Genomic DNA, 57,671 nt, shown 5'->3' with positions numbered 1-57,671 from the left:
ACTGGGAATGGTTCTTCCGGCCGCCACGCTATCCAGATAGGCCAGGTCACGGTCGGTCACCACCGCTTTGGCGTTGGCAACCCCCCAGCCTTTCACGACAAAAGCAAAGGGTAGCGTTTGATTGGGAACCGTAATGACGGCCGCTGCCGCGGCATCGCCGTAAGCGCGGTCGCCATTGATGCCTTCCAATTCACCCCGTAGCGACTGAAAGGAGGAGATACCCTGTTGTAACGCCAGTCGACGCAACAACGGGTTGGTGACGCCGCTGCTGGCGTTCAGCGTGTTTTTGACGCTGTCCCAACTGCTTTTGATACGATCGAATTTGTCTTCCACTTTATCCGGATCGGAAACGAAGACACCAACGGACGGGAGGATCACGCTAACATTATCGCTGGCCTGCGCGTTGGTGAGCAGTGCCGGGTTGGTCAATGCCGCAGAACCGTAGTGGGATGAGGCGACACCCGTTCCCCCCATAGCGTCATTCCTTGCGTCCGACCAGGTGCCAGCAGCAAAGGTGACGGCGGGAGAAAACAAACCCGCTACCGTTATGGCGCGGACGAGTGAGTTTTTGTGCATACGAGCATTCCTTTATCAAATAAGGGATTGAGGAAAAATTTCCTTTTTGCTGTGTGCTCGTAGTGTTTTTTAAAAATAAACGTAGTAGCTAAAGTGAAAGTAGAGGACACCCTTATACAGACTGAGAAAAAATACTCCGGTGGCAGGAGGCTTGTCTCACAGCAGCTTGAAATGGCTTTTTCGGTGTGTCGCTTTTTTAGTGTGTTATTGCACCAAAGACCTGCGTGCAAAAGCATCGACAGCCTAACATTTTCATTTTTGGCAGTGATAGTCTTTTACCTGATATCAGGCACTTCTGGTAGCGTGCTTATCTAATTTATTGAATTTATTATCTTTATTGATTGCATGAATAACGTGCTTTAACTCGCTTTATTTGATGGAATGAATATCTTGAATTAATGCCGATATTATGTCACCCCCTGTGTTATCTGCCAGATAACGTCAATATCTACCCTGTAGCAGCGTTGACTCTTTCCTTATTTTCTTTGTGATGATGGCGGCATTCATTTACCTCTCATTATTCCATTAGATTATTTTATGCCGATGGTGTTTTTAATCCCTGATAGGGTGAAAGCGCAAGGGGCATAGGAAAGCGAGTGTTTATTTCTACAGCGATCTTGTACCGGCGTGTGGGCAGGTAACGATAAAAGGTGAAGTATGCAAAAAATTGAACGATTCCAGCGTGGGGATTTACTGGTGGCGGCCTGTCCGTCGCGCGAGGTTTTACAACATATCACCAGCCGCTGGGGCATTCTGATTCTGATTGTACTGGAGTCCAAAACGCTGCGGTTCAGTGAATTACGTCGGCTGATTAATGGTATCAGCGAACGTATGCTGGCTCAGACCTTACAATGTCTGGAAGGTGACGGTTTGATTCATCGGGTGGCTTACGATGTGGTGCCGCCGCACGTGGAATACAACCTGACCCCGTTGGGAAAAGAAGCATCGGAAAAGGTGCGGGTGCTGGTCCATTGGATAGAAGAGAGTATGCCGCGTATTACTGAACACTGGCGTAAATCGGGATCTCCGCGTTCGTTGAAAACGCCCACCTGATATTTGCTGCGCGTTCGAACTGTGTGACAGGCTTTCTCCGAGTGCTATCTTGTGAGACCCCACTCATCAAACTGTTTGTTGATTTCCTTAATAGACGCGAGCTTTATCTTGGGGAGTGTCAGCGTTTCAAAAAGCTCGGCATAGTATTTCCTGTTCCCTGGCGTGACAGCGGCAATATGGTGGACCATTCTCCAGTTCAGTCTGTCTTTTCCTCCTTCCAGACCACCATAACGCTGGTATTGAAACAGCGTGCGATTCACATAGCGAGACAAACTCGCCAGTGTGGATACATCAAGCAAAATAAGCCCGGTGGCACGGGATAAACGCTGCGGCAGGCATCTTTTGTAATTTCCATCCATGACCCACTTTTCTTTATTGATTGCCGCATCGTGCAATAGCAGAAATTCATTCAGAGGGCGTTCTTGCCAGTTTGAATGGGGGACATGAAAAAGTTGGTCCAGATGGATCACTTCCAGATTACGTTTCTGCGAAATCGCATTAGCAAGGGTAGATTTACCGCTATTTGATGGCCCCATAATGCAAATTCTGTCGCCTAAATCTGAAAGCTTCATCGTCTTCTCCCTACAGCGCCGGGTCTGGTATCCAGGTGAGCGCACGGCCGGGCGCCGCCGCCACAGCGAATGTCTCATTCCCCCCATGGTATAAGGAAAATTATTATTTTCTTATATTTCAATCACACCGTCACAAACTGTGTCGTTGTCTGCGCATTGCTGATTGTCGTGACATGGGACTGAATCAGTTGCCACTCTGCGCAAGCGCTCTGGAACCAGGCGTTAGCGAGGACGGCGACGCTGCTATCCGTAGCCTGGTTCAGGTGCTGAATGATGGCGTCCATTTCACCCTGATAGAGATTCCAGGTAGTGCGCAGGTTATCCAGCGTTTGGTTAATGGTATCAATGTCGCTGATGACGTAGCCGCTGCTTAGCGTTAGCCCCTTGAGGCAGGCCACCGTGCGCTGGTCGTTGCTCAGGCCGTCTTGCTGCTGGATGATTTTTTGCTGGTACTGGCTGATTTGGCTCTGCATATCGGCTATCTGGCTTTTGGCTTCAACGAGAGAGGCGACGCCAATGCCGGCCAGAATGAGGGAGAGCCCTCCAGTAATCGGCGCCAGAAGAATACCAAATATCGTTTCGAGAATGTTCTGGTGCTCTGCCGCCTGTGCATTAGCGATTGTTTGTCGGTCTTTCCCGATTTGAGTGCGAAGGTTGCTGATCTGCGTATTGATAGCGTCAATCGTGAGGCTAATGCTGGTCTCTTGTGCCTGAACCTGCGCGATTGTCTGCTGCATGGTTTGTTCGGCGCTCACCATCTGAGCTTCAAACCCCTTTAATGTCGAGATGTAGTTGTCCATCTGGCCCAACATGGCCTGTAGCGGGGGGATCAGCGCCTGTAACTGGTTCACGGTCTGTTCCCGCAGAGCGGGAGAAAATTGCGTTTCCAGTTGCTGGAATAGCCGGGTGAGAGGCCCCTGCGCGGCGGTGATGGCGTTACCACAGGTAGCGATGGCGTTCAGGATGTCGCTCTGGAAATACAGGGTGCCGCTGCGACGCCAGGCCACGACCAATTGCTGGGCATTACCCAGATCCTGGTCGAGCTGCGAATACCAGGACGCATTGACCGATTGGATTTCCGCTTCAATCAATGCCTGACAGGAGGAATGCAACAGCGCCATAGCGCATTGTGAGTGGTCGATTTGGGCATTGCAGGCTTGCGCGCTAAACGTCATGGGATCTCCTTGCGGGATGGTGTGATCTCGCCCTTTTGAAAAGGGCGAGGGAGTAAAGGGCGGATGTTAGGAGGCTTGCTGTATGGGGCCATTCATCGTCATGGTGCCCTTCTGGACGGAAACCGGCAGGTCCGCCAACTGCTGGGCGAAGTTGATAACCATATTCCACTCCGTGTCGGCTCCACTCGAGATGGCTCCCTGAACAATGGTCGAAAGGGAATCTTCCGCTTGTGACAGCTTGTTGGCGACGCTCTGTAATTCACCATCGAACATGGCCCAACTGGTGCGAAACTCGGACAGGGCGGAAGTGGCGGTATTGATATAGGTGACGGCCTGCTGGCTGGCAGCAGCCAGACCCTGCAAGGCTACGATCTGTTGCTTATCGGCATCCAATTCTTTTTGGTCTTGCGCGATTTCATCAAAGTTATTGTTTATTTTTTCCTGCATTTCCCCCCAGCCAACGGCTCCTCCTATGGCCAGAAGGCCACCAATACCGCACATTACTCCGCCGACACTCCATATGGCACTGACACCCAATGTCTCCGGCAGTAAGATGATGCCGAGTATACCGAGGATAATGCCGAGGAAAGTCGCGCCAATACTGGCAGCCAGTGCGATGTTTTCTGCGGTGATGATGTCATGTAATGTCTTGATAGCTTGATTCATTTTAGCGACCTCACTGGTGAGGTCGGTTTCTGCCGATTGAATATCGCTAGCCCCGGAAGTCAGCGCATCGTGGGACTTTTGCATTTTGTCACCCCACGTTTTGAGTTTTTGCGAGGTGGTATCCACGCTGCTTAACATGTCGGCGAGTTGAGCGCGCAATGCGGCGATCAACTCGCCGACCTGTTGGACATTTTGGTCATCTGCCCCACTAGCATTGGGATGCGCTTTTACAATCTTCTGGATTTGCTGGCTGATGGCTGTGTAGGTCGTTCCATAATCGACTACCGCCAGAGGGACGCCGCTGGTGATATCCGGCGCCAGGTTGTCGATCCAGTCGCTGGCGTTAGCCTGAGCCGCATCCAGTTTGGCGGACAGGCTGTCATACCAACTGGGTTTTGACGGTGGTTGAACGAACGCGGTGTTGAGAACGCCGTGGCAGGCCTGAGTGATCAGGTTAAGGCTGAGAAAGGCTTTCTGGGTCTTGTTTTGCAGGGTAGTCACGTTGTTGCTCATATCTCGCTCCTTTAGGGATTAGGCTGAATACTCGTCGGGTTGTTGCGGGTTGAGAATCACAGGTGAACCAACCTGGGCTACCCGTTGCGGAATGCCGCTGGCGAAGGAGGCAAGCGTCTGCCAGTTGGTGTTGGCGGTTGGCAGCGTGAAAAGATCGAGCAATTGCCCAGGGTCGGCACCGGCCTCAAGCGCGTTGATGACTTCGGTGACTTTGTCGCGCTCATTGCTCCATAAACTTTTCAAGTCGGAAGCCCCTTGTCCGATTTTGGAAAAGGTCAGTTCGAGGTTGCTTAACAGTTGCAGCACCAGCTTGGTCCCGGCGGCAGCCTGGGCGGCGTCGGAGGCTTGATCCTGAAGGTTGGCAATTTCTTTCAGGGTGCTGGCTATCTCGGCAGTGTCCGCTATTTCGTTATAGAAGTACTTGCCGATGGTGACGGCCATTGACGCCATTTCCAGAAAGGAAACGCTTTCTCCTGCTGCGGTGGCTATCTTGTAAAGCAGTTTGACGGTGGTGGTGGCGATTTCTTTGCCGGTACTGATATCTTCACTGGTGATACTGCTTTGCAGGGACGCCACCAGATCCTGCAGGTGCTGCAGTTTGGCGGCAATGTCCTGCATCTGTTGCTCTTCCTGACCCAGAGATTGCCAGCCTTCGCTGATGCTTTTATCGAGCAAGGGTTGGATATCGGCGAAGGCTTGCTGGTGGCTATTTAAAGCATCAGCAGCGGTGCTGGTGGCTTCCACCGCTTTGTTCAACTGGGGCAGAAGCACATTCTTCAGGAGCTCCAGCCATTGGCTCTGCGACAGTTTATTTTTTTGCGCGGTAGCGCTTACCACTCCGGCGAAGGTTGATGCGTAGTCAGGGAACTGGAGAAGAATACTCCCCCAGAGATCGGGCTTGTCCTGAGCCCAGTTGTTGCCGGCATCACTCAGCATTGACATCCGGCTGCGCACCGAAGCGAGCCAGTCAGGGTCATCAGGCAGTTTGCCGATGATAGTGTTGCTACAGGTGAAGGCGTAGCTATCGAGCTGCATCACCTGATTGAAAGAGTCGGTGAGCAGGTTTTGTGCGTCGTATACGGATGGACTTAACATATCAGCTGATCACTATGAAAGGGTCAAAAGTCATGGAACGGCCGTCCAGGCCGAGAACCACGGAATATTGCTGACTGCCGGTGGTGCCTTGCGCTTCCACCCGGCCTTGCCAGTACGTGCCATTGACGCTGCTCACTGCGACAGGGACGCATACTTTGTCATTCACCATCTGGCCCGTGAACGAAATGATAGACACGTCGCTGGACAGCGAAACGCCGGTGACATGCCAGTTGATGACCTGGCCGTCCTGACAGGCGGTCTTCAATTCCTCCTGACCTTCGTTACCGGAACCGATATATTTGTTGGTATCGATCAGGTACACATTAGAACCCAGATTGCCGGACGCCAGCGCGCCTTCGGCATCCACCACGATAAGTACGTCAATTTCGTTCATTTCATTTCTCCTCGTTTTGTTACACCACATCGATGGCGGCATTGAGGGAGAAGGTTTTTTCTCCCACCAACACGGTCACTTCATAGGAAAAGAATGAGAACTGCCCTCGCGATTCCACCCAGCCAAGCCAGGGGCTGCCGTCCGCCGCTTCTTTTTGCGGCTGGCAAATGCCTTGTTCCACCAGCGGCCCGGAAAAACCGGTGATAGTCACATCACCCCACGGACTTACCGGCACGACGTGCCATTGAATTTGGTCGCCATTCTGAGCCACGGTATGCAAGGCTGCGCTGCCTTCTCCCCAGGACCCCAAAAAACCGTTACTATCCACCAGATAGGCGTACCCGGTAATATTTCCAGACGTGAGGGTGCCGGTGGTATTTACCACAACAAGTACATTGATAATTTTCATTGCTGTTGTTGCCCTTATTTCTCAATGAGGAACACGGTTTTTAATTTATTTTTGGTTTTCGTGTGGATTATTCCAATAATTCCGGTGGTGGATTTTGATTATTTTTATGTCTATATCATGAATCTGTGATGGTCAAATAAATTTGGCTGTATTTTCTTTTATTTACTTACGTTGGTGTCAGACTTTAGTAGCGTAACTAATTGTATTCTATGAAGGTTATTTTTCCGGCTGGTTGTAATATTATTTTATTGAGAGCAGCATGGAAATAACCACAATATTCTTGTTGAAATGGTTTTTTCATGAGTGTCAATTGCAATATAATTGCAGGTAATGACTATTTCTAGTCTCTCATAATTTATTTCATTTGTTGATTACTTATCGGATATTTCTTTCTAATGTTTTAAATGCAGTCTTAATTTTATCAATAGTTATGAAATAATTTATGGGTGAATTAATTAATACGGATGGAGGCTGAATGAAAAGCATGCTTTTTTTTGGTTTTTTCTGGCTTGATTCTCTCTGGATGTTCTACGATATCAGGTATGCCGGAACGGTCATATGATGTGAAAAATGACCTGATAATGCTAAAACCTTACTTTGAGCAGGATGTTATTGGGATAGACAATGCAAAGCTAAATGATGATGAAAAGAAGAGATATAGAAACGAAGTCTTATCGGCCAGAATACGTGCGATAGATATTAATTTTAATCAGTTTATCAATGGATTATTGGTTGAAAATAAAAAGCTGAGCATTGGTGCGGACTCTCTGGTTTTAGCGCTGGGCGTAACAGGTATGAAATCAGGCGTCAGGGATTATTCGTTGATGAGAGGGCTGGTGGATATAGAAGCGTATTACCAATCAGGCACTATTATTGGTGCGGTTAGTGAAGTCAATAAACAGGCTGGCGTGCTGAAATCGAAAGCGGATAATGAGAACGCCGCGATAATTTCATCGTCTTATGAGCAGGATGATGCCGGTGATTTGATTCGTAAATTCTGGAAGCCTGATGGTAATAACATCAATAAGTTGAATGAGAAAAAGATCACTTCATGGATGAGTGCCAATGGGTTGACGGGCGTTTCAATTACTTTTTTTATCAGAGGTGCTACTTACTCGGTTGCAAGGGAAAAGGCTGTTGAAGAAATACCTATTAAATAAGGAGCGGCTATGAACCAGAATCCGGTTAATGAACTCACCGATATCCCGTCTGATCAGGTTGACGAAGTAGTAAAAGATTTTGAAAGTGAAGGGGCCGTAGTGGAAAAAATAAAACAGCCTAATGGATTGTGGACAGTCAAGGCCACCTTTCCTCATTGACGTGAAATCCGGCAATATCAGGCTGTACCCTTTAATTATTCGTGTCGCTAATTCAGTCCGCCGTGCTATTTTCAGGGTGAAATGCGGAACGCATCATTAAAGGTACAGCCTAAAAATATTATTCAAGATAGCTACCGGGCCAGCCTGTGTGTGCTATCCATATGGCTTTTTCGGTTACTTAAATAATGACGATGCCTTGTTAAAGCCGTAGGGCAGGAACAATGTTGTACCAGCCAGAAAATAGCTCCAGGCATCGAGCGCATCCTGGATGGGTTGACCGTTACAGAGCTGCCAGACCACATAATAGCCAATCGCCAGAAAAAACGTCCCGAGAATGATAGTTCCTATCAACGCGATCAGCCTCGAGGTACTGGCTACCATCAATGGCATGACGCCGGATGCCGGCGGCGGCGTGCCGGCGGGTAGCTCGACTTCCTCCTCAAGCGCATGCTTCAAACTCCATTGATCTTTGCGCAGTGTTTTTGTCACCACGCCAAGCGCGCACACCCATATCAGCGTGATGCCGGCCAGAATCAAATACGTCAAAGTTTTGGGTAATGGACTAACGGCGATATAAGGCAATGGATTCACCTGTGTTGGTGGGAGCAACTGTCCGGAGCTGGCTATTCCGGATACGCTGGCCGGGCTGGAAATCGGCGGCAACGATATCGCCACCGGGGGAAGAGGGGATGTCGTATTCGTCTCTGCCGCCTGTACCAACGCAGGCAAGACCAGACCGACCATCAACATGACCAGCAGGCTGTGCCGACGGAAAAAAGCAGATAAAAAGCGGCTGAAACATGAATTTTGCATAAACATCTGAACCTACCGGTTGTATTGGTTTATGTCATACCTGATTGATGACAGGGACGGTTTATGAGTTATTGCCTGTTTTAGCAGGAAGGATCCTTAACTGTGCTGCTGCTGAGGTCCACCGTCAGAGAACAGGTGTCATCACCAGCGGTAACTACACAGTTTTGTCGCAGTTGCCACATTGTGGCTTCCGGATATCCACACCCATCCGGCGCTACTGTCGGAAAATCTGTGCCAGGAAAGGGTTCCTGTTCGGCTGTGTTTACCCTGAATGCCCAGATACGGCTGGCAGGTAATTGTTGTTGTACTGCGGCAGCCAGGTCATGAGAGCAGTAAATTCCTGCGAGATATCCTCCGGCTTGCACCGCGCTTGCCCACGCCTGTACATAGCCGGATTGCGCAGTTGGGTAAGGCGGGCCATTTTCGAGATCCAGATAGACCCAACTGTTGGCGGGAAAGCCCTCGCTATCCATGAGTTGCACCGTGTGTTGGCCGTCTTCTGAACCCTGCGACGGCGTTACTTCATGAGAACCCGGACCGGTGACTTGCTGCCCAACGTATATTGGCGCTAATCCCCAGCCGTCAGACTGCAGGGTTGCTCGTTGTCCCATCCAGCTCGTATCTTCATGGCTCGGCGCTGCGGCAAGATAATACCCACACCATGTCAGGTTGGTATTTTCTTGGAACCAGCCCATCAGTTCATTACCGGGGAATGTAGAAGAATCAAATCCAGCGAAATATGTCGGCATAATATCCTCATCAAAATAGTGCGAGATTCTCTCTTGCGGCTTCAGGATGTAAAACTGCTCGTGTTAATTCGCGTTATCGGTGGAAAAGTATCTTAGTGGCGTTGGCAGCTATCGCCGACCAGCACGCTAAATACTTTCTGGTATATTCCTGGTTCATACCAATTGGCTATCTGACATGCTATTGATATATCATCCGCCAGATGATTATCCCTTCATAGAAAAGGGATAATCTGGTGTGATACCTTATATTCCGGCGAACTTGAAGGGCTCTGCTTTCTTAAATTGCTCTGAAACCTGCCCGGAGTAGATCGTACTTTGGTTCGGCCCCAGATCCAGTTTCATGGCGCTGCCATCACGTGGAGAGAAATCAATCTTTTTCAGGTCGACCCAAAAGATATTGGGAGATAAGGCCGATTCAAAGAAATATTGCATGGATTTATGATCAATTACGCTACGCCACCGGGTTGAGGCGATATTCGGTTGATCAGGTTCATTTGGTCCAGCCAGTTTATTCAATTTATCCAGTTTATTCGGTTTGTCCGATTCATTCTTCAGAGTATAACCGTAGGGAACGGAAACATTACGTATCACACTGAATGCACTGGCTAAAGCTTTATCATGCCCTTCATTTTTGGCAATATTATCCACATAGAATGAGGCGCGCACAAAACGATCCGCCGCCCGATTCGTGCCCGGCAACATGACGCTTCCACCTATATCTTTCCAGTAGGCATTGAGCGCCAATTGCTGGTTGAAAACCGGCGAATTGGTCATTACCTGATACTCCCGGCTATGGTGAATGACCTGTTTGCCGTCGATATATTCAATAATCGCACTATCGCCGGATGCATCGGATAATGACAAATGCAGCGTTGCTAGCCGTTCTTCGTCAGGAACATTGGCGGTGACCAGCGTAAATTTATCCTGCTTTAGCGCCTGAACCGCCTCATCGACTGTGGCGAAGTTATCCAGCACATATTGCGCCCAGGTGGCGATACTTAGCCCCGGTTTTTCAGCGGTAGGCGCAGTAGTGGGATATTTTGATTCTACCAGCCACAGCAAATTGGCGGCTAACCCTTTTTCATTGATGCCATCTGTTGTCGAGATATCGTAAGCTGATGCAATGACGCTGCCATATTTAGACACCCACTTAAGCGAGTGCTGTCCCGCTTCGCCAGAACGATGTAACCCGCGTGGGAATACCCATAAGTTTGTTCCCACATCTTTTTTCCAGTCCATCGAGCGAGCGGTGATCGTTTCATTATTATCACCCAGATAAACTAGCCGTGTGCAGGCAAACGTTACGGATGAACTAAGTATTAACGCGCCCAGCGATATAATGCAAGCAACAGAGTTAACTCGCTTATAATTTCTCTTCATGTTTTTTCCTTTCAGTTTTTCAATGCCAGTTAATTATAGATGGCATCCTCCATTGCATTCGTATTTTTTAAATTTTCAATTGTTGATTATTTTTAGTGGATTAATTTTTTTTCTATGTTTTTGTTGCAATAATATTTTAATTTTTATTTGTGATTCTGCTTTAGTTATCTGCCGGTTTTTAATTTCGATAATTGCTACTGTTTAATCGCCTTCTGCAAAGGCATATGTTTTCTTTGTAATATTAATCTTATGATCAGTGTGGAAATGGTTTCAGTTCTTCATCGATAAATTCAACGGCTTCTTTCAATTGTAAAAAGTGGCCTCAGAAATCCCCATCTTTCTACAGACTTCCCCCACACGAGTGCCGGTTTCTGCCTGTTTTAGCGCAAATGCAATCTGTTCTTCGGTATAACGGGTCTTTTTCATGGCCGATGTGCCTCTTTGTGAGATGAAAGAAAGACCGGAGACTTCAGTTTAGCCTGACACTGTTTTCAGGGAGAAGATCACTGCTGTTCTATTATTAATCGAGCATTTAGAGGGCGGGGAGGGATTATCTCGAATGATGCTGTCATTGGCGCTATAACAGAACATCCCGGCCTTAAGGCTGGGATGTTAAGCAAGCACGTTGCAGCATAAGAGGGCTTTTTTACCGTTCTTGTGTTGCTAAGTCAGAACGGTTTGTGGCTCAGGGCTTTGCCAGTGAAATGGCAAAGGTACCCTGCGGAACCACCGGCAGATATTTACGGTAATAGTCGAGATAGTTTTTGACCGGATCGATATCTTTGAATAACTCTGGGTAGAGGGATTTGGCAATGAATTGCACCATGGCAAAGTCAGACAGCGTGCGTGACGCGCCCTGATAAACCGCGAACACCTGCTGGTTTTTCACCGCGGGGAAATCAGCCCAGCCAGCGCGCTGAGTGAACCCACGCAATTTTGCTTCAGCATCCGCTTTATTCACACCAACGCCCATTAGCATTGCATCGGCGACTTTGTTGTCCTCACGACCGGAGAAGAACACGGCGTCTGGTTTGCTGCTTAGCACTTGCTCAGGGTTCATTATTCCCCACAATTTCACATAGGGTGCAGCAATATTATCGCCACCGGCTAAATCCAGCATCGATCCCCACATGTTTTGACCGTAGGTAAAGGAGTATTCGGACGGGCCACGGTTACCGAATTCAAAATACACTTTGGGCTTAGGTTTATGGGCCGCAGCGATACGTGCTTCTACCGTTTCGATGCTGCTTTGATAAAAGTGTGCTATCTCATTGGCACGTTCGGTGTTTCCCGTCAGTTGACCAAATATTTGCGTTGATTTCACATGCAGAGCGACCGTCTGAGCGTTGTAATCCACCACGACGACAGGGATATGCAGTTGCTCAAGGGTGGCGACTTCTGCTTTCAGCGCCTGATATTGCCAGCTCGCCAGGATCACCACATCGGGTTTCAGGCTGATCAACTTCTCAATTGACACGTTATGCAAGTCAACTTCGCCAATATCGGGCAGCGTTGCCAGTGAAGGGCGATGTTTCACGTACATCTCCCAGTTGGCCGGAACCTTGCCACGCCAGGCTTCGCGCGAGATACCTACGACATGATCGAAGGCTTTATCACCGCCGACCGCCATGTAGTCTTCAAAGTAAAAGCCCAGAATGGCGCGTTTAACCGGTACATCGACGGTCACGTTGCGCCCGGCGGTGTCATTGATCGTCACTTGTGCGGCGATGGAGGCACCGCTAATGACAGATAAACCGAGTAACACGATACCCCTAAAAATACTGAACAACATCCTGACCTCTCTTCTTATATGACCTGGAATCATGCGCCGAAAAAGCTGAATAAGAATAATAAAAATTCGCATTAAAGGCTAGCGGGATAGAGGAGGATTAGGAAACAACATGCAGGTATTAGTGAAGGTTAAGTATTTTGTTGACGATGACCGTTCCTGATGACCGCTAGGCAGGCAACAGCCGATACCTCTCTGTGTTGAAGATCTTTTGAACGTAGATTTGATATGTTGGATTTGCGATTTTTGAGATAACCAAAAAATGGTGTGAACCATAATTTATGGATTATATTGATATTTTTGCTATCATTTTGAAATGTCGTCATGCTTGGTTTGAGATAACTACATATCATGGCTCAATTTAATCACTTTGAACTCTCGCTCCTGAACCCCAGTTTTGACTCCCCTTTAGTCGATGCGCTGACGGAACTGGAGCTACTCCGGCACCTGCGGCTGGAAACGGATGTCCACCCTATTCTGTTTGCGCAGTTGAAAGCTGTTTTCCACATGCTGGAAAGTCTTGGCTCTGCAAGGATTGAAGGAAACCACACGACGCTTGCCGACTATGTTGAAAGCAAAGTTGAAGGAACCCAAAGTTCGACGGATCAGCTCAAAGAAATCAACAATATTGAAGCCGCGATGGAATTTATCGACGAGCATCTAAATAATGGTGATGAGATAACGGAATATTTTATCCGCGAGCTACATAGTCTGGCGGTTGTCGGGTTGCAACAGGAAGGCGACAGAACGCCCGGTGCCTATCGACAACATAACGTCAGCATCGCTCAGTCTGACCATTTACCGCCGGATCATATCCATGTTCCTGACTATATGTCAGAACTGACCGCCTTTATTAACCGTGCTGATAAACCAAAATATGATCTGATGAAGATTGCGCTGGCGCATCACCGCTTCGGCTGGATACACCCCTTTGGCAACGGTAATGGTAGAACGGTCAGACTGCTGACCTATGCGTTATTGATCAAGTATGGTTTTAATGTTCAGACGGGTGGACGGGTTCTTAATCCGACAGCGGTATTTTGTAACGATCGCGAGCGTTATTACGCCATGCTGTCGTTAGCGGATAAAGGAACTGAGCAGGGCTTAGAAGAGTGGTGTTTATATGTACTTTCGGGAATTTCATCTGAGTTGAAGAAAGTCGATCAACTGACAAACCATGCTTTTTTGAGTACAAAAATACTGTATCCGGCGATCGACTTTTCATCTGAAAGAGGGCTAATAAACTCGCTGGAATCTAAAGTGCTGAAACGTGCTGTCGAGCTAGGGACGATAAAAGCGGGTGATCTTCGTAAAGTTTTACCTGATCTAAAACCAGCGCAGGTGACTTATCAGCTCGGTAAGTTAATTGACCGGGGACTGCTCCAGCCAGTGGAAGAGGGGGCTCGTTCCTATACGGCGAAGTTTTCTAACTCATATCTGATTCGTGGGGTGATTAAGGTTCTTCGGGAGGAAGGGTTTATTCTTGATTTGTAAAACAGGCATTAATTGTCGAATTATTACTCTAAGGTATCCGCGCTTCGCAGCAGATATCTTTTATGGTGCGTCCTGCTTCAACAGACTTCAAAACAGTGATGATGGGAGGGGCCGTGAATAGAGCTTTACGCATAGCGATCTCCCCAGAGGGACATCATCAGTATGTCGGAAGATCGCTAAAAATGAATGGCTCGTTTAAAAGGGATACTTACAGTAAAGCGGTCGCCCCACGGACCGCTTACGGTAGATAGGCCCCCGGACCTGTGCCTCTTCGTATAGTTGGATCAGGTGGTGGACGAGGTTTGAGCAGATTGCTATGCCTTGCTGTAGGGTGTCACTCTTTGCCACTCCAGCGTGGCATCGATTTCGACACCGCCAGAGCGTACTGGCTCGACTGAAGACAGGAAGAGACGGTCACCTTCGATACGTACCCGGCGAAGTTGTCGCTGGCCGTACCAGTTTGGGAAAAGCGACACATCCATTCCGTGAGTGATCGTCCCATCCTGCTCGCCAAGTTCCCATGGCCCGCTGTAGGCGATATATGTGGTTGCTTCTGCCTCAAACTCCTCTGGAGAAGCGACGAACCAGTCTCCGGATGCGAAACGGGGGCGATCAGGAGAACAAAGTTGTGCCGACATGTAGCCATCCGGTGTGTAAAGGATCAGTCCCTGAGGCCGGTCGGTCATGGGTTGGCGCAGCGGAGAACCGTCCCGCGGCCGTTCAATGTAGCTTACGAGGCGCCACGCCCCGATTAATTGCTCACTAAGAATCTGAGTCATCTGCAATTTCTCTTCTTTAGGCATGGTGCCCGTCAGCCCTGTTGGTTCAAAGGAGCTTCAGCGGCACAAGGAGATAACTGTCACGGTCCGCACCGAAATGGATGCGATGAACGCCCTTATTACGGGACGGCGGCATCACTTCCTGGGACTTGGCCCATGCCGGCATCGTTGCCGGTCCACCGCCTGCCATATGGATCATCTCCGGCTTTGTGCCGGGTTCGAACGTAAAGCTGTTCTTCGGCAGGTCGATCGCCGCCAGACCGAAAGGCAGGTTGATCGGATCGTTGCTGAAGGGTTTGATGGTGAGTTTCAGTTGCTCGCCAGGGTGGAACTTCATTGCCAACGGCCAGATGCCTATCTCAACAGGTACCACTTCCCTGGGTGACAGCAGCTGTTCACTTTGTAGAAGAAGTACAGGGTCTATCTCAGTTGAACGGACAGGGTCCAGAGCACGGCGTGAAACCCTCAGGTAGCTCGCTGTCCGGGTTGGTGCTGCGCCGCCGGGATATGTCTCGCGAATGATCGCTTGCCCTGCAGAATCCACCTTCTCTAAGTGAACAGTCAGGTCCATGTCATCCGCCCCGTCGGCTTCGACATACAAACGGAGCTTGCTGTAGCCAATAAGCTCCGCCTCATGATCGATCGGCAGCAAGAAGGTGGCCGATCCCCCCTCAACCTTGTAAGAAACGACTCCTGGTTTCCTGGACGGTGAAGTTGACAGTGAGGACTCCTTAACGAGATGAAGCTTGATATGCTCATAACCGGCTGGAGGAAACGCCTCGACAATACGGTTAACCTCGTCCTGATGCCCGGGATCGAGGATAGAGATACGGACCTTTGGAGTTTCTTCCCAGCCGTTGTTCTCGCCTTTTAGATATCTGTCGAAAAAGCGCTTAAGCTCGGCCTGGTGAGCGGGATCATAGAAGTCGGGCCACTCCTGCTTGTTATGAACGCGCAGCCATTTCTCTCTGGATGAAATCCTGCGCCACGCATCGAACGTTCCATGCGTGTGAGCGGCATTGTCGTAACTGGCAACGATATAGGCGGGGATTTCGATACGCTCGAGGCGCGCGACTTTGTCTGCCCAGTATGGCGTCATATCCTGTTCAGTCGCAGCCATGCGCGGCATATCTTCCAGGAGGTGTTCACCGGCAAAGCTTTGGATTAGGGCTTCCGGGAACGCGGTGCGTGGGATACCGCCGCGGAGGAAATCATCGCGGGCAATATCGGTGGCCCCCTCCCACGGCGCGATGGCAGCCAGGTGCGGCGGTTGTTCAGCTGCGATAAACCACTGCGAAACGCACAGCCAGCTATTACCAGCCATACCCACTTTACCGTTGGACCAACCTTGATTTGCTATCCAGGCAATCACGTCACAGCCGTCTTCGGCGGTCTGCCGGCCCCAGCCGACGATATTTCCGCCCGAACGGTAGGCGCCGCGGATGTCGGGATTGATCACGGCATAACCCGCATCAACCCAGTAAGCCGGGTCAGGACCTTCCCATTTCATCATTTCGGATGTCATGCCCAATTTGACGCCGTAGCGCTCTGGAATTTCGTCCAGCCACTGGCCGCCGATCTCCTTGCCATACGGACTCCAGGCGAGAATTGCCGGGTGGACTGCATCGCCGACAGGACGGAAAACATCTGTATAGATCACTGTACCGTCGCGAAGTGTGACCGCGACATCGCGCTCAAGCAGAATGTCGCAGGGCAACGGCATCGCGCCCTCTCGCCGAATGGTTCCTTTGCGCAGGACTTCCGACCCGGGCTTGAACCCGGGATAACGCACCCGGGGTGCATCCAAAGGCAGTGGGCGACGGAAGTAGGTCGGGTAAGCATCGTTGCCATAGATGCGAAGAGGCAGCTTTTCGGACACGGGAACCTCGTTTTGTAATGACGCTGCAAGCGCCGAGCCAATAGGATTTTTCATGAATGGCAAACCAACCTGGCTGGCGACGAGAACCCCGCCCGTGACACCCGCTGTGATAAGGAAGCGTCGGCGGCTGTGAGACTCGGGGGTATCGACGGGAGCTGGAAGGATTGTTGGAGACGGTTTGGATTTGGTCATAGTCGATCCTTTCTTTGATGTCGTTCGCTGTCGACAAAAATAAAAGTCGGTACTTATAATGTCTAATGACATTGGGTTCCGTCTGTGATTCCCAGAGGTGATAATGGAACTGCGCCACCTGAAATCTTTCGTCGTACTGGCGGAGGAACTGCATTTTGGCAGCGCTGCAAAGCGCCTGCACATCGTCCAGCCAGCGCTAAGCAAGCAAATGCAGCTCCTGGAGGAAACCGTTGGATGCCGCTTACTGAATCGCAATCGTCGAGGCGTGGCCCTTAGCGAAGCGGGGAAGGTATTCCTTGAAGAGGCTAATCTAGCGCTCGAACATGTCGCGTGCGCGATCGAAGCGGCCCGGCGTGTGGGCAAGGGGCAATTGGGACGCGTACGGATCGGCTATTCGGCCAGCGCGGTTCATTCCGGTACTCTGGCATCGGCCCTCGCGCGGATCGAGGCTACCATGCCGGAGGTCGACGTGCTGCTGCAACAAATCGAGCCATGGGAGCAGGAGGAGCGGCTTAAGGCCGATAAGGTCGACTTCGTGTTCGGTCCGGTTCTTGACGACGCCCGGCAGGCGTTTCGGGTGCATCACCTGGCAGAATTGCCGGTCGTCGCGGGCATGTCGAGCAGTCATGCGCTTGCTGCCAAATCCGTCATTGGACTCGAAGACCTCAAAAACGAAGTGTTCATCGAATTTGCCAATAGCGAGGATGAGGGCCTTGCCGTGGTGAAAAGTCTCATCGGACTTCATCCCCAGACAGTTATCGCAAAATCCGACCCGATCGCCGTCCTGGCACTTGTTCAGGCGCGGCGTGGCATCTGCGTTTTGCCCTCAGTACTTCAGCTACCGAATTTTCCTCAGGTCATCTATAAGACACTGACAACCAATTCGACTATTAGGCTGTCACTTATCAGCCGACGCGATGACGATGATCCACTACTTCGCCAGATCGAGGAGATTTTGATTGCGCCAGCTTCTTTGGCACACGACCGTCCCGGCTGAGTGCAGCAATGAAGATCGCGTAAGGTGGCGTCGGTTGCGCGTAGCGTGTGGGGATTCGTGACCACAATAATCTCAACGAAAACTTATCCTTTTATTGAGAATAAGGGCGTGGTGCCTAAAAATCCCGCGCACAATTATTCAGGTGAATATTATCAATTTCCTTTCCGCAGCGACAGTCAGTCAGCTTGTTACCTGGTGGCCGCTTCTGGCTGTGAGTTCAACCGATGGATGCAACACACTTATTGAACCGCTCTGCGGGTGATTCATAGCCTAGCGTTTTCTCGGCCTTTCGTTGAGCTGTCTGGCAACACTGTTAAGTCTTTGCTGGCTGTGAACCGATAAGTCAGTCCCTTTGGAAAATATTGTCTGAGCAATCTGTTCGTATTTTCATTTGAGCCACGTTGCCAGGGGGATTGAGGATCACAGAAATAAATCTGAATGTCTGTCGCTACAGTAAATCGAATGTGGCTGGTCATTTCAGCGCCACGATCCCATGTTAATGTTTTATAAAGCTCAGCAGGCAATTCCCGTGCTTGTTTGATGAGCGCTGATATAACCGTTATGGTCTTGTTGTCCCTGTCAACCTGCCGTTATGATGCGCACCGCCCGGCTACTGATGCGTATCTGTCTGCACGTATCACCGAACTGGCAATGGAACGCCGACGTTTCGGTTACCGGCGTATCTGGCAGCTTCTGTGTCGTGAAGGCCTTTGCGTTAACCACATGCTGTAATCTTAATACGATCCCAGTCTGTGATATCCGAGGTGATTGCCATGAAAACCTTCGTTGGACTTGATGTTTCTCAGAAGAAAACAAGCATCTGCGTTATAGACCCTGACGGTAACAAGATTCGGATGGTGAACGTCGAGACACATCCTGCCGTTATAGCTAATTATCTTTTTTCTGAAGGATTTGATAAATCAAAAGTGGCACTTGAAACCGGACCGCTTTCAGTCTGGCTGTACCATTCTCTCAAAAGCTATGGCCTGGACGTTGACTGTATTCATGCCCGGCACGTACATGCTGCTTTGTCTATGCAGTTGAACAAAACCGACCCAAATGATGCTTTTGGCATTGCACGGCTGGTCCTTTCCGGCTGGTATAAACCAGTGCATGTTAAAAGTCTTGAATGCCATCAGCAACGGCTCATTCTTACCAGTCGGGAAAAACTCGTCCAACTTCGTGTTGTTGTCACTAATCAGATACGCGGACTCCTGAAAACATTTGGTGTTGTACTTCCACCCGGTAAAAATAGCGTCTTTGAACGTGCGGTTATTGAGTCATCGCCTTCACTCGAAACTGTTAAACCGGTAATTCTGATGCTGCTGGATAGCTGGGAACATCTCTCAGGGCAGATAAGGAAGTTCAACTACATGCTGGAAAAAATCGCTCGAAAAGATCCTGTATGCCAGATATTACAGTCTGTTCCGGGTGTTGGGACTCTGACCGCATTGAGTTTTAAAACATCAATTGATGATCCATCACGCTTCAGACGTGTCAGTGATGCCGGTGCTTTTCTCGGATTAACGCCCAGGAAATATCAATCCGGTGAGATAGACAGGAATGGCGGGATATCAAAGCAGGGCAACCGAATGGCACGTACACTTATCTACGAAGCCGCATCATGCCTGCTAACCCGCTACGGCACTGATTCAGGTCTGGCAATATGGGCAAATGAACTCAGGCGCAGAATGAGCTACAAAAAGGTTGTTGTTGCATTGGCCAGAAAGTTGACGTTATTGATGTTAAGCATGTGGAAATCAGGGACTTATTATCAGGAAAGAGTTATTGCAGTAAATTAGCGGACAGAGAATCATAATCAAATCAGACTGAGTTCGTCATTCGCTTCAATTCCGAAACTCGCTTTGCAGGGTGAAAGCCCTGCGGTAATCACATAGGAATGAAGACGATGTCTTGCAACATGTTGTAGCGTCAACAGATGACTACGAAGACGACAAAGACCCATCTGATCCTGATATTGATTGATTAGACGACAAACGGGTCTACCGCATTTATCATCTCAATGGCCTGGGCGTAAAACGCAGACGGCGCCGTAAGGGGCTGGCGACTGAGCGGCTTCCGCTTCTTCGCCCGGATGCGCCGAACCTGACGTGGTCAATGGATTTTGTCATGGATGCGTTGGCCAGTGGTCGCCGGATTAAATGCCTGACCTGCGTTGATGATTTCACGAAGGAGTGTCTGACGATCAGCGTTGCTTTCGGGATTACAGGCGTTCAGGTATCACGCATTCTGGACAGCGTTGCGCTGTTTCGTGGCTATCCGGCGACGATAAGAACAGATCAGGAGCCTGAGTTTACCTGCCGTGCGCTGGATCAGTGGGCCTTTGAACATAATGTTGAGCTGCGGCTTATTCAGCCGGGCAAGCCGACACAGAATGGCTTTATCGAGAGTTTTAATGGTCGTTTTCGCGATGAATGCCTGAATGAGCACTGGTTCCACGATGTTGTTCATGCAAAAGAAATTATAAGCGCATGGCGGCAGGACTATAACGAATGTCGGCCTCATTCTTCGTTGAATTATCAGACCCCTTCAGAGTTTGCAGCGGGATGGCGAAACGGAGAATACGGGAGTAAATCAACCGACATTACTAACTGAACGTTATATCTAATCCTGGGGGCAGGTCAGTGCTACCGGTTATAATACCGCCATGCACATGCCCGGAATCGTTGGCGTTCGCAATGCATATGATTCCAGCCGTATTCCAGGTGGTTCCTCATCTGGAAGTGCTGTCGCTGTTGCTGCAGGTATGGTACCGATAGCAATGGGCACCGATACTGGTGCTTCGGTCCGTCAGCCGTGCGCATTGAATGGCTGTGTAGGATTTCGCCCAACTACTGGACGTTATAGTCAGCAGGGGATAACCCCAATTTCGCATACGCGAGATACAGCTGGCCCTATGGCGCATACCGTTGCTGATGTTGCATTGATGGATCATGTGATCAGTGGAGCTGAGATTCTGCCCCCTGCAGAGCCGCAACACATACGCTTAGGTATTAGCCCTTATTTCTGGCAAGGTCTCGACAAAGACGTTAGTGAGAATGCCCACCGTGCTTTGCAAAAGCTCAGAGAGGCAGGTGTTGAGCTCGTTGTTACAGAAATGCCAGGTCTTGAGCAGGCAAACGTTGCAGTTTCTCTGCCTGTTGTGGTTTATGAAGGAAAGCACGACCTGATTAAATATCTCAGCGATAACCAAACAGGTGTGTCTTTCGAACAGGTAGCTGCCAAGGTGTCCAGCCCTGATGTAAAAGCTATTTTCGACCACGCATTGATACCACAAACAGTAGTTGATGCGAATGGCAGTATTGTTCCTGCGGAGGTTGTTCACCAAAAAGCGGTAACAGAAGGTTTGCCGCATCTGCTGAACATTTATAAAAGAGCATTTGCTAACAATCGCCTGGACGGACTCATTTTTCCAACATCACCTGTAATTGCACCTCTTGCCGATGACAAAGTCAGTTCCGGTGCCGAGTTTGCAAAACTGATTCATAATACTGACCCAGGAAGTAATATCCGTTTACCCGGCTTAAGTATTCCTGCGGGATTGGGTGCGCAAACCCATATGCCTGTAGGTATCGAAATCGATGGACTCCCAGGAGACGATGCGAAAATTCTGGCAATAGGTGCAACAGTCGAAAACATAATCAAAGAATAATTAATCAAAGAATTAATGGGCTGTAAATCAGCCCATTAATTTATTTTCTCGCATCCAGAAACTGCTCCCGATAAACTTTAGGTGACAAGCCAAACTGCTTTTTGAATGAACGGCTAAAATGAGTACTGTGTGTAAATCCCCATTCAAAAGCAATTTGTGAGATCAGCTTATCTTTCAAAGCAATATTTTCCAGATCCCGGCAACAAAATTCCAGGCGTTTGACCCAGATGTATTGCGCTAAAGGCATTTCTTCACCCTCAAAAATTCTATATAAAGAGCTAACTGACATGCCCAGGTCTGATGCGATCGTAGCAACAGAGAGTTCTGATTCAGCAAGATTCATCTCGATATGTTTTTTGATTCTTTTCAGGTGATAAGACTTCACAGAAGTTAACTGAGTTTGATTGTTCTGGGGCATGCTCTGCAGTGCCCCGGCAACCATTTGCAAAATTGCACCAGATACACCTGACTGTGCCTCAAGCGGAAGAACGGAAAGTTGCTCTAATGAGGTAAGAAAATTCGATAACAGATAACCCATGGCATGCTGTCCAGATATTTTATATGCACACAATCTCTCCGGTGCAGTAACGTATTGTTTTAAAAGCATGCGTGGGATGCGCAGAACCAGCTTCTCAAAATCATCATTAAACCCCATACGATACGGGCGTGTGCTATCAAAAAGGATAAAATCCCCCGGTTGAATTAGAGCAGATCTGTCATCCTGTTCAAGATAACCATTTCCTTTCAGTTGTAAACTGAAGAGGAAATACTCATCATCACGTCTGTCCATTCTGATCTGGCGGCTGTTGCGGGAGACGGTCTGGCGACAGGCATTCAATTTCATTACATCTATTTCAGCGACGCGGTCATGGAGTAACTCAGCATGAATACCTTTCGCCAGTGAGGATCTTTCCATTGTCAAATCCAGCGTAACAAATCGCTCACAAACTATTTGATGCCAGAAATCATAACGCTGTGATTGCGGAAGCGTGTGAGTGCTGATCAACATGTTAATTCCCCATTCCAGATATACTAAGAAAAACTTTGCAAAAAAGATGCCCTGATTACGCTGGCAGTAAATCTGGTCAAGGGAATCGGTAAAAACAATCAGTTTATCTGAAAACTTCCGTCAAAATGCATGCGTATATAATGCACATTGCTGGCGTTGCACCATTACGAGGCCCATCACATATTTGCATGCTTCGTAAAGGTGCAACAGCACTTGCAGTAAGTTTGAGCATGGGTGGCAATAAGCCAGGTGCAATGGAGGGTAGTGGCTGGCTGTAATAATCCCCGGAACTTTCTCAACGAAGAAAGTAAAAAATACAACGTCAACACCGGGGTAGAAATAATGGTAATGCGTAAAAAGGTAATAGCGAGTCTGCTGGCTGTTTCTGGTTGTTATACCCTTCCGGCTTCAGCTTATGATGCTTTTGATTGGGATTCTCCCTGGGCTTTTGGCAACTGGAACGGCGTGAGAGAGGAGTTAAGTAAAGAGGGATTTAACTTCGGTCTTCAATATCTTAATGAAACGGCAGCAAACGTTGCTGGAGGATATGATACCAGTACAGATGTGGGTACATCTGACCAAACAACAGCCTTGTTCAGTTATGACCTGAGCAAAATGACTGATGTGGATGGCCAGCTCAATGTCATCCTGACAAACCGCAATAACCATCGTCTGATTACTACTGAAAGGACCAGCGATCCTCGTTCAGGCACATTACCTAACCTCACCCAGGAGGTATGGGGATATGGTTCTGTTAACCGTATTACTCGCCTGACATATACGCAGGGCATTGCTGACAAGATGTTCCAGATTACTTTTGGGAAAATGACTCCCACCGCCGATTTTTTTCCGAGCTATCCTGAATTCCAGTCTCTTTTAAACAGCGGCACTGTTCCGGGGATCAGCCCCATCTGGTACGGCTGGCCAATTGGTTCCTGGGGTGCACACCTTACCTGGAATATTACGCCGGAAGTTTATCTTCGAGCAGGGGTATTTCAACAGAACCCAGAGTTAACGAAAAATGATAAGGGTATGTCTCTGACCTTCTCTGGTGGCCAGGGTGAAATATATCCTGTACTGCTGGGATGGCGTCCTCACTGGGGGCCAAATAAGCTGGTCGGCAATTACTTCATAGGGGCTTTTTACAGTAATGTAACTGCTGATGATGTTTATGAAGGTAAAAATGGTGGTGCCGAGGCGCTTAATCCTTCGGCGGGTTATAAACAACACAATAATAAGCGTGCTGCGTGGATCTATTTAGACCAGCAATTAACGGGGCCTGGCGGTGAGAGTAAGCAGGGGCTAAAAGCTTTCATTAATGGTGAGATGAACGATAAAAGCACATCAGTTCTCCAGTATGCATATGGTGCGGGAGTCTATTATACAGGTCTGTTTGAGAGTCGTCCTGATGATATTATCGGCCTGGCTTCTACTTATATTAAAATTAACGACAGATGGTCTCAAAATAGAATAATAGCGAACGAGATTTCAGGATTAACAGATTATTCGAATCCGCGTTATTTGCCGCCAGGAAGTGGAGAGCTTTCTGTCGAAGTTTTTTATCGAATTAAAGCAACAGGATGGCTGACACTCCAACCCAACATCCAGTATTACCACTCTCCGGGGGCGATTAACTGCGTGCCCAATGCCTGGGTTATAGGTTTACAGACGAAAATTGATTTCTAATTAGCAGGAGACAGTTGGATGATTAAATTTACCCCTTTGACTTTGGCAATTATTATTGCCTGCTGCCAGTATGCTAATGCTGAGGAGACAGGGAAAAATAAGCCCTGGATGAACAAATCGCTTGATGCTGATCAACGTGCTGAAATGCTTGTGAAAGCAATGTCGCTGGACGAAAAAATTCGCCGGGTACACAGTGAAATGGCGCTTCCTATTTTAGGATTTGCCGTACCAGCAGGAGCTATCGGTTCTGCAGGTTATGTGCCAGCTGATAACAAACTGGGGATTCCAGCTTTGCAGGTCAGCGATGCCAGCCTGGGTGTTACCAATCCTGCGGATGTCAGACCAAAAGATGGTGCTACTGGTTTGCCGTCAGGGTTATCGAGCGCGGCAAGCTGGGATTCTGTATTAAGTTATCAAAACGGGCAGATCATCGGCAATGAAGCCTGGAGTAAAGGATTCAATATCTTACTTGCTGGAGGAATAAACCTGGCTCGAGACCCCCGCAATGGGCGAAATTTCGAGTATTACGGCGAAGACCCGTTACTTGCAGGCATTCTGGTGGGAAACAGTATTCGGGGCATACAAAGTCAGCATGTTCTTTCTACGATAAAGCATTTTGCAATGAACGATCAGGAAACTGCTCGCCAGGGGATGAGTGCAGATATTGCGGAAGATGCGATGCGCGAAAGCGATCTGTTAGCATTCAAAATCGCGATGGAGATAGGGCAACCGGGCGCAGTAATGTGCGGCTATAACCGAGTAAATGGCACCTATGCGTGCGAAAACGAGGAGCTGTTGCAGAAAATACTGAAGGATGACTGGAAGTACCGTGGATTTGTAATGTCAGACTGGGGTGCAGTTCATAGTGCAGGAGCCGCACTCAAAGGACTGGATATCGAAATGGGGTCTCAGTTGGATAAGCTGCTTTATGGAAATGTCTGGTTTGACAAACCCCTGGCAGAGGCAGCCAAAAATAAGCCTGAATATGCAACTCGCCTGGATGACATGAACCGCAGGATCTTACGTTCCCTCTTTGATAGCGGTTTATTTGAACATCCTCCAACCATCACACCGATTGATTACAAAAATCATGCTGAAAAGGCCCAGCATGCGGCAGAAGAAGGAATGGTATTGTTGCGAAATGAGTCCCGATTCCTTCCTTTAAAAGATAGGGAACAAAACATCCTCGTGATTGGGGGCAATGCAGATATCGGTGTACTGACAGGGGCAGGGTCATCACAGGTCACCCCACCAGGAGAGCCGCCAATGATGGTTCATACTGGTGGAGAAGGAATGCTGAATTCACTCCGGGATCAGACTTGGTTTAAGTCATCCCCACTTGTGGCGTTGAAGGCTAATTTACCGAAAAGCAACATTACATTTAATGATGGCCGTAATACGGCTGAGGCGGCAGCATTAGCGAAAAAAGCCGATATCGTTATTGTATTCGCAACGCAATGGATGATGGAAAGTTATGACGCCTTCGATTTGTCATTACCGGATGGTCAGGATGCGATGATTGAAGCTGTAACGAAATCAAACCCGCATACTGCTGTTGTACTGGAAACGGGTGGCGCCATTAGTATGCCCTGGCTGAATAAAACTAAAGCGGTTCTTCAGGCCTGGTATCCGGGCTCCGCAGGTGGTCCGGCTATTGCTAATATTCTTACGGGCGTTGTTAATCCATCGGGTCATCTGCCTGTGACTTTCCCCAAAAACCTTGCGCAATTACCAAGACCCGAAATTGTCGGGTTTGGTCTCTCTGATCACGCTAAAGTGAATGTGGATTACAACATTGAAGGTGCTGATGTAGGTTACCGGTGGTTTGCGCAGCGAAATGAGAAAGTCTTGTTCCCGTTCGGATTTGGCCTTTCATACTCAAGATTCACTTTCAAAGGATTGCATGTTGACTCTACAAATCCGCTGCAGCTGAGCATGATTGTCAAAAATGTGGGTGATACAAAGGGGAAAGTGGTTCCGCAATTTTATCTGCACAGTGTGAATAAACGCCCTGCTACGAGATTGCTGGGTTGGGACAAGGTGGAACTTGCCCCCGGTGAAGAGAAACGCGTGGCCGTCACAGTTGAACCACGCCTGTTAGCTGATTACTCAACCAAGAATAAGCAATGGGAAGTGGCGGCAGGGGATTATATCGTCGTTGCTGGAACGTCCTCAGAGGACCATGCTGAAAAAGCTAAGGTGGTATTGAAACCTGCTACGTATACAGACACCGCGATCAGCCATTAATAAAATGTATTAGGTCAGACCTGATTTGACAATTATCGTGTTCAAAACACAACAAAATCTGACAGTCTGCCTGGAGTGAACAGCGGAAGTTCGCAATTGAGTCATCACAGGTATTAATAACATTACTGCGTGTTAATCAGATAAAGATCCCGCTATACCATGTCGTTGTATAAAGTTCTTTACCTGACAAGTCGGTCGCCATTTATTGGCGACCGATTTGTGCATCAAATTCCCCTTAATTACTTCCTCAGAATCTGTCCAACGTCTATTCGATTTCCATCCGTATTGACCTGCTCCCCCATAAATGAGTACAGAGCGGACTTAGGAAATTCCGCTTCGGCACGAAGTAGGCAGTCAGGGAAGACATGTTTGCTCTGAGCGTAGCGCGGAAGTTTGCAATTGTTTTAATAACGAAGGAAGGCACTGCCAGCATTACGATGCATTTATGAACGGGGTGCAGGTCACACGTCGAACAGAATTTGTGAGAACATGGTTATGTTAGCCATCGGGTCGAAGTATCAGACGATATACGCTGGATACCAGTGCTACGGCCAATATTAAAGCCAGACATTCATTCATAGCCGTTTTAACCGGTACAGCAGACATTCCAGCCTGGCTTGCTAGCAGAAAACACATGTTTCCGTCCAGAGCCGGAGCTGCTGTCCTAACCCAACATCTTAACAATCCACCGAGCAGAAAAAATGGTATAATAGTCAAGGAGATGAGTAGGGGACTAAGAAAATAAGGTTGAACAGCAAAACGGTAAAGAAATGCTATACAAACGCCAACAACCACTCCGATGAGCATTTTTAAGGCCATATCATAAGGTTTTTTTAGGCTTGCTAACGCCATTGTAAATATGCATGTTCCCAACGTAACAAGTTCTCCGGCAGCCCAACCACTCAGATAAAAAAAACATGCGCACAGCAAAACACCAGCGCTTGCTAATAATGCAAAGCGTAAAGCTTTTATTTTATCATGACGTTTTTGAGCAGGATCATGAAGTGAAAAATTGGAGCGCCATTTCAATAATCCACTATGCCAAACTTCATCTGGAGTCGTTTGTGTAAAACGTGTTGTGATAATTGTAACTACGATGACACCGATGAACGAACACTGAATGCGAGATAACGCGAGTTCCCAAGCATGATGCTTCAGCATTAATGCTGGGACTAAGATTATAATTATGGTCACTGCCATCATTTGTGGTGCATAACCTTTTGTACCCTGGCTGATTCGCATCGCAAAGATGGTAATAAATATAGTCAAAGAAATTAAAGCGATAATAATCCATGCCTGGTTTGTGATTTTGAGGATAGCAAGCCCAAGTAATGCGCCAATAAGGGTGCCTATTATACGATAGACACCCCGCTGGAACATCATCCCTCGAGTCTGTTGAGATATTACCCATACAGGCATCGCTGCCCAATAGGCGTTCTCAACGCCAGCCAACATTGCGATTGAAAAGGATAACCAGGCAGCAATACTTAGCCGTAGACCGTGTGAAATATGTATGTTCATAAATTTTTATTAACTCATTCATTAAACTGTATTTGCCTGACCAGACGAGGGGCTGTTTCAATCAATAATATGCCAATAAAAGCGCAGGCTAATGAAACACCACCAACGATCAGCATTGGGGCCTTCAGACCAATATGGTCAGCTATTCCACCGGCAATAACAGGCATTAGCACACCACCAACAAGTTCACTTATGGCTGTCGGTATGCCCACTGCGACTCCAATCATATTCCCTGGAACTGACTCCCCTGGAATAATTGCGAGAAAAAGTGGTGCGAGACTAAAACCAAAAATGCCAGCAATGAACAGAATAGAAAACATAGCGACAGGAGTATGTGTGTAAAACACGAACCCAAGCATGAGCACTCCATAAGCCGCGGCACAGGTAACGAGAACCGCACGCCTTCCGACATAGTCAGAAATTGCAGGGCCTACAATCATGCCAATAAAACCGCCAAATCCCCAACCGGATACAATCAAACCAGCAGTAGACAGTGGCAGGGATTTTACTTGGGTGAGATACAAAGTGACAAAAGTCGAAAAGACAAAGAGTCCGGTCTGGAATAATGAGCCAATGAGGGTTGTCAGCCAGATATTACGATAACACAGTACCTGCCAGAGATTATTTTTAGGCATGTTATGTGAAGAGTCATGTGTAATACATGGCGACTTCATGGTCCTTATCAGCCATAGGGTGATAGCGAAACCAGGTATCCCTAAGATGAAGAAAATCCAGTGCCAGGACATATACCCACTCATCTGAGTGGCGATGACAGGACCCAATCCGATCCCAAGTAAAGGAAAAAATGATTGATGTAGTCCCAGATTCAAGCCTTTCTTCTCTGGCCGAGAGAAATCGGAGATTGCGGCTACACTACTGCTGAATACCCCACCTTCTCCAATTCCAAGCAGCCCTCTGACTATTAACATCTCACTAAAGCCTTTTACAACACCAGTAAAACAAGTCATAAGAGAAAAAAATGCCGATGAGAAGATCAATACTTTCTTTCTGCCAATAATATCCGATAGATTACCCAATCCCCATGATGAAACAGCCCAAGTAAGGGCAAGCACGGACGCAATAGCACCAGCCTGTAAGTTGTTGAGACCCAGCGCGGGTATCAATATCGGAAACAAATAAACAACGACCAGTCGATCAAGCCCCACAACGCCGAAAAGCAGGGCAAGCATTATAACCATCCGTTTCTCATAGCGAACATCATCAGGCGAAAATTTGCTCATCATCTTACCCTATTTAATATAGTTTTAATCAGGCTTCTTCATCTTCTGAAAAAGTGTTAACTCCATCATCAAATAGTGGAGCATCATTCCTGTGAACAGGACGCAAAGATTGGTTATTGAAAATTAACCGGGTGACATCATTTCGAGAATAGTGACCAACAGCATCCCCTGAAACCTTGGCCATTGTTACAGCATCAAGATTTATATCAGCGTAAAGAATACCTTCTTCGTCTTCACCAAGGGGGGCAACAAGGGAAGCACCATCAGGGCCATAAATGCGTGCGAAGCCACCACCGGTTTTGAGCAGTGCGCGTTGTTCATCGGTTGAGCATAAAAGATCGACAGTGTCCTGAGGGGTGATTGCACAGGGCGCAATGACATAGCACTGGCCTTCAACGGCATAGGTGCGTGAAACAGCTGTATTCACCTCACCACCGATTGCGGGCGTCACTTCAGTATAAAGTGAGAAACTTGGCCACGCAGCGACATGAATCTGCTCATGCTGGCTGTACATGGCAAATTTTGTCAGAGGCTGAATATGTTCCCAGCAACATAGTGCACCTAGTTTACCCAATGCAGTTTCGTGCACGGCAATATCACCACCATCGCCCTCTCCAAATACAAGACGCTCAGCATGCGTAGGTTTCAGCTTGCGACGAGTAGCGATGGTTTTGCCTTTATCGTCAATGATTGCCTGTGACATATACAGGCTTCCGTTATCTCTCTCAGTAAATCCCATTACAAGGTGAATCCGGTTATCAGCAGCAGCTTTCTCAAGCCTCTGATATTGCTCACTTCCGACAACAAGCGCTTGTTTATGGTAGTCATTCATAAACTGCATTGTCCATGCAGGAGTGCCAAGCCAGACAAACCATGGGTAACCAGACAGAAAATTTTCAGGGAACGCAACCAGACTGGCACCGTTTTTCGCAGCTTCGGTAATGAGGACTATCGCTTTATCAATACTGGCATTGAGGTTCATATAGACAGGTGCAGCCTGCACAGCGGCAACACAGTAGGCATGAGAATGGGTAGTCATACTGAATTCCTTAAACAGGATGGGATTCTCGCTATCATTAGGTAAATTCAGTCTATGGAGTGAACCCTGCTTCCTGCTTGTTTTGACCTCACTTACACCCTGTACTGGTTATTCTGTAGTGGTTTATGGAATGTGGCCCCCGAGGTATAAGAGTCAATGCTGTCAGCCCCGGAGTTATTCTCACCCCGATGGCAGCATCAGCACTACCCGAAGAAACGGTTAACGCGCTGGCTTCACGTTCATTATTAAAAGGTTTTCTATTGTGTGCAGATCTGGATGCATGACTTTACCAGTGCTTCTGGCAACATGCGTTACTCCGCTTCCAGCAGGTGTCTGGACAAATTCAAAATCCCGTCGAACCGGTTCAACGTGATCTGCATGCCAGCCTTTTTCAGGGAGAACGCAGCCGCAATACGCACAGCGCCCGCCGAACTTCATGCGCAGCTCTGCCCGCTGCGCTTTGGTGATTTTGTTCTTGGGCCTGGAGAAACGACCGTCAGGAACTTCCACTTTAGGCAGGTGCTTCGACAAATCAGGCAGTTCAATCATCATGCCTTCACGATTTTTAACCCTGGGCATGCCTACTCCCCCTTGAGATTGATGCCAGCGGTAGACAGCACGAAATCGCTAAAATCCGTGGTGAAGCTGATACGCCCCGAACGCCGTAATAACCCGATTTTTTCAAGTCGTTTCACCTGTTCTTTCTCAAGGTCATGACCACCTGATTCCGGGTTATCACAGTACTCAGCAAAGCGGTTCAACGCGGAAATATCATCGTCTGAAACGAATGATCGCCACGGCTCCGTATTAACGCTTACCGCCCGTGCTTCCTGCAATCGTTGATATTGCTGCTTTAGTTCAATGATGGGGGCATTTTTACCGCTGTATCAATTTCCAGTTCGGAGATGCGCTTGCCTGGCGTCTCCCGGCGTTTCACAATATCCTGCGCATCAGGGAGATAGCAGAAACCCGGATACGCTACGGTTGTCCACGCGTTCATATCCAGTTACGCCGGGAAGGCTGGCCTGTTAACCACAAGAAAACCCACCGGATTTATTGTCTGGAAGGACTGAATCTGCGCAGAAAGCGGCCCCGCAGGCATGTCAGTGCAGCACGCCGTCAGCAGCGCCCGACGCTGACGCATGTCGATCAGTGCTGGAGTATGGATTTTGTGTCGGATAATCTGTTTAACGGGCGGCGTTTCCGGGCACTGACTGTAGTGGATAATTTTAGTCGGGAATGCCTGGCGATCCATGCTGGAAAATCCCTGAAAGGTGACGATGTGGTCAGCGTAATGGAAGCGCTGCGGGTGTTGGATAAGCGCCTGCCGGTACGTATTCAGACGGATAACGGCAACGAGTTTATCTCGAAAAGTCTGGATAAGTGGGCGTATGAACACGGTGTCACGATGGACTTCTCCCGCCCCGGAAAACCGACAGATAATCCGTTTATTGAATCATTTAACGGTAGCCTGCGCGACGAATGCCTGAATATTCACTGGTTTTTATCACTGGAAGATGCGCAGGAGAAACTCGACAACTGGCGCAGGGAATACAATCATGAGAGAACGCATTCATCATTAAATGACATGACTCCGGCTGAATTTATCCGAAGTCTCCGGAAAGACGAAGATCTCTGATTTAGCACTGCACTGATTTTGGGTCAGGGTCAGGCCGGTAAGACCAACTCCGTCCGGTTCCACCACCAATAAGATTGGTCTCTTAGGTAGTAGTTAAAACAACCAGTCGCCATATTATTAGTTTAATTTTCAAAATTCTTATATGGATCGATTTATTTTTTCCATTGAACCATTTCACCATTATGTAATTTTAAAATTATTTCCGCAAAATCATCATCAACCGTATAAAAATAACACTCCGGCACATTAAGCACCTTAGCAAACGCGCACATCATTTCAAACGTTGGGCGATGTATTCCGCTTTCATACTGGGATATGCGTGATCGCGCAGTAGCTTCTTCAATACCCGCCAGTACGCCTAGCTTTTCCTGAGTGAGATTGGCTCGTAGGCGAGCAGTTTTAAGGCGAATGGGCAGCATAATGGCACCATCAATAAGAATATTGATAGCATGTTTAGCACTACTTAACATCGTGGTTGTTTAGACTCTCTGAACAAAAGGTGTTTAATGTGAGGCTAGAGAATAAGGAACATGGGGATGATTGATAAGGACTGGCATCCGGCAGATATCATTGCCGGGTTAAGAAAACGAGGAACAACACTGGCGGCGGTATCAAGAGCATCTGGATTGGCGTCTTCAACACTCGCTAACGCATTGACAAGACATTGGCCGAAAGGTGAGAGATTAATTGCTGGTGCATTGGGAAAGCAGCCGGAGGATATCTGGCCGTCACGCTATCAGGATATGAGCCAAAATCATGGTGAAGGGGAGGCACAATTGTCCCTTCGTAGAGAATCGAACCCTGTTTCCCAAAAGCAAAAAACCAGCCCGTAGGCTGGTTTTTCTGAATAAGTGGTGCCCGGACTCGGAATCGAACCAAGGACACGGGGATTTTCAATCCCCTGCTCTACCGACTGAGCTATCCGGGCAACGGGGCGCATTAAACCGTATATCGCGATGAGCGTCAACGAGTTTCTGTCACAATCGCTGCGGTTGGTCTATTTTCAGCCAGCTGCCCTTGTTCGCCGTTGATTTGTCGAGTGGGGAAGGGCGTTGGCAAGCCTGATGGCAGGCGGTAATGCGCCGATAAATACTGTCACATTCGTTTTCTTGAATTCGGTGAAAAATAATGCCACTATTGCGCGGTTTTTAGCTTACCTTCCACCTGCGGTTATTTAGAGGATTGCGGATATGTCAGATTCAACGCCCATGGTACAGACACCGTGCGCCGGATCTCCGCTTTTATTGCCGCACTCTGAACGCATTGCGTTAATCCCATCCCTGTTATCCCTGTTTTCCCGATTATCCCTTACCACCATGCGGTGAGGCGTGCTGACGCCCACTGTTAGGCATGATTAAAAATAGAGCCATTCGGTCTCTGATTTTACTGATGTCTATCGGACGGTGCTGGTCCCAGATGATGCGTATTTCCCTGTGCCGCTGGCGCGGGTCATACATTTGTCGCGGTTAGCTGGCATGCTGTTTGTCGTTTTGGGCAGTAGTTGATGGGGTACGTTACGCTTAACACGTAGCGTTATCTCTGCGCGGTGTCTTTCAGGCACGTACACTCATTCTTGACCGTTTGGGTTTGGGTACATGAAACAGTTAAAAATTGCGGCTAATGCGGCGGTTGCCTCCCGTCTAATCACCTTGCGTCCGATTGTGGCGCTCAGTCAGACCGATTTTACCGATATCGCGGCCGTCGTGGTGTCGGTTGAGGAGGCGCGCAGTGGCATCCTGTCGGTGATGCATCACTCCGGTTTCGGTATCCCGGCGTTCGTGGTGCGCGAGCCGTGGCACACCAGTGAGGAACTGCTGCCGCCGGGCAGCGAGTGGCTGAGCCTGGATAAAGGCGGAGAACACGCGCTGCAACTGGAAAAAGTGGCTGCGGAGTATCAGGCTCGTTTGTTGCCGCCGTTTTTTGACACGTTGTCTAAGTATGTTGGCATGCGTAATACCACGTTTGCCTGCCCAGGACATCAGGGCGGGTCATTTTTCCGCAAGCATCCGGCAGGCCGTCAGTTTTTCGAATTTTATGGCGAAAACATGTTCCGCTCCGACATCTGCAACGCAGATGTGAAACTGGGCGACTTGTTGATCCATGAAGGTGCCGCTAAAAAAGCGCAGAAATTTGCCGCAACGGTGTTTAATGCCGATAAAACCTACTTTGTGCTGAACGGGACGTCGGCGGCGAACAAAGTGGTGACCAACGCATTGCTGACACGCGGCGATCTGGTGTTGTTTGATCGTAATAACCACAAATCCAACCATCATGGTGCGCTGATTCAGGCGGGGGCGACGCCGATTTACCTGGAAACGGCCCGTAACCCATTTGGTTTTATCGGTGGGGTGGACGCGCATTGTTTTGATGAAGGCTATCTGCGCGAGCTTATTCGCGAAGCCGCTCCAGACCGTGCTGATGAAGCCAGGCCGTTCCGGCTGGCCGTCATTCAATTGGGCACCTACGACGGCACTATCTATAACGCCCGCCAGGTGGTGGATAGCATCGGTCACCTGTGTGACTACATTTTGTTTGACTCTGCCTGGGTGGGGTATGAGCAGTTCATCCCGATGATGGAGCAGTGTTCGCCACTGTTGCTGGATTTAAACGAGAACGACCCGGGGATTTTTGTCACTCAGTCGGTTCATAAACAGCAGGCTGGTTTCTCACAAACGTCGCAAATCCACAAGAAAGATAACCATATTCGTGGGCAAAAACGCTTTTGTCCGCATAAGCGCCTGAATAACGCTTTCATGCTGCATGCCTCCACCAGCCCGTTTTATCCACTGTTTGCGGCACTGGATGTTAACGCCAAAATGCACGAAGGGCCGAGTGGCCGTCGGCTGTGGATGGAATGCGTCAGGCTGGGGATTGAAGCGCGCAAGCAACTGCTGGAGCACTGTACGCTTATCAAACCGTTTGTGCCGCCGATGGTGGGTGGGAAACGCTGGCAGGATCACGATACCGATGTGATGGCTCAAGACGTGCGTTTCTTTAACTTCGAGCCGGGCGACAACTGGCATGCATTTGAAGGCTACGCGCAGCAACAGTATTTTGTTGACCCGTGCAAGTTGTTGCTGACTACGCCGGGGATTGACGCGGCAACGGGGGCTTATACCCCATTTGGTATTCCGGCGACGATTCTCGCCAACTACCTGCGTGAACACGGCATCATTCCAGAGAAATGCGATCTGAACTCAATTTTGTTCTTGCTTACGCCAGCAGAAGACCGTGCGAAGATGGAGCGTCTGGTGGCGGCGTTGGTGCAGTTTGAACAACTGATCGAGCAGGACGCGCCGTTAAGCGAAGTCTTGCCGAGTCTGTATCGCAAGCATGAACAGCGTTATACCGGTTATACGTTGCGGCAGTTGTGTCAGGAAATGCACGATTTTTACGCCAGCCATGATGTGAAACGGCTGCAAAAAGAGATGTTCCGTAAAGCCTCTTTCCCGCAGGCGGTGGTATTACCGCAGGACGCGCATACCGCGTATATCCGTGGCGAGGTGGATCTGGTGCCGTTGGCTGAGGCCGAGGGGCGAATCGCCGCTGAAGGCGCGTTGCCTTACCCACCGGGCGTGTTGTGCGTGGTGCCGGGGGAAGTGTGGGGCGGGGCGGTGCTGCACTATTTCCAGGCTCTCGAAGCCGGTATTAACCTGATGCCAGGCTTTGCGCCGGAACTACAGGGTGTTTACAGTGTGGCGCAGGAAGACGGTAGCAAACGTCTGTGCGCGAATGTGATTGCCCGCTAACTGGCTGGCTCCATCCTGACCACGTGTTCCATCCTTCTAAATAAAAAACCGGGGATTCCCCGGTTTTTTTAATCGCGCTTTAGTACTTACCCTGCCGTTTTCTCATGCTCCGCTTTCAGGCGGTTGGCGTCTTCTTTTTGTTTGCGTAGTCCATACCAGCCCGCGATAAGCAGGACAGCCAGCACCGGAATTGTAGCGATAGTCCAGGTGCCGTTAGGGTAATCCAACGCCATCAGCACCAGAACGCTGAGCAAGAAGGCCAGTGTCAGCCAGGACGAAAACGGTGCCAGCGGCATACGGAAAGAGACTGGTTTGGCTTTGCCCTGATGAATGGCCTGACGCAGCTTCATCTGGCAAATAATGATGAATGCCCAGGAACTGATGATACCGAGCGAAGCCACATTCAGTACGATTTCAAATACCTGTGACGGCACAATATAGTTCAGAAATACACCGATCACATGGATACAGACGGTAACCAGAATCCCGGCATAAGGCACTGACTGCGCGTTCATGTTGCCAAGGAATTTCGGTGCTGAACCGCCCTGAGACAACGAACGCAGGATGCGGCCGGTAGAATACAGCCCGGAGTTAAGGCTGGAGAGTGCCGCCGAGAGCACCACGATATTCATGATAGTGCCGATGTAAGGGACACCCAGTTTACTAAAGAAGGTAACGAACGGGCTTTGTCCGGCCTGATAGGCGTTCCACGGCAACAGGCAGACCAGCAGGATGACGGAGCCGACGTAAAACAGGCCGATACGCCAGATAACACTGTTGACCGCTTTGGGCAGTGTCTTTTCCGGGTCTTTACACTCGCCTGCGGCGGTACCGATAAGCTCTACCCCGGCAAACGCGAAGATAACCCCTTGTATCAGCACTAATGCGGGTAGCAGACCATGCGGAAACAGACCGCCGTTATCGGTTATCAGGTGCAACCCCGGTATGTTGCCATCCAGCGTTTTGCCCGTGCCGAGAAAAATCGTGCCCACGATCAGGAACAGGGAGATGGCCGCCACTTTGATCAATGCGAACCAGAACTCCATCTCGGCGAACCACTTCACACCAATCATGTTCATGGTGGTAACGATAGTCAGTGCCCCGAGCGCGAACATCCATTGGGGAATATCGGCAAAAGTACCCCAATAGTGCATGTAAAGCGCGACGGCTGTGATGTCGACGATGCCAGTCATCGCCCAGTTGAGGAAGTACATCCAGCCTGCAACATAAGAGGCTTTTTCGCCCAAAAACTCGCGGGCATAGGAAACAAAGCTTCCGCTGGAAGGACGGTGTACGATCAATTCACCCAGTGCTCGCAGAATGAAAAACGAGAAAATACCGCATGTCAGATACACCAACGCCAGTGCCGGGCCCGCCATCTGCAATCGCGCGCCCGCGCCGAGAAATAAGCCGGTACCAATCGAACCACCGATAGCGATCATCTGCACCTGACGGTTACCCATGCTTTTGTGGTAACCCGCTTCGTGTGAATCGAGCCAACGCCGTTTGGCGTGGTGCTCGGCCTCATTTTTATGTTGATTCATTGCCCGTTTGATTCCTCGTCTGTCATTCAGGAGCATGAAGTTAGCTGTTGTGTCACAGCCTGGTTCATCGTGTGGCTTGCTTTTCATCATACGAATAGCGTTTTTACTTCTGCTGTGCAGGGGAGCTAAAAACGCCAGCGATGCTACCGTTTCCTGACCGGAGAGGCAAAAACTCTCTGCGTCGATTCCCTCACTTTGTTTTGTTTGTATGCTTTATTTTTCGTCTTTTATAAGTGATTAATTGGTTAAATGTTGTTTTCTTAGTCGTTAATACTATTAATTGGCTTTTTAGATAGTGTTTGCTTATGACTGTAACCAATCGTTTGCAATGGTCATTTGTTAATCATTGCTAATGAGGTGATGCAGAAATGGCGCTGGAAGCGACAAAAAATAGAGAGGGTTTGGAGGCAAGCGGTGCCCTGAACGGACACCGCTTGTTGCGGCGAGAGATCAGCGGCTATAACCGCGATAGTTTTTCTGCGCCGTATTCACCTTGTACAGATAATGGCGTGATTCAGCAGACGGATGGCGTGTCGTCAGGGTCTGGTAGACCTGGTTGGGCGACATGGTATTGATAATGCCAAACGCCGTGTCTTTATCGCTGGAGAAGACCCGTAATACGCTACCCGCGCCGCCGTTATAGGCGGTGATCATGGCGTAGCGTTGTGACGTCGGATCCTGAATGCCAGACAGATAGACATTTTTCAGCATCGCCAGATAGGCCGTACCGGTATCGATGTTGTTCTCTGGATCAAACAGGTAACTGCGGCTTGGCTGGCCCCATTTACCTCTCATTTTGAATACATCGCGACCGGCGCTGTGTTGTACCACCTGCATCAGCCCCAGAGCGTCAGAACGGCTAACCGCATACGGGTTGAAACTGGATTCGGTTTGCATGATGGCGAGAATCAGCGAGGCGTCGATGCCATAACGTTCGGAAGCCTGACGCACCATCGGCAGGTATTTGTGCGCACGTTTATCCAGGTGGTTCGGCACCAGTTGAATGGTGACTGACCAGATGACCTTCATACCGGATGTGCGGCGTTGCAACTTGTTCTGCAGCAGATAATCGGCAAAATTACCCGCGCGACCTTCCCAGCGAATCGGCTGGCCGGTGTTGTCCAGTACCTGACCGTACAGCAGGGGTTCACGGCTTATCTGGATATCGTTGGCATCGGAATAAAGGTCGGTATTGCTGGCGTTATCCCCCATCAGCAGGGTGGTGATAATCGCCTGACGCAAACTGGACAGATAGTTAGTTGAAGAAATGGTTTCGATGGTGATGGTACCGGCGTCGAAGTTGACGTGACTACGCGTCATATATTGATCAGAGTATTTGACGTAGTCTTTGGGGCCGGCGATCAGAACCTCGTTCAATCCCCAGATGTTTTCGATGTTATTGGCGAATTGCCCCATCAAAATGTCGAAGGCGTTGGTGTCTTTAATAAACGCCTCGTTGTTCTCACCTCCTTTTTTGCTGGAGCAGGAGATCAACAACGGGGCGACAAGCAGCAAAGCAAGCAGTTTCTTCATTGTATCTAGCCGTACGGGATCAGGAATGCATCAGGGCCTGTCGGCCCTTGTCATTTAGTGTTGCGGCGGGGTGTAACCGTCGATATGCACGTCCTTGCCTTCAAACAGGAACTGCACCATCTCTTGTTCCAGCAGCTTGCGGTGCTCCACATTCATCATGTTGAGTTTTTTCTCGTTGATAAGCATGGTCTGCTTGGTTTGCCACTGTGCCCAGGCTTCTTTCGAAATGTTGTTATAAATGCGTTTACCCAACTCACCGGGGTAAAGCTGGAAGTCGAGCCCTTCGGCGTCACGTTGTAAAAAAGTACAAAAAATGGTTCTGCTCATGCTTATTCCTCATCATGTGCACAGGCGTCAGCGAAGACCGATTGCGGCTGAGCCAACTGGCGTAACAACCGTTCTACCGGGGCGGCGAGCCCTACGGATGGCGGGTGCGCTAAGTTATACCAAAGACCGGCACCTTCATCCATGCAGGAACCTGTGTCGGAGACCTCCAGCCACATCGGGACAATATCCAGGTGGAAATGGCTGAAGGTATGACGAAAGGCAATGCCCTGACGCAGCCCTTGTTGGGGGATGCCGCGCTGACTGAGCCATTGCACCAATTCATCTTTCGTGGTGAATTGCGGGAAACAGTACAGGCCGCCCCACAGACCGACCGGCGGACGTTGCTCCAGCCAAACAGTCTGTGCCTGTTGCATCAGCAAGAACCAGGCGGTCCTTTCCGGTAATGTCTGCTTGGGTTTTTTGCCAGGATATTCTGCCCAGTTATGGTTAGCGTAAGCGACACAACCGTTACTGAGCGGGCAGAGTTCGCATTTGGGGCGGCTGCGGGTGCAGACCATCGCTCCCAAATCCATCATCGCCTGATTAAATTTTTCGACACCGAGCGCCGGGGTGACGGTTTCGCTCAACGTCCACAGCTGTTTCTCGACCTCTTTTTTCCCCGGCCAGCCAGTGACGGCGTAGCAACGCGCTAATACCCGTTTGACATTGCCATCCAGAATCGGATAGTGCTGACCGAGCGACAGCGAGAGAATAGCACCCGCGGTGGAGCGGCCCACGCCGGGCAGGTCGACGATGTCATCGAATCGGGTAGGGAAGTCGCCGCCGTGGCGTTCGACTATCGTTTGAGCCGCTTTATGCAGGTTGCGGGCGCGGGCATAGTAGCCAAGCCCGGTCCACAGGTGCAGTACATCGTCTAATGGTGCCGCAGCCAGTTCCCGCACCGTAGGAAAGCGCGCCATAAACCGTTCGAAATAGGGAATGACGGTGGTGACCTGGGTCTGCTGTAGCATCACTTCTGACAGCCAGACTTTATACGGGGTTTTTCCGAGTTGCCAGGGTAAGGTTTTACGTCCGTAGCGCTCGTACCACTCCAGCACCTGTTGCGCGAACTGTTGCGCTTGCATCATAGAGGCGTCGTTTTCCGGCAGGTAAAAATTTGACAGCGATTGCAGCACAGAGTGAATGTACTGTAAACCGGAACTTTCCGCCTCCGCCTACTTGCTAAACAACCGTATCCTTGGATAATGCGCGTTTTCCCAACCCAATCAGACTTACAGAACGCATTATGATCAATAACGTCATCTCTCCGGAATTCGATGAAAACGGGCGTCCACTGCGCAGAATCCGCAGTTTTGTGCGCCGCCAGGGCCGCCTGACCAAAGGACAGCAACAGGCGCTGGATGATTTTTGGCCGGTGATGGGCGTGGAATATCAGAATGCGCCGCTGGATTTCACCCAGTTATTTGGGCGTGAGGCACCTGTGGTGTTGGAGATTGGTTTTGGGATGGGGGCATCGCTGGTGACGATGGCGCAGCAGCACCCGGAACAGAATTTTATCGGTATAGAAGTGCATGTCCCCGGTGTGGGCGCTTGTCTGGGGGCTGCTCAGGAAGCGGGCGTCGACAACTTGCGGGTGATGTGCCACGACGCGATAGAAGTGCTGGAGCGAATGATTCCCGATGGTTCGCTTGCCATGGTGCAACTGTTTTTCCCTGACCCGTGGCACAAAGCGCGCCATAACAAACGTCGCATTGTACAAGCACCGTTCGCTGAGCTGGTGCTGCGGAAATTGGCGGTTGGCGGGGTGTTCCATATGGCGACTGACTGGGAACCTTATGCGCAACATATGCTCGAAGTGATGAGTACGGTCGCAGGTTACCGCAATCTGTCTGACCATAATGATTATGTACCGCGTCCGGCTTCACGGCCGTTGACTAAATTTGAGGCCCGCGGCCAACGGCTGGGGCATGGCGTCTGGGATCTGATGTTTGAGAGGAATCAATAATGGCTAAGAATCGGAGTCGTCGTTTACGCAAGAAACTGCATATCGATGAGTTTCAGGAGTTTGGTTTTTCGGTTAGCTGGCGTTTTGCGCAAGGAACCAGTGTGGAAGAGATTGATCGCACGCTGGATCTGTTTGTTGATGAGGTGATCGAGCCAAACGGTCTGGCGTTTGAAGGTAGCGGCTATCTGCAGTGGGAAGGTCTGGTGTGCCTGCAAAAGCTGGGTAACTGCACCGATGAACAGCGTGAACTGGTACGTAACTGGCTGGAGTCACATCAGTTGACGGAGGTAACGGTCAGCGATTTGTTCGACATTTGGTGGGATCTGCCCGCTCACCTCGGTTAAATCGCGCGTTTTTTTGTCACCACTGCGGTCATCATCGATGAAGTACGCCGGTGATGACTGTGGTGAAAGCCTTTGCCGCCGGGTGTTGCGGCTGGTGTCTGACGCCGTTTTTTCAGGAGTTTTTATGTTGCGTAAAATGACCTTGGGAGCATTGATGTTACTGGCCTGGCAAGCGCAGGCAGCTTATCAATGCCATGTTCAACCACAAGACGACATCATTATCAGCCCACAGAGTGTGAGCGTGGTCGGTGCCAGCGGTAATCTGCAAATTTCACCGCAAGGGGATGTATTGAGCAACGGCAGCGCGCTGAACCTCAATAGTGCGCAGCGTCAGCAGGCTCAGTCGTATCAGGCTGAATTGCGCCAGCAACTGCCGTGGATTGACGAAGGGGCACGCCAACACCTGGAGAAAGCGCGCCAGGCATTAGACAAGGTGATTGTGCAGCAGCTAGGCAGTGACAGCAATGTGCGCAACCGGCTGGGGTCATTGGATGAGCAGCTAAAACAGCAGATGAACCGGATTATCGAGCATCGTAGCGATGGCTTGGCTTTTCATCACCAGGCAATTAAGCAGGTTGAGCAGGACGGACAGCAGATTGTCGAGCGGACAATGGGTGGTGTCCTGCAAGATAGCCTCAATGAAATGGGCGTCAAACAACTGGGCAGCAGCGGCGGTAATCCGTTGCAGGCGATGATGGGTAATCTGGGGGGGCTGCAACAAGCCATTCAAACTGAGTGGAAAAAGCAGGAGTCAGATTTTCAGCGCTTTGGTCACGATGTTTGCAATCGGGTGACGGCACTGGAAAATCAGCGCCAGACGTTATTGAAGTCAATTAAATAACCTTTATTCTTGTAAGGGCGAATACATTATTCTATGTTCGCCTTTTTCTTTTCATCGTGTACACACCCTTCACACCCCTGCTGCGATTTACATTTATTAAACTTACCTATTTCCTTATTTACGTTATTGTTTCTTGATCTTTCTATTTATTTTCATTTTGTTTCTGTTTTATTTTCTTTCACGAAATTGAAAATGAAATGGCTTGTTTTGTTCATTTTTCTTGTGTAAGAATATTATTAAGAAGTGCGGATTTTCGTTATGACATGATGTCATTCTGTAAAAATAGACTCATGGTCACCGGGTTGCAGGTCGATGCGTTAATGGGGGGAGTTGATACCCAACGTATTTGAAACCCGTATCTGAAACCTGAGGTGTGGCACATGAAGTATGACAGATTATGACGAATGATTATGACGAATATAGTGTGCTTCTGAAGCAATGGAATGTGTCAAATAGAATGTATTACCGAATAAGGATGGCGGTTGATGATGGCAAAGTATGCTCCAACAGGCGGTATTTTCACCACTATGATGATGACGAATGAGCATTGTTTTGTTCAGCTAGATTCATCAATTTTCTCTTTTAGTGACGACATCTCATACCTGTCCCCCAATGCGTAATGAAGCATAAAGGGAATAATGAGTAAGGCGTCACTCCTCGCACAGCAAATAAAACGTCCCGTACTGCTTGATTATCGGATCTCCCGATCCGTTCGTTGAGATTTTATTATTTTTTCATTGCCAGGATGAGTCATATGCGCATGACGTTTCAGACGTTAGGGGCCTCTTATGCCCAAAAAACGGATTTTTTTCATCATATCTGCCGGGTTGTCATCGATAACATTCGCGTTAAGAAAGTTCGCGTTAAGAGAGGATGTCTCGCGATAGTATTATTGATGCTGAGCATTAGCGGGACGGTTTCTCAGGGTTATGCCGCAACCGCTGAGGATTTTCGCACACCTGAATATCTACGCAACGGTGCTGCGCTCGATTCTATCCACGCGGCTGATGCGTATGCACTGGGGTACAGCGGTGCTGGGGTCACCGTTGGCATTATTAACCGCGTCGGGGATTTATCCAGTAATGATGAATTCAATGGCAAGGTGGACTCAGGTTCACACTGGATTAGCGACCCCAGCAGTGCCAGTCCGCACGGTTATTGGGTCGCCGGGGTGATTGGCGCTGCCCGCAATGGGGTTGGGGTACAAGGCATTGCCTATGATTCGAACCTGTTAACGCTGGGAACGGATAATTCCATTGGGGATTTATTGCAGGGTATGGTAGATATGACCAACCGCCCGGATGTGAAAATCATCAGCAACAGCTGGGGGTTTCTGTTCTATCCCGATCAGCTTTCCTCTTACTCGGCTGCCATGCAGGACTTGCTGCTCAATACAGTGGTCCCTGCTTATGTCAGCGCAGGGAATGTACTGGCCAGTCAGGGTCAGTTAATGGTGATGTCCGCCGGTAACGAAGGACACCTGACGCCGACACTGTTTTCCGCGCTGCCGACCGTGCTGGATAACAATGGCCTTCAGGACAATATCGCCAATACCTGGATTAACGTCATGGCTTATGATCCCTCTCAGCCTACCAGCAGCGCGGCGTTTATTGCCACGTTCAGCAACCTGGCGCAGGGCGCGACCGATTATAGTCTGTTGGCGCCGGGCGTTAATATCATCACACCCTCCACCAATAACACTTATTTTCGGGTTAGCGGTACGTCATTCGCTTCACCTTATGTCGCAGGGGTCGGTGCACTGGTCAGCCAGGCGTTTCCCTATATGAGTGGCAAGCAGATTGCTGATGTGCTGTTGTCGACCGCGACGCCACTGACGGGTGATGCGTTGCCGAAAGCGGTGGTACTGGCGAATGAACAGTATGACGAGAATCAGTCGCTCACCGGTACGGCTATCAAGGTGTATTCCACCCATACCGGTATTACCTTCACTGATGATGAACTGACCACACTAATAAGCTCATTGAAAATTAAAAGCCCCTATAACGGTATGACGGATGATCAGGTGCGCGCGGCGATTTTGAGCGCGGCTGCCGACCAGAATATTACCGTGATGTCACAGAGTGACTATCAGGCGCTATTCGGGCAAGGGGTCGTCAATGCGTTTAAAGCGGTACAAGGCCCCGGTTTACTGAACGCGAAACGTCTGGTGGACAGCGACCTCAGTAGCGGTACGTTTGGTGGGAATTTTGCCCTGTACTCTATTGATACCAAAGGTATTGATAGTACCTGGAGTAACGACATCGGCCAGGTGAAAAACACCACCAGTGGGAGTACGTTGCTTGGGCTGGATGTAGGCCTGCGTAAGCAGGGTGCCGGTACGCTATACCTGACAGGGAATGACACCTTTGCCGGTCCGACGGTAGTAGAAGGTGGCAAGCTGATTGTCGGTAAGGTCGCCGGTGATGCCGGGCGTCTGACCGGTGACGCCTGGGTATTATCTGGAGCGATACTGGGTGGGCATGGCACTATCAACGGCTCTGTCGTGGTACAGAATGGCGGCACATTATCACCGGGCAATTCAATCGGCACACTCACGGTGGGCAATGTACGCTTTGATCCTGGCTCCATTTATCTGGTGGAGATCGATCAACAAGGTAACGCTGACCAACTGGTGGTGACGAATACTGCCCAGTTGGCCGGGACGGTTAAGTTGGTTGGGCAAGCTCCCGCCCATCTGGGGGAGCAGTTCACGCTGGTGAAGGCTGGCACCTTGACCGGTGCATTTGATGCACTGGAGTCGACGAACAATTCGCTGTTTTTGACCAATGCATTGACCTATAACGCGCAAAGCGCGCAGGTCAGTGTGGTGCGTAACAGTGTGCGTTTTAGCGATGTGGCGCAAACCGCGAATCAGAGTGCGATAGCTAACGCTATCGATAACCAATCGGGTACGGCGGTATTGAGCGCAATTGCTGATCTGCCGGATGCCGACAGCGCCCGACGTGCGTTTGATAATCTAAACGGTGAGTTTTATGCCAGCGCACGCAACGCGCTGATTCAAAACAGCCAGTCGGTCAGAGAGATTCTGAACAACACCATGAGCAGCGCAGGCAAAGGCGTGGAACCCTGGGTCAGTAGCTGGGGGTATGAGGGTCGCCAGGATAGCGATGGCGTACAGGCAGGACTCAAATACAATGGTTACGGCGTGTTGCTTGGCAATGGTACCCCGGTTGGCGAACAAGGGGCGTTGGGGGTTGCCGTTGGTGCGGAAAAAGGGCAAATCACGATGGACTCTCGTGCATCCAGAGGTGATCTGAACGCCTGGCATGCCGGTGTGTATTTGTCTGGTCGGGCACTGGCGCTCGATCTGCGCTCTGGCCTGAGTTACAGCTATATCACGCTCGATAACCAGCGCGGTATTACTGTCTCTGGCCTGGACGGGCAGGCAACCGGTGATTATCACGCCAATCTCGCTCAGGGGTTTGTGGAAGCCAGCCACCGCTTTGACTTCTTTGATAACGTCAGTGTAGAGCCTTATGGCAATACCGCCTGGGTCTGGCTGCAAAATCAGGCAGGGCAGGAGAGCGGTAACAGTGCGGCGCTGGCGTTTGATAAAGAGACCAGCCGTAGCGCCTTTGCAACCGGTGGCTTGCGCCTGAAAGTCCGGCCGTTATCACGCCTGCCGGTGTCGTTGTATGGGGATATCGGCTATCAGCATCGTTTAACCCACGATGACAATCAGGTTCGTTTACGCTTTGTTTCCGGTGGCGATACCTTTACCACACAAGGGTTGCCGCTGGCGGATAACACGCGCCTGATGCGGGCAGGGGTGGCAGTGGATTTTTCCCGTAATATGCATTTGTCACTGGGGTATCAAGGCGATCGCGCCACCCGCATTAAAGATGACAGTGCGCAGGCGTTATTTAGCATAGCGTTCTGACTGAACGGTACTGTGGGAACTGCGCCTTCCTGGGAAGACGCAGTACATTATCAAAGCACAGTTCATTATCAAGGTGCGGGAATGGTAAAGCGGTGGTGGATAGCTTCCAGTTCCGTCAGGATCTCTTCGCCGAGCGTCAGGTTCAGGCTATCCAGGTTGGTTTTTAACTGTTCCAGCGTTGTCGCACCAAGCAGGGTACTGGCGACAAACGGTTGCTGACGCACAAACGCCAACGCCATCTGCGCCGGGTCCAGACCGTGCTTGTTCGCCAGCGCCACATATTCGGTGATGGCTTGCTGGGTATGGGGGGCCGAGTAGCGGACAAAGCGGCTAAACAACGTATTACGTGCGCCTGCCGGTTTAGCGCCGTTGAGGTATTTACCCGTCAAGGTGCCGAATGCCAGCGGCGAGTAGGCCAGCAGTTCCACGCCTTCATGCTGGCTAACTTCAGCCAGACCAACCTCGAAGCTGCGGTTCAGCAGACTATAAGGGTTTTGAATAGAGACGATACGCGGCAACTCATGTTTTTCCGCCAGTTGCAAATAGCGCATCACTCCCCACGGGGTTTCGTTCGATACACCGATATAGCGGATTTTCCCCGCCCGCACCTGTTCGTTTAGCGCTTCCAGTGTTTCCAGTAGTGTGACGGCCGGTTTTTCCTGGGTGTACTGGTAATTGAGCTTGCCGAAGCTGTTGGTCTGACGCTGCGGCCAGTGTAACTGATACAGGTCGATATAATCGGTGTTCAGACGTTTGAGACTGTCGTCCAGTGCGGCGCGGATATTTTTGCGATCCAGCGCCTGCTGCGGGCGCAAGCTACTATCATTGAGACGCACTGGCCCGGCGACTTTGCTGGCGATGATCAGCTTTTCACGCCCGCCGCGGCTTTTCAGCCAGGAACCGATGTAGCTCTCCGTGAGTCCCTGCGTTTCCGGCCGTGGCGGAACCGGGTAGATTTCTGCGGTATCAATCAGATTAACACCGGCGGCAACCGCAAAATCCAACTGGGCATGGGCGTCTGCTTCGCTATTTTGCTCGCCGAAGGTCATGGTACCCAAACCGAGTGTACTGACTTCCAAACTGCTGTGGGGAATACGGTGATAGAGCATTGCGGTTTCCTTTTTATTCTTCTGAGTAACGCGGGTGCGACGGCACCGCAATTTTGACTATAACTAAGCCGTGGCGAGGGGGGAAGACCCTTTGTGCGGTCAGACTACGCATTGATCAGGGCAAAAACGACGTTCCCCTGACCGGATCGCTGCAACGAAGGCGGTTTGGTCCGTATCCCTCAAACCGCCCTGAATCACCCCTTAGCGTTCCATTACCTGAGAAACACCGTTGTTGTTGACCTGGTGTTGTACGCCATCTTCATCAGTATAACTGAGTAGTCCGGTTGCAGGATCCAGCACGGGTTTTCCTTTGGTCAACAGCATCTGACCGTCTTTCGTGGCGATAACATAGTGGCTGGCACAGCCGGAGAGTAGGACCACAAAAGTCAGGGCAATGGCGGTTGTTATCCGGGATCGCATGCTGAATTTACCTATTGTTTAGCAAAAAAATTGAACATTTTTTCAGTCTAGCAAAGCGTCGTTCGGATGAGGTTAGGATTTATGGTAAAAAAATTAAAAAGATACGTAAGGATAAGCAGGGAAACGGTGAATGCACCGTTTCCCGCCAGAGAATTACTGATTTTTGACGGATTTCTTACCGCGCATCAGGTTCAGTGCTTCCACCGACATGGAGAAGAACATGGCGAAGTAGATGTAGCCTTTCGGCACATGAATCGCCACGCTTTCCAGAATCAGTGTAAAGCCCACCAGAATCAGGAACGACAACGCCAGCATTTTCACCGAGGGGTGACGGTCGACGAATTCACCGATAGGACGTGCGGAAAACATCATGACACCGACGGCAATCACCACGGCGGCCATCATGATAAACAGGTGGTCAGACAGGCCGACTGCGGTGATCACGGAATCCAGACTGAAGATGATATCCAGCAGCATAATCTGCACGATGGCACCGAGGAACGAGTGTACCTGTGATGTATGATCTTCCGCACCGCCTTCAATCGTTTCGTGAATTTCTTTGCTGGATTTCCAGATAAGGAACAGGCCACCGAAGAATAAGATTAGGTCGCGGGCAGAAACGGCTTGTCCGAATACGCTAAACAGCGGATTGGTCAGCCTGATAACCCAGGCGATTGACGCCAGCAGGCAGAGTCGCATCAGCATGGCGCAGAGTAAACCGATGCGTCGGGCTTTATTCTGCTGATGTTTAGGGAGTTTGGCGACGACCAGCGACAAAAAGATGATGTTGTCGATGCCAAGGACGATTTCCAATATGGTGAGGGTCCCTAGCGCCAGCCAGGCATTAGGGTCTGCGATCCAATCGAGCATTATCTCAGTACATCCTTAAACGAAATGTAAATGACTATTATCTCCGGCCTGATGCCGCACAGGCAAGCGGATTTATCGCCGCCCTCTTTTCAGGCTGTGGTCTCGGCGCACCGGGAATCAGGTGAGAGAGATATACCCAGAGGGGCACTCTTGGTATACCGCTGCTCTGGGTTATTACAACAGAAAATGGCGGGCCAGTAGCGGTGTGGTAAAGGTTTTCTTCAGATAAAAACCGCGTGGTAGCGTCATAATCGGTTGCCCGTGTTCACCAATGGCTTCCGTCAGCGCCCGGCTATTGGCGGCTTTGGGGCGTAACTGCAACACTTCACCGTGACGGGCGGTAATACTTTCCACCTTGCCCAGCACGATCAAATCCATCAATTCTTCCCAATCCTGACGTAATTGTTGTTCTTCTTCAGGGCTGGGGCTCCACAACAGCGGCGCACCGATACGCCGATCCCCCAGTGGAATAGGGCGTGAACCTTCCACCGGAATCCACAGCACTCTGGCCAATTTATGGCGCACATGGCTGCTTTCCCAGGTGACACCGCTGTTGCCAGTGAGTGGCGCTACACAGACAAAGGTGGTTTCCAGTGGGCGTCCTTGTTCATCCACCGGGATGGTTTTTAATTCAATCCCGATATCAGGGAAATCCTGTTCGGGTTTACTGCCGGCACTGGCACCCAGAAAACGTTCCAACAAGACGCCTATCCAGCCTTTGTCGCGTTTCAGGTCGGCGGGCAGCGGTAATTGGGCGATTCGGGCCAGCTCCGCCAGTGAGTAACCGGCCAGTGTTTGCGCCCGTAGCAACAGTGTGTGTTCGCTGTCCGGTGGTACCTGATGGGGCGTGGGTGTCTGCATGGATCGAGTATCCGTTACTGATAACAGGGTTGATTAAAAAAAATACAGCTATAACGGGGGATAACGTCAGGCATTCAGCTATTCAGGAGAAAAATAATAATAGCATGATTCTTTTATGATTTTTCTCCTGCTCCCCACAGCGAAAAACATACCGCCGGTTTTTGTTCATGACAAGACACCGACAATGAACAGGATTTTACACTATGTTATCCACAGATTTTTGGGATAACCGGGATAACTCAGGATTACTGTTTTGATTTACAGCCTTGACGGACGGTGGTTTTGCTGGTTTTGCTGATTTTTTGGCTGGTTTTTCCTCGTTGCCTGTGGATAAAACCGTCGTAGTGCGATCTTTCGCCATTCTGAAAACCGGATTCGCATCGGGTGGTGGTGAGAAGTGGATGGAACGGGGAAAAGCCGGTTAATTCGTTGAAAGGGAATGGCAATTTAGCGTTGTAGATCATGCTCACATAAAAGTTGCTATGAGTTTTGCGCACTTTTTCATGATGTTCTTCACAAAGATGTCCACAGAAAAAGTGAATAAACCGACGGAATTGCCAGGCGAATGTTTATAACTTCGATCCTATCTGTGGGTTACCGATGTGTTATCTAAAATCTCGTGGGAATGGCAAGGCTGCGACCCGAGCCACCGACATGTGTCGCGATTGTCGCAAACACATCAATAAAAGGGATGTAAAGCGGGAGTTTACCGTCTGTCAGGAGTGTGAAACAATCGAGTCATCTTTGCATTCTAGTTTATCGAGGTAGTCCGGTGATCGACGATGATGGCTACCGCCCGAATGTTGGTATTGTAATTTGTAATCGGCAGGGTCAGGTATTGTGGGCTCGCCGCTACGGCCAGCACTCCTGGCAGTTTCCTCAAGGGGGGATCAACCCCGGAGAAAGCGCGGAACAAGCGATGTACCGCGAACTGTTCGAGGAGGTGGGGCTGCGGAAAAAGGACGTTCGTATCCTGGCTTCCACCCGAAGCTGGTTACGCTATAAATTGCCAAAACGTTTGGTGCGTTGGGATACAAAACCGGTATGTATCGGCCAAAAGCAAAAATGGTTTCTGCTACAGTTAATGTGTAATGAATCCGACATCAATATGCAAAGCAGCGGCACCCCGGAATTCGACGGCTGGCGTTGGGTGAGCTACTGGTATCCGGTACGCCAGGTGGTGTCGTTCAAACGGGATGTTTACCGTAAGGTGATGAAGGAATTTGTCATCGCCGTGATGCAGCTACAGGAGAATTCGGCTACCCGAATATCATCAGGCACCAGACGAAAACGAGGATAATCCGACACATCATGATGCTCACGCGACTGCGAGAAATTATTGAAAAGGTTGCGGCCGCGGCCCGGCTGAGTGATGCGTTGGATATTCTGGTTAATGAAACCTGTCTGGCGATGGATACGGAAGTCTGTTCTATCTATCTGGCTGATCACGATCGTCAATGTTATTACCTGATGGCGACGCGCGGGTTGAAAAAGCCGCGCGGTCGTACCATCACGCTGGCGTTTGGTCAGGGGATTGTCGGCCTGGTGGGCGAGCGGGCGGAGCCTATCAATCTGGCGGATGCGCAAAGCCACCCTAGCTTCAAATTTATTCCTGCTGTCCGTGAGCAGCACTTTCGCTCCTTTCTGGGTGTGCCGATTATCCACCGGCGTCAGTTATTGGGCGTGTTGGTGGTGCAGCAGCGCGAGCACCGGCAGTTCGACAAAAACGAAGAATCATTCATGGTGACGCTGGCCACCCAGATGGCGGCCATCCTTTCCCTATCCCAAATGAAGGCGTTGTTCGGGCAATACCGCCAGACACGCATTAAAGCGATGGCGGCGTCTTCCGGCGTCGCTATTGCACCGGGCTGGCAGGATCGTAGCCAGCCGTCGTTGGAACTGGTGTTTCCTGCCTCCAGTCTCGACAGTGATCGTGAACGTTCCCGATTGTTGGTGGCGATGGAAGAGGCTGGCGCGGAGTTTCGCCGTTTCAGCAAACGTTTTAGCGCCAGCTCGCAAAAAGAGAGCGCGGCCATCTTCGATTTCTATTCTCACTTGCTAAACGATGCCCGTCTGAAACGTGATTTGTTTCAGGAAGTGGATACCGGCAGCGTGGCTGAGTGGGCCGTTAAAGTCGTGATCGAGCGGTTCGCGGCGCAGTTTGCCAGTCTGCAGGACCCTTACCTGCGAGATCGCTCCAGTGACCTGCGTGCGTTAGGTCAGCGTCTGCTGTTTCACCTTGACGACAATGCTCAAAGCAATGGGCAGTGGCCGCCGCGTTTTATTCTGGTGGCCGATGAGCTGACCGCCACGTTGCTGGCCGAAGTCCCGCAGGATCGTCTGGCTGGGGTGGTGGCTTATGACGGTGCTGCCAATTCCCACGCTGCCATTCTGGTGCGGGCGATGGGCATCCCCACGTTGATGGGCGCGGATATTCAGCCTGATCTACTGCATCAGCGCCTGCTGGTTCTGGATGGGTATCGCGGTGAGCTGCTGGTGGACCCAGAGCCGGTGCTGGTGCAGGAGTATCAACGTCTGTTGAGCGAGGAGAACGAGCTCACCCGGCTGGCGGAAGACGATATGGAACGCCCGGCGGTGCTGAAAAGCGGCGAACGGGTGGATGTGATGCTCAATGCCGGTCTGAGCGCCGAGCATGAGAAGCGCTTTATCAACCAGGTTGACGGCGTCGGCCTGTATCGCACCGAAATTCCGTTCATGCTACAAAATGGTTTTCCTTCGGAAGAGGAACAGATGACGCAGTATGAAGGCATGCTGCGGCTGTATCCGACCCGACCGGTGATGTTGCGTACGCTGGATATCGGTGCCGACAAGCAGTTGCCTTATCTGCCCATCAGTGAGGAAAACCCGTGTCTGGGCTGGCGCGGTATTCGTGTCACGCTGGATCAGCCAGAAATCTTCATGATTCAGGTTCGCGCCATGCTGCGTGCCAACGCCCATATCGGCAATTTGAGCATTTTACTGCCGATGATCAACAGCCTGGATGAGATCGATGAAGCAAAACGGTTGATCGACCGGGCGGCAGCGGAGGTGTCGGAACTGCTTGGCTTCCCGTCACCGCGCCCGCGTATCGGCATTATGATTGAAGTGCCGTCGGTGTTATTCCTGTTGCCGCATCTGGCATCCCGTATCGATTTTGTTTCCGTTGGTACCAATGATCTGACCCAGTACTTACTGGCGGTAGATCGCAATAACCCACATGTTGGTTCGTTATACGACAGCTTGCATCCCTCAATGTTGCAGGCGCTGAACATGATAATCACCCAATGCCATCATTATCGGCTGCCCGTTTCGGTGTGCGGCGAGATGGCAGGTGAACCGATGGGGGCCTTGTTACTGATTGGTCTCGGGTTCCGCACGCTGAGCATGAACGGACGCAGCGTTGCCCGCATCAAATATCTGCTGCGCCGCATTGGCGAGGATGAAACACGCCAATTGGTCAATAAAGTGCTTAACGCACAAACCGCCAGTGAAGTCCGTCAGTGGGCGTCGATTTTCATTGAAGAGCGGGGATTGGGCGGTTTGATTCGTGGTGGGCGTTAAACGCAGGCCGTTCGATTTCTCTACCCGGATTTCTCCATCCTGATTCCCTCATCCGGACGGCGTTACCCGGAAATGTTTACAGTTCTTTTATTCCTCGTTGCCAACTGTTTCTACTGGCTATGCTATTATGCGCAACCGCAGACGGGCGATGGCGGTGCTGCCTTCTCTCGGCCCCTTAATAGCCCCGAAATCAGGGACAAAGCAACAAGAATGTGGTGATTGATGACGACGAGCTATCTGGAGTTTCCCAAGTTTGATCCGGTGATTTTTTCATTAGGACCGGTTTCCCTGCACTGGTATGGATTGATGTATTTGGTCGGGTTTGTGTTCGCTATGTGGCTGGCGGTGCGCCGGGCGAACAAACCGGGTAGCGGATGGCACAAAGACGAAGTAGAAAACCTGCTCTACTTCGGTTTCCTTGGCGTGTTTGTCGGCGGCCGTCTGGGTTATGTATTGTTCTATGCTTTCCCTTTATTTCTGGATAATCCGCTTTATCTGTTCCGGGTGTGGGACGGTGGCATGTCTTTCCACGGCGGATTATTGGGTGTTATCACGGTTATGCTGTGGTTTGCGCACCGTACCAAACGCCATTTCTTCCAGGTTTCTGATTTCATCGCGCCGTTGATTCCGTTTGGTCTGGGCGCGGGCCGTCTGGGTAACTTTATCAACGGTGAACTGTGGGGCCGTGTCACGACTGACACGCCGTGGGCGATGCTGTTCCCTGGCTCTCGCGGTGAAGACATGGCGCTGGCGGCGGGTAATCCGCAGTGGCAGGCCATTTTTAACCAGTACGGTGTGTTGCCGCGTCATCCGTCGCAGTTGTATGAACTGGCGCTGGAAGGGGTAGTGCTGTTCATCATTCTGAATGTGTTTATTCGTAAACCGCGCCCAATGGGCAGCGTATCTGGGCTGTTTCTTATTGGCTACGGCTGTTTCCGTATTATTGTGGAATTTTTCCGCCAGCCGGATGCACAATTGGGGCTGTTTAGCGGCATCAGTATGGGGCAGATTCTGTCAGTACCGATGGTGTTAGCGGGTATTCTGATGATGGTATGGGCGTACCGTCGGCAGTCAGCCCGGCAGTAATTGTTGATAAATTATTGAGATAGAGGTGGTATGAAACAGTATCTGGAACTGATGAAAAAAGTGCTCGAAGAAGGGACTCCCAAGGATGACCGCACGGGCACGGGAACGTTATCGATTTTCGGTCATCAGATGCGTTTCAACCTGCAGGAGGGGTTCCCGCTGGTGACCACTAAGCGTTGCCACCTGCGCTCGATCATCCACGAACTGTTGTGGTTTCTCAATGGCGATACCAACATCGGTTACCTGAATGACAATAAGGTCACTATTTGGGATGAATGGGCGGATGAGAATGGCGAACTGGGGCCGGTATACGGTAAGCAGTGGCGCGCCTGGGGGGCAGCGGATGGGCGCCAGATAGACCAACTCCAGACCGTGCTGAATCAACTGAAGCAGGATCCGGATTCTCGCCGCATCATCGTTTCCGCCTGGAATGTGGGTGAGCTGGATAAAATGGCGCTGGCACCTTGCCATGCTTTTTTCCAGTTCTACGTGGCTAACGGTAAACTCTCCTGCCAGTTGTATCAGCGCTCCTGCGACATCTTCCTTGGCCTGCCGTTCAACATCGCCAGTTATGCGTTGCTGGTGCACATGATGGCGCAGCAGTGCGATCTGGAGGTCGGTGATTTCGTCTGGACTGGTGGCGATACCCATCTCTATAACAACCACCTGGAGCAGACTCGCCTGCAGCTCAGCCGCGAGCCGCGTCCCTTGCCGAAGCTGGTTATCAAGCGCCGCCCGGAGTCGTTGTTTGATTATCGTTTTGAAGATTTCGACATCGAGGGATATGACCCGCATCCTGCCATCAAGGCACCGGTCGCGGTCTAAATCTTAATCCCGCACGAATCTCACCGCCCAGAGGCGGGTACTGCCGACAATACAAAAGCGCTCTTGCGCGTGCTTTTCCCTGTTGTTGTGTCCGGTACCTTGTCGATGGGCGGTTTTTTTATCTGTCGGTGGAGACGGGGGCGCCAGTTTGCGAGCGACCACGCATTTTCCCTGTCTGTTGCGGTTGCCCTCCATACTGTTTGCGATACGTCCTGTAACTTCATGCTTCAACGCTATTCATACTGATACCGCACTTTAAAATCGCCGCTATGGACAAAACCAACCGTAGGCAGCAGGGTTTTTCCCTGCTGGAATTAATCGTGGTGATAACCATTGTGGCGTTGCTGGCAGGCGGCGGGTGGCACAGCTGGCTGTCTTACCGTCAGGCGTTGATGCTGGAGCAGCATGCTCGCCACATGCTGGCATTCATCGGCCGTATACAGGCGAATGCTTACTGGCGTAATCAGACCGACAGTCTGTGGGTCAAATCAGCGCCCGGCAACTGGTGCACAGGGCGCGGTACGGAACCTGCCGTCTGCCCACCGGACGACCCTCTCATTTTTACCCGCGCTTCGCAGGACGTCGCACTGGTTGAGACAACCAGTGATCGGCTGATGTTTTACGGGTTGCGTAATGCGGCACAAGCCGGGCACCTCACCGTGGGTAACCCGGCAGGGCGCGTGCGCGTGGTGATTTCAGTGCGTGGGCGCTTGCGCCTTTGTAGCGAATTACAGCCAGTGCAGGGGATACCGCTATGCTGAGCGTATCGACCAGACGATGTGTACGCGGCTTTACCCTGCCGGAGGTGATGCTGGCGATGGCGGTGAGCAGTATGACGATGCTGGCGGTGGCACAACTGTTGCCGTTGCTACGGGCCCAGACGCAGGACAGCGCCAGCTTGCTTCGTCTGGAGCAGGTGTTGAGGCAGACGTTATTCGGCATCGAAAAAGATATTCGCCGTGCCGGTTTTTGTGCTGGTCGCTGTCAGGGAACGGCATTGACGTTGGAGACTGACGCCTCGAAGCAGGTGAGCTGTCTGTCGGTCGCCTACGACGTGAATCGTAATGGCCGCTTTGAAACGGCAGAGCAATCTGAGCCTGAGTTTTTCAGTTACCGTCTGCGTGCTGGCGCGCTGGAGGTTCAAACGGGTGGCCCACGCTGTCAGGGAAACCGCTGGGAGAGGTTACTGGATCCTGGTGAGGTGACGATTACCCGTTTTGACGTCACCCGGGAAACGTCCGGTGTGCAGCCGCGCTACCGGTTATTACTGGCGGGCTACTGGACAACACGTCCCAGGCAGCGCCAGCAGGTTGAGAGCCTGGTTGCCGGGAGAAATCATGCGGGTTAGGCAATGTAGGGTTAGGCAATGGACACCACACCGGTTACATAGACCACGCAGCCCATACAGGTCATGTGGACACCCCTATAGACAGCAACGGGGCAGCATACTGGTGGTCGTTATGCTGGTAATGATGATAGGCATGTTGATGTTGGGTGGGTTACAACGTCAGTTGGATCTCCAGTTGCAGCAAGGTATTGAGGAGCAGCGTTTCTGGCAGGCTTTCAATCAAGGGCTGTCGTCACTGAGCTGGGGCCTGTCGCTACGCTGGTCGGCGACTGATGAATGGCAATGTCAGACCTTGCCGTCGGCACAACTGCGCGCGTGCCTGCGTATCAATCACGATGACCGCTCCGGTTTGCTGAGAGGTGAGGGGCGAGTTCATGGCGAACGGCAACCATTGGCGTTTTATCACCGGGTTATGATGGAGGTCACCGCGGCAGATGGCCATATCCGGCCCATTATGGGTGGGTGGTCAGATTTTTGTCCGGATACGATGGAGCAGGTCTGTGTTCCGACACAATAAAAAGTGTGGCGGTTACGCCAGTGCTGGCTTCAGTTTGCCGGAAACACTAGTGGCAATGCTGTTATTCGCGGTTTCGCTGGCAGGGCTCTTGCAATATCATCAGGTACTTCAGCAATCATTGTTGCATCAGATGCAACAGCGTCAGGCGTGGCGGTTGGCTCACCAGAAACTGGAGGGGGAAAACGTCGGGCCGGTTTTATCGTCGATGCTCGTTCCAGCCGGATGGGATGTGAACCGTACCGAACAAGCCTATCCACCGTTTTGCCGTCGTGTAACGGTGACGGTGGTCACGCCTTATCGCTATCGGGCGGCGCTCAGTCGCTGGTTTTGTGATGCCCCCGACGCTGTTGAACAACGCGGTAACCCGTAGCCTGAAATAAGAGCCTATATATAACGCCTCTGGAGAGAGTAATGCGGAAATCTTGTGTGTGGTTTAGCGTACTGCTGTTGTTTTTCTGGTTACCACTCTCTCAGGCCTCGGATGGCTGGCAGCCACTGCCGCAGACGATACGAAAGAGTGAGAATGATGTAAGGCAGTATCAGGCGATACGACTCGACAACGGGATGACGGTGCTGCTGGTTTCTGATGCTCAGGCTACCCGCTCACTGGCGGCGTTAGCGTTACCGGTCGGTTCGCTGGATAACCCCCCGCAGCAACCCGGGTTGGCCCATTATCTGGAACATATGTTGCTGATGGGGTCGAAACGCTATCCACAGGCCGATGGATTGGCCGAGTTTTTGAAAATGCATGGCGGCAGTCACAATGCCAGCACGGCCTCTTACCGCACGGCGTTTTACCTTGAAGTGGAAAATGACGCGTTACAACCCGCGGTTGACCGACTGGCGGATGCGATAGCAGAACCGCTGCTCGACCCAATCAACGCCGATCGTGAACGCCATGCGGTTAATGCGGAATTAACCATGGCGCGTGCGCGTGACGGGTTGCGTATGGCGCAGGTAGGGGCGGAAA

The 57,671-nt window shown here is 50.4% G+C and carries 51 protein-coding genes, 1 tRNA gene and 6 pseudogenes (2 of these 58 running past the window's edge); 28 read left to right on the top strand and 30 right to left on the bottom strand.

Translation table 11 applies throughout. The features are described from left to right. Nucleotides 1-576 carry the 5' end (the start) of a conjugal transfer protein TraF gene (locus FGI04_RS14515; RefSeq protein ID WP_407320948.1) on the bottom strand. Its footprint begins 672 nt before the window's first position, so the window shows 576 of its 1,248 coding nt (coding positions 1-576); its start codon is at nt 574-576; its stop codon lies off the left edge, out of view. A gap of 657 nt (nt 577-1,233) precedes the next feature. Here FGI04_RS14515 and FGI04_RS14510 point away from each other — a divergent pair. Further along, the gene (locus FGI04_RS14510; protein WP_407336910.1) at nt 1,234-1,629 is read left to right on the top strand and encodes a winged helix-turn-helix transcriptional regulator; all 396 of its coding nucleotides are present in this window, start codon (nt 1,234-1,236) and stop codon (nt 1,627-1,629) included. Nucleotides 1,630-1,673: 44 nt separating this feature from the next. Here FGI04_RS14510 and FGI04_RS14505 read toward each other — a convergent pair whose 3' ends face one another. From FGI04_RS14505 to makC (FGI04_RS14480), 6 genes are all read right to left on the bottom strand, one after another. After that, entirely contained in the window at nt 1,674-2,201 is a 528-nt protein-coding gene (locus FGI04_RS14505; RefSeq protein WP_342700004.1) for a P-loop NTPase family protein, read from the bottom strand. 122 nt (nt 2,202-2,323) lie between these two features. Then, nucleotides 2,324-3,376, bottom strand: coding sequence for an alpha-pore-forming cytotoxin subunit MakE (gene makE / locus FGI04_RS14500; RefSeq protein WP_407274654.1), 1,053 nt, complete (start codon nt 3,374-3,376; stop codon nt 2,324-2,326). 66 nt (nt 3,377-3,442) lie between these two features. Beyond that, on the bottom strand, nt 3,443-4,555 hold the full coding sequence (gene makA, locus FGI04_RS14495) for an alpha-pore-forming cytotoxin MakA (protein ID WP_407274655.1): 1,113 nt from the start codon (nt 4,553-4,555) through the stop codon (nt 3,443-3,445). An 18-nt stretch (nt 4,556-4,573) separates the two neighbouring features. Next, nucleotides 4,574-5,650: an alpha-pore-forming cytotoxin subunit MakB gene (makB, locus tag FGI04_RS14490; protein WP_342700001.1), complete on the bottom strand. Its 1,077-nt coding sequence runs from the start codon at nt 5,648-5,650 to the stop codon at nt 4,574-4,576. Between the two features lies 1 nt (nt 5,651). Further along, nucleotides 5,652-6,044, bottom strand: a complete 393-nt coding sequence (gene makC / locus FGI04_RS14485; RefSeq protein ID WP_342700000.1) for an alpha-pore-forming tripartite toxin MakABE regulator — start codon at nt 6,042-6,044, stop codon at nt 5,652-5,654. A gap of 19 nt (nt 6,045-6,063) precedes the next feature. After that, nucleotides 6,064-6,453 carry an alpha-pore-forming tripartite toxin MakABE regulator gene (gene makC, locus FGI04_RS14480; protein ID WP_407274656.1) on the bottom strand — a complete coding sequence of 130 codons (390 nt, stop codon included), beginning with the start codon at nt 6,451-6,453 and terminating at the stop codon, nt 6,064-6,066. A gap of 563 nt (nt 6,454-7,016) precedes the next feature. Here makC (FGI04_RS14480) and FGI04_RS14475 point away from each other — a divergent pair. Next, nucleotides 7,017-7,613: a hypothetical protein gene (locus FGI04_RS14475; protein WP_407274657.1), complete on the top strand. Its 597-nt coding sequence runs from the start codon at nt 7,017-7,019 to the stop codon at nt 7,611-7,613. Nucleotides 7,614-7,622: 9 nt separating this feature from the next. Further along, nucleotides 7,623-7,772, top strand: coding sequence for a hypothetical protein (locus FGI04_RS14470; RefSeq protein WP_342699997.1), 150 nt, complete (start codon nt 7,623-7,625; stop codon nt 7,770-7,772). A gap of 174 nt (nt 7,773-7,946) precedes the next feature. Here the strand turns inward: FGI04_RS14470 and FGI04_RS14465 are convergent, their stop codons facing one another. From FGI04_RS14465 to FGI04_RS14445, 5 genes and pseudogenes are all read right to left on the bottom strand, one after another. After that, on the bottom strand, nt 7,947-8,585 hold the full coding sequence (locus FGI04_RS14465; RefSeq protein WP_407274658.1) for a hypothetical protein: 639 nt from the start codon (nt 8,583-8,585) through the stop codon (nt 7,947-7,949). 80 nt (nt 8,586-8,665) lie between these two features. Next, nucleotides 8,666-9,334 (bottom strand): glycoside hydrolase domain-containing protein, encoded by a 669-nt coding sequence (locus FGI04_RS14460; protein WP_342699995.1) that lies wholly within the window; start codon nt 9,332-9,334, stop codon nt 8,666-8,668. A 243-nt stretch (nt 9,335-9,577) separates the two neighbouring features. After that, nucleotides 9,578-10,714 (bottom strand): bile salt hydrolase, encoded by a 1,137-nt coding sequence (locus tag FGI04_RS14455; RefSeq protein ID WP_407336909.1) that lies wholly within the window; start codon nt 10,712-10,714, stop codon nt 9,578-9,580. 306 nt (nt 10,715-11,020) lie between these two features. Next, nucleotides 11,021-11,140, bottom strand: a pseudogene (locus FGI04_RS14450) (transposase); the annotation flags it as partial. A 259-nt stretch (nt 11,141-11,399) separates the two neighbouring features. Then, entirely contained in the window at nt 11,400-12,506 is a 1,107-nt protein-coding gene (locus FGI04_RS14445; protein ID WP_407274661.1) for an ABC transporter substrate-binding protein, read from the bottom strand. 348 nt (nt 12,507-12,854) lie between these two features. Here FGI04_RS14445 and FGI04_RS14440 point away from each other — a divergent pair, with 348 nt between their 5' ends. Further along, nucleotides 12,855-13,997 (top strand): Fic family protein, encoded by a 1,143-nt coding sequence (locus FGI04_RS14440; RefSeq protein ID WP_407336908.1) that lies wholly within the window; start codon nt 12,855-12,857, stop codon nt 13,995-13,997. Between the two features lie 314 nt (nt 13,998-14,311). Here FGI04_RS14440 and FGI04_RS14435 read toward each other — a convergent pair whose 3' ends face one another. Beyond that, nucleotides 14,312-14,800, bottom strand: coding sequence for a lipocalin-like domain-containing protein (locus FGI04_RS14435; RefSeq protein ID WP_342699991.1), 489 nt, complete (start codon nt 14,798-14,800; stop codon nt 14,312-14,314). Nucleotides 14,801-14,822: 22 nt separating this feature from the next. Next, nucleotides 14,823-16,847: a CocE/NonD family hydrolase gene (locus FGI04_RS14430; protein ID WP_342699990.1), complete on the bottom strand. Its 2,025-nt coding sequence runs from the start codon at nt 16,845-16,847 to the stop codon at nt 14,823-14,825. A 103-nt stretch (nt 16,848-16,950) separates the two neighbouring features. On the opposite strand from FGI04_RS14430, the gene FGI04_RS14425 reads away from it, so the two are divergent. Then, nucleotides 16,951-17,844, top strand: a complete 894-nt coding sequence (locus tag FGI04_RS14425) for a LysR family transcriptional regulator (protein ID WP_342699989.1) — start codon at nt 16,951-16,953, stop codon at nt 17,842-17,844. A 217-nt stretch (nt 17,845-18,061) separates the two neighbouring features. Here the strand turns inward: FGI04_RS14425 and FGI04_RS14420 are convergent. After that, a pseudogene (locus tag FGI04_RS14420) lies at nt 18,062-18,422 on the bottom strand (IS30 family transposase); the annotation flags it as partial. Here FGI04_RS14420 and FGI04_RS14415 point away from each other — a divergent pair. The 4 genes and pseudogenes from FGI04_RS14415 to FGI04_RS14400 all read left to right on the top strand — a co-directional run. Continuing rightward, nucleotides 18,415-18,567 (top strand): annotated as a pseudogene (locus FGI04_RS14415) (IS3 family transposase); the annotation flags it as partial. The pseudogenes FGI04_RS14420 and FGI04_RS14415 sit on opposite strands and share 8 nt — an antisense overlap. Before the next feature lie 50 nt (nt 18,568-18,617). Next, complete coding sequence (locus FGI04_RS14410) at nt 18,618-19,646, top strand: IS110 family RNA-guided transposase (RefSeq protein WP_407336696.1); 1,029 nt, start codon at nt 18,618-18,620, stop codon at nt 19,644-19,646. Between the two features lie 184 nt (nt 19,647-19,830). Then, nucleotides 19,831-20,460: pseudogene (locus FGI04_RS14405) on the top strand (IS3 family transposase); the annotation flags it as partial. Between the two features lie 52 nt (nt 20,461-20,512). Next, complete coding sequence (locus tag FGI04_RS14400; protein ID WP_407336907.1) at nt 20,513-21,517, top strand: amidase family protein; 1,005 nt, start codon at nt 20,513-20,515, stop codon at nt 21,515-21,517. A 40-nt stretch (nt 21,518-21,557) separates the two neighbouring features. On the opposite strand, the gene feaR is transcribed toward FGI04_RS14400, so the two are convergent. Beyond that, a complete protein-coding gene (gene feaR, locus FGI04_RS14395; RefSeq protein ID WP_342699986.1) occupies nt 21,558-22,526 on the bottom strand; it encodes a transcriptional regulator FeaR in 969 nt (322 codons plus the stop codon). A 264-nt stretch (nt 22,527-22,790) separates the two neighbouring features. Here feaR and FGI04_RS14390 point away from each other — a divergent pair, with 264 nt between their 5' ends. Both FGI04_RS14390 and FGI04_RS14385 read left to right on the top strand, forming a co-directional pair. Further along, nucleotides 22,791-24,212 (top strand): carbohydrate porin, encoded by a 1,422-nt coding sequence (locus tag FGI04_RS14390; RefSeq protein ID WP_407336904.1) that lies wholly within the window; start codon nt 22,791-22,793, stop codon nt 24,210-24,212. Between the two features lie 18 nt (nt 24,213-24,230). Beyond that, nucleotides 24,231-26,459 carry a beta-glucosidase gene (locus FGI04_RS14385; protein WP_407336903.1) on the top strand — a complete coding sequence of 743 codons (2,229 nt, stop codon included), beginning with the start codon at nt 24,231-24,233 and terminating at the stop codon, nt 26,457-26,459. A gap of 498 nt (nt 26,460-26,957) precedes the next feature. On the opposite strand, the gene FGI04_RS14380 is transcribed toward FGI04_RS14385, so the two are convergent. From FGI04_RS14380 to FGI04_RS14370, 3 genes are read right to left on the bottom strand one after another with little or no spacing between them, the layout of a single operon-like run. Continuing rightward, complete coding sequence (locus FGI04_RS14380) at nt 26,958-27,980, bottom strand: FUSC family protein (protein ID WP_342699983.1); 1,023 nt, start codon at nt 27,978-27,980, stop codon at nt 26,958-26,960. Nucleotides 27,981-27,994: 14 nt separating this feature from the next. Beyond that, the gene (locus FGI04_RS14375; protein ID WP_407320965.1) at nt 27,995-29,224 is read right to left on the bottom strand and encodes an MFS transporter; all 1,230 of its coding nucleotides are present in this window, start codon (nt 29,222-29,224) and stop codon (nt 27,995-27,997) included. A 25-nt stretch (nt 29,225-29,249) separates the two neighbouring features. Further along, complete coding sequence (locus FGI04_RS14370) at nt 29,250-30,260, bottom strand: carbon-nitrogen hydrolase family protein (protein ID WP_407336902.1); 1,011 nt, start codon at nt 30,258-30,260, stop codon at nt 29,250-29,252. 125 nt (nt 30,261-30,385) lie between these two features. Between FGI04_RS14370 and FGI04_RS14365 the strand changes: the two genes are divergently transcribed. Beyond that, a complete protein-coding gene (locus FGI04_RS14365; RefSeq protein WP_342699980.1) occupies nt 30,386-30,544 on the top strand; it encodes an SDR family oxidoreductase in 159 nt (52 codons plus the stop codon). Here the strand turns inward: FGI04_RS14365 and FGI04_RS14360 are convergent. Next, a pseudogene (locus FGI04_RS14360) lies at nt 30,510-30,839 on the bottom strand (HNH endonuclease); the annotation flags it as partial. The gene FGI04_RS14365 and the pseudogene FGI04_RS14360 overlap by 35 nt on opposite strands. Before the next feature lie 367 nt (nt 30,840-31,206). On the opposite strand from FGI04_RS14360, the pseudogene FGI04_RS14355 reads away from it, so the two are divergent. Beyond that, a pseudogene (locus tag FGI04_RS14355) lies at nt 31,207-31,899 on the top strand (IS3 family transposase); the annotation flags it as partial. 152 nt (nt 31,900-32,051) lie between these two features. Here FGI04_RS14355 and FGI04_RS14350 read toward each other — a convergent pair. Continuing rightward, a complete protein-coding gene (locus tag FGI04_RS14350) occupies nt 32,052-32,318 on the bottom strand; it encodes a helix-turn-helix domain-containing protein (protein ID WP_192990203.1) in 267 nt (88 codons plus the stop codon). 117 nt (nt 32,319-32,435) lie between these two features. On the opposite strand from FGI04_RS14350, the gene FGI04_RS14345 reads away from it, so the two are divergent. Beyond that, complete coding sequence (locus FGI04_RS14345; RefSeq protein WP_342699220.1) at nt 32,436-32,732, top strand: helix-turn-helix domain-containing protein; 297 nt, start codon at nt 32,436-32,438, stop codon at nt 32,730-32,732. A gap of 19 nt (nt 32,733-32,751) precedes the next feature. Here the strand turns inward: FGI04_RS14345 and FGI04_RS14340 are convergent. Beyond that, nucleotides 32,752-32,827 (bottom strand) — tRNA-Phe (locus FGI04_RS14340). A gap of 667 nt (nt 32,828-33,494) precedes the next feature. Here FGI04_RS14340 and FGI04_RS14335 point away from each other — a divergent pair. Continuing rightward, entirely contained in the window at nt 33,495-35,648 is a 2,154-nt protein-coding gene (locus tag FGI04_RS14335; protein ID WP_220178252.1) for an ornithine decarboxylase, read from the top strand. An 86-nt stretch (nt 35,649-35,734) separates the two neighbouring features. Here the strand turns inward: FGI04_RS14335 and ansP are convergent, their stop codons facing one another. From ansP to mutY, 4 genes are all read right to left on the bottom strand, one after another. Then, on the bottom strand, nt 35,735-37,192 hold the full coding sequence (gene ansP, locus FGI04_RS14330) for an L-asparagine permease (RefSeq protein WP_407336900.1): 1,458 nt from the start codon (nt 37,190-37,192) through the stop codon (nt 35,735-35,737). A gap of 450 nt (nt 37,193-37,642) precedes the next feature. Then, a complete protein-coding gene (gene mltC / locus FGI04_RS14325) occupies nt 37,643-38,725 on the bottom strand; it encodes a membrane-bound lytic murein transglycosylase MltC (protein ID WP_038903562.1) in 1,083 nt (360 codons plus the stop codon). Nucleotides 38,726-38,779: 54 nt separating this feature from the next. Continuing rightward, nucleotides 38,780-39,052: an oxidative damage protection protein gene (locus tag FGI04_RS14320; protein ID WP_016942159.1), complete on the bottom strand. Its 273-nt coding sequence runs from the start codon at nt 39,050-39,052 to the stop codon at nt 38,780-38,782. A 2-nt stretch (nt 39,053-39,054) separates the two neighbouring features. Further along, a complete protein-coding gene (gene mutY / locus FGI04_RS14315; protein ID WP_407336899.1) occupies nt 39,055-40,140 on the bottom strand; it encodes an A/G-specific adenine glycosylase in 1,086 nt (361 codons plus the stop codon). Between the two features lie 158 nt (nt 40,141-40,298). On the opposite strand from mutY, the gene trmB reads away from it, so the two are divergent. The 4 genes from trmB to FGI04_RS14295 all read left to right on the top strand — a co-directional run bounded on the left by trmB (nt 40,299) and on the right by FGI04_RS14295 (nt 46,104). Then, nucleotides 40,299-41,018 (top strand): tRNA (guanosine(46)-N7)-methyltransferase TrmB, encoded by a 720-nt coding sequence (gene trmB / locus FGI04_RS14310; protein WP_407336898.1) that lies wholly within the window; start codon nt 40,299-40,301, stop codon nt 41,016-41,018. Further along, a complete protein-coding gene (locus FGI04_RS14305) occupies nt 41,018-41,362 on the top strand; it encodes a YggL family protein (RefSeq protein WP_016942156.1) in 345 nt (114 codons plus the stop codon). Before trmB ends, FGI04_RS14305 begins: the two co-directional genes overlap by 1 nt. 124 nt (nt 41,363-41,486) lie before the next feature. Further along, nucleotides 41,487-42,203 (top strand): YggN family protein, encoded by a 717-nt coding sequence (locus FGI04_RS14300; protein WP_407320969.1) that lies wholly within the window; start codon nt 41,487-41,489, stop codon nt 42,201-42,203. Nucleotides 42,204-42,957: 754 nt separating this feature from the next. Beyond that, nucleotides 42,958-46,104 carry an autotransporter domain-containing protein gene (locus FGI04_RS14295; RefSeq protein WP_407340094.1) on the top strand — a complete coding sequence of 1,049 codons (3,147 nt, stop codon included), beginning with the start codon at nt 42,958-42,960 and terminating at the stop codon, nt 46,102-46,104. A 68-nt stretch (nt 46,105-46,172) separates the two neighbouring features. Here FGI04_RS14295 and FGI04_RS14290 read toward each other — a convergent pair whose 3' ends face one another. The 4 genes from FGI04_RS14290 to mutH form a co-directional block, all read right to left on the bottom strand. Next, nucleotides 46,173-47,213, bottom strand: a complete 1,041-nt coding sequence (locus FGI04_RS14290; protein ID WP_407274680.1) for an NADP(H)-dependent aldo-keto reductase — start codon at nt 47,211-47,213, stop codon at nt 46,173-46,175. A 201-nt stretch (nt 47,214-47,414) separates the two neighbouring features. Continuing rightward, nucleotides 47,415-47,633: a YgdI/YgdR family lipoprotein gene (locus FGI04_RS14285; RefSeq protein ID WP_038903568.1), complete on the bottom strand. Its 219-nt coding sequence runs from the start codon at nt 47,631-47,633 to the stop codon at nt 47,415-47,417. A 153-nt stretch (nt 47,634-47,786) separates the two neighbouring features. Beyond that, entirely contained in the window at nt 47,787-48,503 is a 717-nt protein-coding gene (locus FGI04_RS14280) for a TerC family protein (protein WP_407274681.1), read from the bottom strand. 174 nt (nt 48,504-48,677) lie between these two features. After that, entirely contained in the window at nt 48,678-49,364 is a 687-nt protein-coding gene (mutH, locus tag FGI04_RS14275) for a DNA mismatch repair endonuclease MutH (protein WP_342700456.1), read from the bottom strand. A 772-nt stretch (nt 49,365-50,136) separates the two neighbouring features. Between mutH and rppH the strand changes: the two genes are divergently transcribed. From rppH to ptrA, 9 genes are all read left to right on the top strand, one after another. Next, on the top strand, nt 50,137-50,664 hold the full coding sequence (rppH, locus tag FGI04_RS14270) for an RNA pyrophosphohydrolase (protein ID WP_012883628.1): 528 nt from the start codon (nt 50,137-50,139) through the stop codon (nt 50,662-50,664). A gap of 14 nt (nt 50,665-50,678) precedes the next feature. Continuing rightward, entirely contained in the window at nt 50,679-52,925 is a 2,247-nt protein-coding gene (ptsP, locus tag FGI04_RS14265; protein WP_342700496.1) for a phosphoenolpyruvate--protein phosphotransferase, read from the top strand. Between the two features lie 222 nt (nt 52,926-53,147). After that, nucleotides 53,148-54,011 (top strand): prolipoprotein diacylglyceryl transferase, encoded by an 864-nt coding sequence (gene lgt, locus FGI04_RS14260; RefSeq protein ID WP_038903572.1) that lies wholly within the window; start codon nt 53,148-53,150, stop codon nt 54,009-54,011. 30 nt (nt 54,012-54,041) lie between these two features. Further along, entirely contained in the window at nt 54,042-54,836 is a 795-nt protein-coding gene (gene thyA, locus FGI04_RS14255) for a thymidylate synthase (RefSeq protein WP_342700457.1), read from the top strand. 269 nt (nt 54,837-55,105) lie between these two features. Beyond that, a complete protein-coding gene (locus FGI04_RS14250; protein ID WP_407336895.1) occupies nt 55,106-55,597 on the top strand; it encodes a prepilin peptidase-dependent protein in 492 nt (163 codons plus the stop codon). After that, the gene (locus tag FGI04_RS14245; protein WP_407274682.1) at nt 55,591-56,184 is read left to right on the top strand and encodes a prepilin peptidase-dependent protein; all 594 of its coding nucleotides are present in this window, start codon (nt 55,591-55,593) and stop codon (nt 56,182-56,184) included. Before FGI04_RS14250 ends, FGI04_RS14245 begins: the two co-directional genes overlap by 7 nt. 112 nt (nt 56,185-56,296) lie before the next feature. Beyond that, nucleotides 56,297-56,701, top strand: a complete 405-nt coding sequence (locus tag FGI04_RS14240; protein WP_342700459.1) for a YgdB family protein — start codon at nt 56,297-56,299, stop codon at nt 56,699-56,701. Next, complete coding sequence (locus tag FGI04_RS14235; RefSeq protein ID WP_342700460.1) at nt 56,685-57,071, top strand: prepilin-type N-terminal cleavage/methylation domain-containing protein; 387 nt, start codon at nt 56,685-56,687, stop codon at nt 57,069-57,071. The genes FGI04_RS14240 and FGI04_RS14235 overlap by 17 nt, the downstream gene beginning before the upstream one ends. 41 nt (nt 57,072-57,112) lie before the next feature. Beyond that, on the top strand, nt 57,113-57,671 hold the 5' end (the start) of the coding sequence (ptrA, locus tag FGI04_RS14230; protein ID WP_342700461.1) for a pitrilysin. Its footprint extends 2,339 nt past the window's final position; the window shows 559 of its 2,898 coding nt (coding positions 1-559); it begins with the start codon at nt 57,113-57,115; its stop codon lies off the right edge, out of view.

Origin of the sequence: Dickeya ananatis (assembly GCF_019464615.1) — a bacterium.
Classification (GTDB): Bacteria; Pseudomonadota; Gammaproteobacteria; order Enterobacterales; family Enterobacteriaceae; genus Dickeya; species Dickeya oryzae.
Note: the sequence above shows the minus strand (reverse complement) of the source record. Positions and strands in the feature narration are given on the sequence as shown.

What these genes read in the sequence shown, in the direction of transcription:
- FGI04_RS14285 (WP_038903568.1), bottom strand. Translation starts at nt 47,633, where the DNA reads ATGCGATCCCGGATAACAACCGCCATTGCCCTGACTTTTGTGGTCCTA.
- mltC (WP_038903562.1), bottom strand. Translation starts at nt 38,725, where the DNA reads ATGAAGAAACTGCTTGCTTTGCTGCTTGTCGCCCCGTTGTTGATCTCC.
- FGI04_RS14375 (WP_407320965.1), bottom strand. Translation starts at nt 29,224, where the DNA reads ATGATGAGCAAATTTTCGCCTGATGATGTTCGCTATGAGAAACGGATG.
- FGI04_RS14440 (WP_407336908.1), top strand. Translation starts at nt 12,855, where the DNA reads ATGGCTCAATTTAATCACTTTGAACTCTCGCTCCTGAACCCCAGTTTT.
- thyA (WP_342700457.1), top strand. Translation starts at nt 54,042, where the DNA reads ATGAAACAGTATCTGGAACTGATGAAAAAAGTGCTCGAAGAAGGGACT.
- ansP (WP_407336900.1), bottom strand. Translation starts at nt 37,192, where the DNA reads ATGAATCAACATAAAAATGAGGCCGAGCACCACGCCAAACGGCGTTGG.
- FGI04_RS14295 (WP_407340094.1), top strand. Translation starts at nt 42,958, where the DNA reads ATGCGCATGACGTTTCAGACGTTAGGGGCCTCTTATGCCCAAAAAACG.
- FGI04_RS14250 (WP_407336895.1), top strand. Translation starts at nt 55,106, where the DNA reads ATGGACAAAACCAACCGTAGGCAGCAGGGTTTTTCCCTGCTGGAATTA.
- FGI04_RS14320 (WP_016942159.1), bottom strand. Translation starts at nt 39,052, where the DNA reads ATGAGCAGAACCATTTTTTGTACTTTTTTACAACGTGACGCCGAAGGG.
- FGI04_RS14510 (WP_407336910.1), top strand. Translation starts at nt 1,234, where the DNA reads ATGCAAAAAATTGAACGATTCCAGCGTGGGGATTTACTGGTGGCGGCC.
- FGI04_RS14345 (WP_342699220.1), top strand. Translation starts at nt 32,436, where the DNA reads ATGATTGATAAGGACTGGCATCCGGCAGATATCATTGCCGGGTTAAGA.
- makC (WP_342700000.1), bottom strand. Translation starts at nt 6,044, where the DNA reads ATGAACGAAATTGACGTACTTATCGTGGTGGATGCCGAAGGCGCGCTG.
- FGI04_RS14400 (WP_407336907.1), top strand. Translation starts at nt 20,513, where the DNA reads ATGCACATGCCCGGAATCGTTGGCGTTCGCAATGCATATGATTCCAGC.
- mutH (WP_342700456.1), bottom strand. Translation starts at nt 49,364, where the DNA reads ATGCAGACACCCACGCCCCATCAGGTACCACCGGACAGCGAACACACA.
- FGI04_RS14385 (WP_407336903.1), top strand. Translation starts at nt 24,231, where the DNA reads ATGATTAAATTTACCCCTTTGACTTTGGCAATTATTATTGCCTGCTGC.
- makE (WP_407274654.1), bottom strand. Translation starts at nt 3,376, where the DNA reads ATGACGTTTAGCGCGCAAGCCTGCAATGCCCAAATCGACCACTCACAA.
- trmB (WP_407336898.1), top strand. Translation starts at nt 40,299, where the DNA reads ATGATCAATAACGTCATCTCTCCGGAATTCGATGAAAACGGGCGTCCA.
- FGI04_RS14370 (WP_407336902.1), bottom strand. Translation starts at nt 30,260, where the DNA reads ATGACTACCCATTCTCATGCCTACTGTGTTGCCGCTGTGCAGGCTGCA.
- FGI04_RS14290 (WP_407274680.1), bottom strand. Translation starts at nt 47,213, where the DNA reads ATGCTCTATCACCGTATTCCCCACAGCAGTTTGGAAGTCAGTACACTC.
- makA (WP_407274655.1), bottom strand. Translation starts at nt 4,555, where the DNA reads ATGAGCAACAACGTGACTACCCTGCAAAACAAGACCCAGAAAGCCTTT.
- FGI04_RS14430 (WP_342699990.1), bottom strand. Translation starts at nt 16,847, where the DNA reads ATGACCAAATCCAAACCGTCTCCAACAATCCTTCCAGCTCCCGTCGAT.
- FGI04_RS14455 (WP_407336909.1), bottom strand. Translation starts at nt 10,714, where the DNA reads ATGAAGAGAAATTATAAGCGAGTTAACTCTGTTGCTTGCATTATATCG.
- FGI04_RS14425 (WP_342699989.1), top strand. Translation starts at nt 16,951, where the DNA reads ATGGAACTGCGCCACCTGAAATCTTTCGTCGTACTGGCGGAGGAACTG.
- FGI04_RS14300 (WP_407320969.1), top strand. Translation starts at nt 41,487, where the DNA reads ATGTTGCGTAAAATGACCTTGGGAGCATTGATGTTACTGGCCTGGCAA.
- FGI04_RS14240 (WP_342700459.1), top strand. Translation starts at nt 56,297, where the DNA reads ATGCTGGTAATGATGATAGGCATGTTGATGTTGGGTGGGTTACAACGT.
- FGI04_RS14305 (WP_016942156.1), top strand. Translation starts at nt 41,018, where the DNA reads ATGGCTAAGAATCGGAGTCGTCGTTTACGCAAGAAACTGCATATCGAT.
- FGI04_RS14365 (WP_342699980.1), top strand. Translation starts at nt 30,386, where the DNA reads ATGGAATGTGGCCCCCGAGGTATAAGAGTCAATGCTGTCAGCCCCGGA.
- lgt (WP_038903572.1), top strand. Translation starts at nt 53,148, where the DNA reads ATGACGACGAGCTATCTGGAGTTTCCCAAGTTTGATCCGGTGATTTTT.
- ptsP (WP_342700496.1), top strand. Translation starts at nt 50,679, where the DNA reads ATGCTCACGCGACTGCGAGAAATTATTGAAAAGGTTGCGGCCGCGGCC.
- FGI04_RS14460 (WP_342699995.1), bottom strand. Translation starts at nt 9,334, where the DNA reads ATGCCGACATATTTCGCTGGATTTGATTCTTCTACATTCCCCGGTAAT.
- FGI04_RS14470 (WP_342699997.1), top strand. Translation starts at nt 7,623, where the DNA reads ATGAACCAGAATCCGGTTAATGAACTCACCGATATCCCGTCTGATCAG.
- makC (WP_407274656.1), bottom strand. Translation starts at nt 6,453, where the DNA reads ATGAAAATTATCAATGTACTTGTTGTGGTAAATACCACCGGCACCCTC.
- FGI04_RS14380 (WP_342699983.1), bottom strand. Translation starts at nt 27,980, where the DNA reads ATGAACATACATATTTCACACGGTCTACGGCTAAGTATTGCTGCCTGG.
- FGI04_RS14280 (WP_407274681.1), bottom strand. Translation starts at nt 48,503, where the DNA reads ATGCTCGATTGGATCGCAGACCCTAATGCCTGGCTGGCGCTAGGGACC.
- FGI04_RS14465 (WP_407274658.1), bottom strand. Translation starts at nt 8,585, where the DNA reads ATGCAAAATTCATGTTTCAGCCGCTTTTTATCTGCTTTTTTCCGTCGG.
- FGI04_RS14410 (WP_407336696.1), top strand. Translation starts at nt 18,618, where the DNA reads ATGAAAACCTTCGTTGGACTTGATGTTTCTCAGAAGAAAACAAGCATC.
- FGI04_RS14445 (WP_407274661.1), bottom strand. Translation starts at nt 12,506, where the DNA reads ATGTTGTTCAGTATTTTTAGGGGTATCGTGTTACTCGGTTTATCTGTC.
- FGI04_RS14505 (WP_342700004.1), bottom strand. Translation starts at nt 2,201, where the DNA reads ATGAAGCTTTCAGATTTAGGCGACAGAATTTGCATTATGGGGCCATCA.
- FGI04_RS14335 (WP_220178252.1), top strand. Translation starts at nt 33,495, where the DNA reads ATGAAACAGTTAAAAATTGCGGCTAATGCGGCGGTTGCCTCCCGTCTA.
- mutY (WP_407336899.1), bottom strand. Translation starts at nt 40,140, where the DNA reads ATGATGCAAGCGCAACAGTTCGCGCAACAGGTGCTGGAGTGGTACGAG.
- makB (WP_342700001.1), bottom strand. Translation starts at nt 5,650, where the DNA reads ATGTTAAGTCCATCCGTATACGACGCACAAAACCTGCTCACCGACTCT.
- feaR (WP_342699986.1), bottom strand. Translation starts at nt 22,526, where the DNA reads ATGTTGATCAGCACTCACACGCTTCCGCAATCACAGCGTTATGATTTC.
- FGI04_RS14350 (WP_192990203.1), bottom strand. Translation starts at nt 32,318, where the DNA reads ATGCTGCCCATTCGCCTTAAAACTGCTCGCCTACGAGCCAATCTCACT.
- FGI04_RS14435 (WP_342699991.1), bottom strand. Translation starts at nt 14,800, where the DNA reads ATGCCTAAAGAAGAGAAATTGCAGATGACTCAGATTCTTAGTGAGCAA.
- FGI04_RS14245 (WP_407274682.1), top strand. Translation starts at nt 55,591, where the DNA reads ATGCTGAGCGTATCGACCAGACGATGTGTACGCGGCTTTACCCTGCCG.